The 57,102-nt window shown below is 66.4% G+C and carries 50 protein-coding genes and 1 pseudogene (1 of these 51 only partly in view); 20 read left to right on the forward strand and 31 right to left on the reverse strand.

The window, feature by feature from the left end; translation table 11 throughout:
- Both CBM2588_RS25375 and fghA read left to right on the forward strand, forming a co-directional pair.
- Nucleotides 1-1,061, forward strand: partial view of an S-(hydroxymethyl)glutathione dehydrogenase/class III alcohol dehydrogenase gene (locus CBM2588_RS25375; protein WP_115683047.1) — the 3' portion only. Its footprint begins 46 nt before the window's first position; 1,061 of the gene's 1,107 nt are visible here — the last part of the coding sequence; its start codon lies beyond the left edge, outside the window; it ends in the stop codon at nt 1,059-1,061.
- A gap of 13 nt (nt 1,062-1,074) precedes the next feature.
- Nucleotides 1,075-1,917, forward strand: a complete 843-nt coding sequence (gene fghA, locus CBM2588_RS25380; protein WP_115683048.1) for an S-formylglutathione hydrolase — start codon at nt 1,075-1,077, stop codon at nt 1,915-1,917.
- 8 nt (nt 1,918-1,925) lie between these two features.
- Here fghA and CBM2588_RS25385 read toward each other — a convergent pair whose 3' ends face one another.
- Nucleotides 1,926-2,939 (reverse strand): AraC family transcriptional regulator, encoded by a 1,014-nt coding sequence (locus CBM2588_RS25385; protein WP_115683049.1) that lies wholly within the window; start codon nt 2,937-2,939, stop codon nt 1,926-1,928.
- Nucleotides 2,940-3,090: 151 nt separating this feature from the next.
- On the opposite strand from CBM2588_RS25385, the gene CBM2588_RS25390 reads away from it, so the two are divergent.
- From CBM2588_RS25390 to CBM2588_RS25415, 6 genes are all read left to right on the forward strand, one after another.
- Nucleotides 3,091-4,224, forward strand: coding sequence for an acyl-CoA dehydrogenase family protein (locus tag CBM2588_RS25390; protein ID WP_115683050.1), 1,134 nt, complete (start codon nt 3,091-3,093; stop codon nt 4,222-4,224).
- A gap of 51 nt (nt 4,225-4,275) precedes the next feature.
- Nucleotides 4,276-5,799, forward strand: coding sequence for a CoA-acylating methylmalonate-semialdehyde dehydrogenase (locus tag CBM2588_RS25395; RefSeq protein ID WP_115683051.1), 1,524 nt, complete (start codon nt 4,276-4,278; stop codon nt 5,797-5,799).
- Between the two features lie 110 nt (nt 5,800-5,909).
- Nucleotides 5,910-6,824 (forward strand): 3-hydroxyisobutyrate dehydrogenase, encoded by a 915-nt coding sequence (mmsB, locus tag CBM2588_RS25400; RefSeq protein ID WP_115683052.1) that lies wholly within the window; start codon nt 5,910-5,912, stop codon nt 6,822-6,824.
- On the forward strand, nt 6,821-7,591 hold the full coding sequence (locus tag CBM2588_RS25405) for an enoyl-CoA hydratase (RefSeq protein WP_115683053.1): 771 nt from the start codon (nt 6,821-6,823) through the stop codon (nt 7,589-7,591). The genes mmsB and CBM2588_RS25405 overlap by 4 nt, the downstream gene beginning before the upstream one ends.
- Nucleotides 7,592-7,600: 9 nt before the next feature.
- A complete protein-coding gene (locus CBM2588_RS25410) occupies nt 7,601-8,728 on the forward strand; it encodes an enoyl-CoA hydratase/isomerase family protein (protein WP_115683054.1) in 1,128 nt (375 codons plus the stop codon).
- 14 nt (nt 8,729-8,742) lie between these two features.
- Entirely contained in the window at nt 8,743-9,408 is a 666-nt protein-coding gene (locus tag CBM2588_RS25415) for a Crp/Fnr family transcriptional regulator (RefSeq protein ID WP_115683055.1), read from the forward strand.
- A 13-nt stretch (nt 9,409-9,421) separates the two neighbouring features.
- Here the strand turns inward: CBM2588_RS25415 and alaC are convergent, their stop codons facing one another.
- The 20 genes and pseudogenes from alaC to CBM2588_RS25510 form a co-directional block, all read right to left on the reverse strand.
- The gene (alaC, locus tag CBM2588_RS25420; RefSeq protein WP_115683056.1) at nt 9,422-10,651 is read right to left on the reverse strand and encodes an alanine transaminase; all 1,230 of its coding nucleotides are present in this window, start codon (nt 10,649-10,651) and stop codon (nt 9,422-9,424) included.
- 121 nt (nt 10,652-10,772) lie between these two features.
- Nucleotides 10,773-11,165, reverse strand: a complete 393-nt coding sequence (locus CBM2588_RS25425) for a hypothetical protein (RefSeq protein ID WP_115683057.1) — start codon at nt 11,163-11,165, stop codon at nt 10,773-10,775.
- Nucleotides 11,166-11,244: 79 nt separating this feature from the next.
- Nucleotides 11,245-12,072, reverse strand: a complete 828-nt coding sequence (locus tag CBM2588_RS25430) for a siderophore-interacting protein (protein WP_172583661.1) — start codon at nt 12,070-12,072, stop codon at nt 11,245-11,247.
- Nucleotides 12,073-12,150: 78 nt separating this feature from the next.
- Nucleotides 12,151-12,858: a PadR family transcriptional regulator gene (locus CBM2588_RS25435; RefSeq protein WP_115683059.1), complete on the reverse strand. Its 708-nt coding sequence runs from the start codon at nt 12,856-12,858 to the stop codon at nt 12,151-12,153.
- Between the two features lie 144 nt (nt 12,859-13,002).
- Nucleotides 13,003-14,430, reverse strand: a complete 1,428-nt coding sequence (locus tag CBM2588_RS25440) for a capsule biosynthesis protein (RefSeq protein WP_115683060.1) — start codon at nt 14,428-14,430, stop codon at nt 13,003-13,005.
- Nucleotides 14,431-14,467: 37 nt separating this feature from the next.
- A complete protein-coding gene (locus CBM2588_RS25445) occupies nt 14,468-16,552 on the reverse strand; it encodes a capsular polysaccharide biosynthesis protein (RefSeq protein WP_115683061.1) in 2,085 nt (694 codons plus the stop codon).
- Complete coding sequence (locus CBM2588_RS25450; protein ID WP_115683062.1) at nt 16,536-17,498, reverse strand: KpsF/GutQ family sugar-phosphate isomerase; 963 nt, start codon at nt 17,496-17,498, stop codon at nt 16,536-16,538. The genes CBM2588_RS25445 and CBM2588_RS25450 overlap by 17 nt, the downstream gene beginning before the upstream one ends.
- Nucleotides 17,499-17,545: 47 nt before the next feature.
- A pseudogene (locus CBM2588_RS31110) lies at nt 17,546-17,656 on the reverse strand (3-deoxy-8-phosphooctulonate synthase); the annotation flags it as partial.
- A gap of 4 nt (nt 17,657-17,660) precedes the next feature.
- Entirely contained in the window at nt 17,661-18,269 is a 609-nt protein-coding gene (locus CBM2588_RS25455) for an acyltransferase (RefSeq protein ID WP_115683063.1), read from the reverse strand.
- Between the two features lie 13 nt (nt 18,270-18,282).
- Entirely contained in the window at nt 18,283-20,547 is a 2,265-nt protein-coding gene (locus CBM2588_RS25460; protein WP_115683064.1) for a capsular polysaccharide export protein, LipB/KpsS family, read from the reverse strand.
- A gap of 2 nt (nt 20,548-20,549) precedes the next feature.
- Nucleotides 20,550-22,304, reverse strand: a complete 1,755-nt coding sequence (locus tag CBM2588_RS25465; protein ID WP_115683065.1) for a polysaccharide biosynthesis/export family protein — start codon at nt 22,302-22,304, stop codon at nt 20,550-20,552.
- Nucleotides 22,305-22,307: 3 nt separating this feature from the next.
- A complete protein-coding gene (locus CBM2588_RS25470) occupies nt 22,308-23,441 on the reverse strand; it encodes a chain-length determining protein (RefSeq protein ID WP_115683066.1) in 1,134 nt (377 codons plus the stop codon).
- Nucleotides 23,438-24,100, reverse strand: a complete 663-nt coding sequence (locus tag CBM2588_RS25475; protein WP_115683067.1) for an ABC transporter ATP-binding protein — start codon at nt 24,098-24,100, stop codon at nt 23,438-23,440. Before CBM2588_RS25475 ends, CBM2588_RS25470 begins: the two co-directional genes overlap by 4 nt.
- Complete coding sequence (locus CBM2588_RS25480) at nt 24,097-24,849, reverse strand: ABC transporter permease (RefSeq protein WP_231942267.1); 753 nt, start codon at nt 24,847-24,849, stop codon at nt 24,097-24,099. The genes CBM2588_RS25475 and CBM2588_RS25480 overlap by 4 nt, the downstream gene beginning before the upstream one ends.
- 550 nt (nt 24,850-25,399) lie before the next feature.
- Complete coding sequence (locus tag CBM2588_RS25485) at nt 25,400-26,488, reverse strand: MBL fold metallo-hydrolase (RefSeq protein ID WP_115683069.1); 1,089 nt, start codon at nt 26,486-26,488, stop codon at nt 25,400-25,402.
- A 159-nt stretch (nt 26,489-26,647) separates the two neighbouring features.
- Nucleotides 26,648-28,093, reverse strand: a complete 1,446-nt coding sequence (locus tag CBM2588_RS25490; RefSeq protein WP_115683070.1) for an FAD-binding oxidoreductase — start codon at nt 28,091-28,093, stop codon at nt 26,648-26,650.
- Between the two features lie 25 nt (nt 28,094-28,118).
- Nucleotides 28,119-28,925, reverse strand: a complete 807-nt coding sequence (hpaI, locus tag CBM2588_RS25495) for a 4-hydroxy-2-oxoheptanedioate aldolase (protein WP_115683071.1) — start codon at nt 28,923-28,925, stop codon at nt 28,119-28,121.
- Nucleotides 28,926-28,962: 37 nt separating this feature from the next.
- On the reverse strand, nt 28,963-30,435 hold the full coding sequence (locus tag CBM2588_RS25500) for an NAD-dependent succinate-semialdehyde dehydrogenase (RefSeq protein ID WP_115683072.1): 1,473 nt from the start codon (nt 30,433-30,435) through the stop codon (nt 28,963-28,965).
- 34 nt (nt 30,436-30,469) lie between these two features.
- Entirely contained in the window at nt 30,470-32,017 is a 1,548-nt protein-coding gene (locus CBM2588_RS25505) for a UxaA family hydrolase (RefSeq protein ID WP_172583662.1), read from the reverse strand.
- Nucleotides 32,017-33,021: a tripartite tricarboxylate transporter substrate binding protein gene (locus CBM2588_RS25510; RefSeq protein WP_115683074.1), complete on the reverse strand. Its 1,005-nt coding sequence runs from the start codon at nt 33,019-33,021 to the stop codon at nt 32,017-32,019. Before CBM2588_RS25510 ends, CBM2588_RS25505 begins: the two co-directional genes overlap by 1 nt.
- Before the next feature lie 143 nt (nt 33,022-33,164).
- Between CBM2588_RS25510 and CBM2588_RS25515 the strand changes: the two genes are divergently transcribed.
- On the forward strand, nt 33,165-34,100 hold the full coding sequence (locus CBM2588_RS25515) for a LysR substrate-binding domain-containing protein (protein ID WP_115683075.1): 936 nt from the start codon (nt 33,165-33,167) through the stop codon (nt 34,098-34,100).
- On the opposite strand, the gene CBM2588_RS25520 is transcribed toward CBM2588_RS25515, so the two are convergent.
- A complete protein-coding gene (locus CBM2588_RS25520) occupies nt 34,097-34,861 on the reverse strand; it encodes a sulfite exporter TauE/SafE family protein (RefSeq protein ID WP_115683076.1) in 765 nt (254 codons plus the stop codon). The two genes, CBM2588_RS25515 and CBM2588_RS25520, sit on opposite strands and share 4 nt — an antisense overlap.
- A 408-nt stretch (nt 34,862-35,269) precedes the next feature.
- On the opposite strand from CBM2588_RS25520, the gene CBM2588_RS25525 reads away from it, so the two are divergent.
- The 3 genes from CBM2588_RS25525 to CBM2588_RS25535 are packed head-to-tail and all read left to right on the forward strand — an operon-like array spanning nt 35,270 to nt 37,864.
- Entirely contained in the window at nt 35,270-36,703 is a 1,434-nt protein-coding gene (locus CBM2588_RS25525; protein ID WP_115683077.1) for a cytochrome ubiquinol oxidase subunit I, read from the forward strand.
- Nucleotides 36,704-36,707: 4 nt separating this feature from the next.
- Nucleotides 36,708-37,715 carry a cytochrome d ubiquinol oxidase subunit II gene (gene cydB / locus CBM2588_RS25530; protein WP_012355904.1) on the forward strand — a complete coding sequence of 336 codons (1,008 nt, stop codon included), beginning with the start codon at nt 36,708-36,710 and terminating at the stop codon, nt 37,713-37,715.
- Nucleotides 37,715-37,864 (forward strand): DUF2474 domain-containing protein, encoded by a 150-nt coding sequence (locus CBM2588_RS25535; RefSeq protein WP_115683078.1) that lies wholly within the window; start codon nt 37,715-37,717, stop codon nt 37,862-37,864. Before cydB ends, CBM2588_RS25535 begins: the two co-directional genes overlap by 1 nt.
- Before the next feature lie 25 nt (nt 37,865-37,889).
- On the opposite strand, the gene CBM2588_RS25540 is transcribed toward CBM2588_RS25535, so the two are convergent.
- The 5 genes from CBM2588_RS25540 to CBM2588_RS25560 all read right to left on the reverse strand — a co-directional run bounded on the left by CBM2588_RS25540 (nt 37,890) and on the right by CBM2588_RS25560 (nt 44,543).
- Nucleotides 37,890-38,654, reverse strand: coding sequence for a fumarylacetoacetate hydrolase family protein (locus tag CBM2588_RS25540; protein ID WP_115683079.1), 765 nt, complete (start codon nt 38,652-38,654; stop codon nt 37,890-37,892).
- A 75-nt stretch (nt 38,655-38,729) separates the two neighbouring features.
- Complete coding sequence (locus tag CBM2588_RS25545) at nt 38,730-40,178, reverse strand: MFS transporter (RefSeq protein WP_115683080.1); 1,449 nt, start codon at nt 40,176-40,178, stop codon at nt 38,730-38,732.
- 110 nt (nt 40,179-40,288) lie between these two features.
- Entirely contained in the window at nt 40,289-41,815 is a 1,527-nt protein-coding gene (locus tag CBM2588_RS25550; protein ID WP_115683081.1) for an amidase family protein, read from the reverse strand.
- 90 nt (nt 41,816-41,905) lie between these two features.
- Nucleotides 41,906-43,210, reverse strand: coding sequence for an MFS transporter (locus CBM2588_RS25555; protein ID WP_115683082.1), 1,305 nt, complete (start codon nt 43,208-43,210; stop codon nt 41,906-41,908).
- Between the two features lie 112 nt (nt 43,211-43,322).
- Complete coding sequence (locus CBM2588_RS25560; RefSeq protein ID WP_115683083.1) at nt 43,323-44,543, reverse strand: pyridoxal-phosphate-dependent aminotransferase family protein; 1,221 nt, start codon at nt 44,541-44,543, stop codon at nt 43,323-43,325.
- Between the two features lie 191 nt (nt 44,544-44,734).
- Here CBM2588_RS25560 and CBM2588_RS25565 point away from each other — a divergent pair, with 191 nt between their 5' ends.
- The 8 genes from CBM2588_RS25565 (at nt 44,735) to CBM2588_RS25600 (ending at nt 53,899) form a co-directional block, all read left to right on the forward strand.
- Nucleotides 44,735-45,460 carry a GntR family transcriptional regulator gene (locus tag CBM2588_RS25565; RefSeq protein WP_115683084.1) on the forward strand — a complete coding sequence of 242 codons (726 nt, stop codon included), beginning with the start codon at nt 44,735-44,737 and terminating at the stop codon, nt 45,458-45,460.
- Between the two features lie 177 nt (nt 45,461-45,637).
- Nucleotides 45,638-47,692, forward strand: coding sequence for a LamG-like jellyroll fold domain-containing protein (locus CBM2588_RS25570; protein ID WP_115683085.1), 2,055 nt, complete (start codon nt 45,638-45,640; stop codon nt 47,690-47,692).
- Nucleotides 47,693-47,792: 100 nt separating this feature from the next.
- The gene (locus tag CBM2588_RS25575) at nt 47,793-48,026 is read left to right on the forward strand and encodes a hypothetical protein (RefSeq protein ID WP_115683086.1); all 234 of its coding nucleotides are present in this window, start codon (nt 47,793-47,795) and stop codon (nt 48,024-48,026) included.
- 48 nt (nt 48,027-48,074) lie between these two features.
- Nucleotides 48,075-50,231, forward strand: a complete 2,157-nt coding sequence (locus CBM2588_RS25580) for a phosphocholine-specific phospholipase C (RefSeq protein ID WP_115683087.1) — start codon at nt 48,075-48,077, stop codon at nt 50,229-50,231.
- A 157-nt stretch (nt 50,232-50,388) separates the two neighbouring features.
- Complete coding sequence (locus tag CBM2588_RS25585) at nt 50,389-51,276, forward strand: LysR substrate-binding domain-containing protein (RefSeq protein ID WP_115683731.1); 888 nt, start codon at nt 50,389-50,391, stop codon at nt 51,274-51,276.
- A gap of 149 nt (nt 51,277-51,425) precedes the next feature.
- Nucleotides 51,426-52,127 carry an HAD family hydrolase gene (locus tag CBM2588_RS25590; protein WP_115683088.1) on the forward strand — a complete coding sequence of 234 codons (702 nt, stop codon included), beginning with the start codon at nt 51,426-51,428 and terminating at the stop codon, nt 52,125-52,127.
- A 3-nt stretch (nt 52,128-52,130) separates the two neighbouring features.
- Complete coding sequence (locus tag CBM2588_RS25595; protein WP_115683089.1) at nt 52,131-53,150, forward strand: M14 family zinc carboxypeptidase; 1,020 nt, start codon at nt 52,131-52,133, stop codon at nt 53,148-53,150.
- Entirely contained in the window at nt 53,147-53,899 is a 753-nt protein-coding gene (locus CBM2588_RS25600; protein ID WP_115683090.1) for an alpha/beta fold hydrolase, read from the forward strand. Before CBM2588_RS25595 ends, CBM2588_RS25600 begins: the two co-directional genes overlap by 4 nt.
- On the opposite strand, the gene CBM2588_RS25605 is transcribed toward CBM2588_RS25600, so the two are convergent.
- The 4 genes from CBM2588_RS25605 to CBM2588_RS25620 form a co-directional block, all read right to left on the reverse strand.
- Nucleotides 53,885-54,472, reverse strand: coding sequence for a TetR/AcrR family transcriptional regulator (locus CBM2588_RS25605; protein ID WP_115683091.1), 588 nt, complete (start codon nt 54,470-54,472; stop codon nt 53,885-53,887). The two genes, CBM2588_RS25600 and CBM2588_RS25605, sit on opposite strands and share 15 nt — an antisense overlap.
- A gap of 208 nt (nt 54,473-54,680) precedes the next feature.
- Nucleotides 54,681-55,301, reverse strand: a complete 621-nt coding sequence (locus CBM2588_RS25610; RefSeq protein WP_115683092.1) for a copper resistance protein CopQ — start codon at nt 55,299-55,301, stop codon at nt 54,681-54,683.
- 393 nt (nt 55,302-55,694) lie between these two features.
- Nucleotides 55,695-56,261 (reverse strand): TetR/AcrR family transcriptional regulator, encoded by a 567-nt coding sequence (locus CBM2588_RS25615; RefSeq protein ID WP_062803230.1) that lies wholly within the window; start codon nt 56,259-56,261, stop codon nt 55,695-55,697.
- Between the two features lie 271 nt (nt 56,262-56,532).
- Nucleotides 56,533-56,919: a hypothetical protein gene (locus CBM2588_RS25620; protein WP_115683093.1), complete on the reverse strand. Its 387-nt coding sequence runs from the start codon at nt 56,917-56,919 to the stop codon at nt 56,533-56,535.
- Nucleotides 56,920-57,102: the final 183 nt, after the last annotated feature.

Consider the following 57,102-nt stretch of genomic DNA (forward strand, 5'->3'; position numbering starts at 1 on the left):
CCATCGAAGACGTCGACCTCGACGGCCCGCGCGCCGGCGAAGTGCTGGTGGAGGTGAAGGCCACCGGCATCTGCCACACCGACTACTACACGCTGTCCGGCGCAGACCCGGAAGGCATTTTCCCGGCGATCCTGGGCCATGAGGGTGCGGGCATCGTCACCGATGTCGGCCCCGGCGTGACCTCGCTCAAGCCCGGCGACCACGTGATTCCGCTGTACACGCCGGAATGCCGCCAGTGCAAGTTCTGCCTGTCGCGCAAGACCAACCTGTGCCAGGCCATCCGCGCGACGCAAGGCAAGGGCCTGATGCCGGACGGCACCTCGCGCTTCTCGCTCGACGGCAAGCCCATCTTCCACTACATGGGCACCTCGACCTTCGCCAACCACATCGTGGTGCCGGAGATCGCGCTGGCGAAGATCCGCCCGGATGCGCCGTTCGACAAGGTCTGCTACATCGGCTGCGGCGTCACCACCGGCGTGGGCGCGGTGCTGTTCACCGCCAAGGTCGAGGCCGGCGCCAACGTGGTCGTGTTCGGCCTGGGCGGCATCGGCCTGAACGTGATCCAGGCGGCCAAGATGGTGGGCGCCGACAAGATCATCGGCGTCGACCTGAACCCGGCGCGCGAGGCGATGGCGCGCAAGTTCGGCATGACGCATTTCATCAACCCGAAGGAGGTCGACAACGTGGTCGACCACATCATCCAGCTCACCGACGGCGGCGCGGACTACTCGTTCGAATGCATCGGCAATACGCAGGTCATGCGCCAGGCGCTGGAGTGCTGCCACAAGGGCTGGGGCAAGTCGATCATCATCGGCGTGGCCGAGGCCGGCGCCGAGATCTCGACGCGTCCGTTCCAGCTGGTGACCGGTCGCGAGTGGAAAGGCTCCGCCTTCGGCGGCGCGCGCGGCCGCACCGACGTGCCGAAGATCGTCGACTGGTACATGGAAGGCAAGCTCAATATCGACGACCTGATCACGCACACGCTGCCGCTGGAGCGCATCAACGAAGGCTTCGACCTGATGAAGCGCGGCGAGTCGATCCGCTCGGTAGTGCTGTACTGAGGACGGCGCCGACATGGAACTGATCTCTCAACATGGCTGCCACGGCGGCGTGCAGCGCTTCTATCGCCATGACTCGGTGGCGATCGGGCTGCCGATGCGCTTCTCGGTCTACCTGCCGCCGCAGGCGCAGGCCGGCGCACGGGTGCCGGTGCTGTTCTACCTGGCGGGCCTCACCTGCACCGAAGAGACCTTCATGATCAAGGCCGGCGCGCAGCGTTTCGCCGCCGAGCACGGCCTGATGCTGGTGGCACCCGACACCAGCCCGCGCGGCGCGGGCCTGCCGGGCGAAGCGGATGCCTGGGACTTCGGCGTGGGGGCGGGTTTCTATGTCGATGCCACCGAGGCGCCATGGCACAAGCACTGGCGCATGGAGAGCTACGTCGCCGAAGAACTGTTCGACCTGGCAACCAGCGCATTGCCGGGCGATGCCGCGCGCGTCGGCATCTTCGGGCATTCGATGGGCGGGCACGGTGCGCTGGTGCTGGCGCAGCGCCATCCCCAGCGCTTCCGCTCGGTGTCGGCGTTCGCGCCGATCGCCGCGCCGTCGCGCTGCCCGTGGGGCGAGAAGGCCTTTACCGGCTACCTCGGCAGCGACCGCGCCGCCTGGGCGCAGTATGACGCGAGCGAGCTGATGGCACGCCAGCCGGGTGCGCCGTTCCCGGCCGGCATCCTGGTCGACCAGGGCCTGGACGACCAGTTCCTGCAGAGCCAGCTGCATCCGGACGCATTCGCCGCGGCCTGCCAGGCCGTGGGCCAGCCGCTGACGCTGCGCCGGCACAGCGGCTACGACCACGGCTACTACTTCATCACCAGCTTTATCGCCGACCACATCCGGCACCACGCCACGCAGCTGTAGCCCCGCACTCAGCCTTCCGCCACGCGGCGGTAGGCCCCCGGGCGCGATCCGGTCCAGCGCCGGAAGGCCCGGTGGAACGCGCCGGGCTCGGCAAAGCCGAGTTCGGCCGCGATATCGGCGACCGGGCGCCCGGAATGGCTGAGCGCCTCGATCGCCAGGTCGCGCCGCAGCGCATCCTTCAGGTCCTGGTAGCTCACGCCCTCCTCCATCAGCCGGCGCCGCAATGACGAGGCCGACAGGTTCAGGCTGACGGCCAGGTCTTCGAAGGTCGGCCATTGATCCGGACGCTGGTTGCGCAGCAGCCGGCGCACGCGCGCACCCATGCTGCTGCGGTCCGAATACTTGACCACCACGTTGTGCGGCGCGTCGCGCAGGAACGCCTTCAGGCTGCGCTCATCGTGGCGCACCGGCTGGTCCAGCAGGGCCGCGTCGAACACCAGCGCCGTGGCCGGCTGCGCGAAGGCCAGCTGGCGCGAATACATGACGCGATATTCGGCGCTATACGCGGGTTCGGCATAGGTGAACGCGGCCAGCCGCACCGGCACGCGCCGCCGCAGCAGCCAGCTCATCAGGCCATGCAGCATGATCAGCATGGTCTCCTGCGCAAACACGCCGGGCTGCCGCCCCAGGTGCGCGCTCGGCGCGGTCAGCACCAGCGCGGCCTCGTCGCCATGGCGCTCCAGCCGCACGCCGATATCGTCGAGCAGCAGCCGGAAGTACCGCGTGATGCGCTCCAGCGCCTGCGCCAGCGTGCGGCTGCCCGCCACCGCATGGCACAGCATGGCAAAGCTGCCGCACTTCATGCTGCGCGAATCCTGGCCGAAGAACTCGTCATCCAGCGCGGCCGCCACGGCCAGCCACAGCTCGCTGTAGCTGGCAGCCGAAACCCGCGCCTGCGGCACGGTCAGCAGCGCCGGCGCGATGCCGGCGCCGCGCAGCACCGGCTCCGGGTCGATGCCGCGCGCGCGCAGCCCCGCAATGGCGTGGTGGACGAAACAGATGGCGACACTGCCTTTTTCCATGGCGCTGGCGGGTGGCAAACGAGTTCACGAAGATTGGCGGATTTTGGCATAGGAGCCGGCCCCGGGCGTTCCTACACTGCCCGCAGGTCAAACGCCGAGCGCGCATTCTGCCTGAGTTGCAGCGCGGCTCCAAACGCCAACCCAATCTGCCATGCACAGCGACTACACCGAAGAGCAAATCATGATCCGCGACAGCGCGCGCGCCTTTGCCACCGAGCGGCTGGCCGGCGGCGCCGCGCAATGGGACCGCGACGGCCGCCTTCCCGACGAGGTCGTCGCCGAAATGGGCGCGCTGGGATTGCTGGGCATGATCGTGCCCGAAGAATGGGGCGGCACCTATACGGACTACGTCGCCTATGCGCTCGCCATCGAAGAGATTGCCGCCGGCTGCGCCGCCTGCGCGACGATGATGAGCGTGCACAACTCGGTCGGCTGCGGGCCGATCCTGCACTACGGCACCGACGCGCAGAAAGAGCGCTACCTGGCACGGCTGGCCAGCGGCGAGCTGATCGGCGCATTCTGCCTGACCGAACCGCAGGCCGGCTCCGAGGCGCACAACCTGCGCACCCGCGCCCGCTTCACCGACAACGGCTGGGTGCTTAACGGCAGCAAGCAGTTCGTCACCAACGGCAAGCGCGCGGGCGTGGCGGTGGTGTTTGCCGCGACCGAACCGGAGCGCGGCAAGAAAGGCATCTCGGCATTCCTGGTGCCTACCGACACGCCCGGCTTTATCGTCCACGCTCCGGAAAAGAAGCTGGGCATCCGCGCTTCGGACACCTGCGCCATCACGCTGGAAGACTGCGTGATCCCGCATGACGCGCTGCTGGGCGAGCCCGGCGAGGGCCTGCGCATCGCGCTGTCCAACCTGGAAGGCGGACGCATCGGCATCGCCGCGCAGGCGATCGGCATCGCCCGCTCGGCATTCGAGGCCGCATGCCGCTACGCGTCCGAGCGCATCCAGTTCGGCCGCGCGCTGCGCGAGCATCCTCCCATCGCCAACATGCTCGCCGACATGGCCACCGAACTGAATGCCGCGCGGCTGCTGGTGCATCGCGCCGCGCGCATGCGCAGCGACGGCGTGCCGTGCCTGTCCGAGGCCTCGCAGGCCAAGCTGTATGCGTCGGAACTGGCCGAGCGCGTGTGCTCCAAGGCGCTGCAGATCCACGGCGGCTATGGCTACCTTGAAGACTATCCGGTCGAGCGCCATTACCGCGACGCCCGCATTACCCAGATCTACGAAGGCACCAGCGAGATCCAGCGCATGCTGATCGCGCGCAGCCTCTGACCCCCTCTACTCCCCGCTTCCCCTGCACAACGACATCTTCCGGAGACAACCATGACTGCCGTGCCCAACACCGCCACCGCCGTGCCGACCGTACCGCTGCTGATCAATGGCGAATGGGTGGACTCGTCCGCCACTGAATTCCGCAACGTGGTCAACCCCGCGACGCAGCAGGTGCTGGCCCGCGTGCCGCTCGCCACGGCCAGCGAAGTCGCGGCGGCCGTGGGCGCCGCGCACCGCGCCTTTGCCACCTGGCGCCACACCCCGATCGGCGCGCGGCTGCGCGTCATGCTGCGCTTCCAGGCGCTGATCCGCGAACACAGCAAGCGCATCGCCGCGATCCTGACCGCCGAGCAGGGCAAGACCCTGGCCGATGCCGAAGGCGATATCTTCCGCGGGCTGGAGGTGGTCGAGCACGCCTGCTCCATCGGCACGCTGCAGCAAGGCGGCTTCGCCGAGAACGTCGCCGCCACCGTCGACACCTACACGCTGCAGCAGCCGATCGGCGTCTGCGCCGGCATTACCCCGTTCAACTTCCCGGCGATGATCCCGCTGTGGATGTTCCCGATGGCGATCGTGTGCGGCAATACCTTCGTGCTCAAGCCGTCCGAGCAGGATCCGCTGTCGACCATGGAGCTGGTCAAGCTGGCGCTGGAAGCCGGCGTGCCGCCGGGGGTGCTGAACGTGGTGCACGGCGCCAAGGACGTGGTCGACGCGCTGTGCACGCACCCGGACATCAAGGCGGTGTCGTTCGTCGGCTCCACCGCCGTCGGCACCCACGTCTACAACCTCGCCGGCGCGCACGGCAAGCGCGTGCAGTCGATGATGGGCGCCAAGAACCACGCGGTGGTGCTGCCCGACGCGCACAAGGAGCAGACCCTGAATGCGCTGGCGGGCGCCGGCTTCGGCGCGGCCGGCCAGCGCTGCATGGCCACGTCCGTGGTGGTGCTGGTGGGCGCGGCGCGTGACTGGGTGCCCGACCTGGTGGCGCGCGCCAAGACCCTGAAGGTCGGTGCCGGCGCCGAGCCGGGCACCGATGTCGGCCCGGTGGTTTCGGTCGCGGCCAAAGAGCGCATTCTCGGCCTGATCGCCGCCGGCGAGCGCGAAGGCGCCACGCTGGTGCTGGACGGTCGCGGCGTGGAAGTCCCGGGATATCCGCAGGGCAACTTCATCGGCCCGACCATCTTCACCGACGTGAAGACCGACATGTCGATCTACACGGAAGAGATCTTCGGGCCGGTGCTGGTGGTGATCGGCGTGGATACGCTGGACGACGCCATCGCGCTGGTCAACCGCAACCCGTTCGGCAACGGCACCGGCGTGTTCACGCAGAGCGGCGCCGCGGCGCGCAAGTTCCAGAGCGAGATCGATGTCGGGCAGGTCGGCATCAACATCCCCATCCCGGTGCCGGTGCCCTACTTCAGCTTCACCGGCTCGCGCGGCTCCAAGCTGGGCGACCTGGGGCCGTATGGCAAGCAGGTGGTGCAGTTCTATACGCAGACCAAGACGGTGACAGCGCGCTGGTTTGACGACGCCACGGTGAATGATGGGGTGAATACGACGATCAGCTTGAAGTAAGGGCTCATCGCCGCAACGCTCCCCATCCCGCCGGTTGGCTCCCCTCTCCCGCGAGCGGGAGAGGGGAGAAAACACGAGGGACGCGAACAACCGTAGCAAGGAGACACCCCATGCATATCGCCTTCATCGGCCTGGGCAACATGGGCGCGCCCATGGCGCGCAACCTGCTCAAGGCCGGTCACACGCTGACCGTATTCGACCTGAACGCCGCCGCGGTGGCATCGCTGTGCGCCGAGGGCGCCGGCAGCGCCGGCAGCGCCGACTCGGCCCGCAAGGCCGTGGCCGAGGCGGATTTCGTCATCACCATGCTGCCGGCGGCCGCGCACGTGCGCAGCGCCTACCTCGGCGAAGACGGCGTGCTGGCCGGGGTGCGGCCCGGCGTGCCGCTGGTGGACTCCAGCACCATCGACCCCGCCACCGTGCGTGAACTGGCCGCCGCGGCCGAGGCCCACGGCAATGCGCTGGCCGATGCTCCGGTGTCCGGCGGCACCGTCGGCGCGCAGGCCGGCACGCTGACCTTCATGGTCGGCGCCACCGAGGCGCTGTTCGCGCAGGTGCGCCCCGTGCTGGCCGGCATGGGCCGCAACCTGGTCCATTGCGGCGGCACCGGCACCGGCCAGGTCGCCAAGATCTGCAATAACCTGATCCTGGGCATCTCCATGATCGGCGTTTCCGAGGCCATGGCGCTGGGGGTAAAGCTGGGCATCGATGCCAACGTGCTGGCCGGCATCGTCAACACCTCCACCGGCCGCTGCTGGGCTTCCGATACCTGCAACCCATGGCCCGGCGTGATCGAAACCGCGCCGGCCGGCCGCGGCTACAGCGGCGGCTTTGGCGCCGACCTGATGCTCAAGGACCTCGGCCTGGCCAATGACGCCGCGCGCAGCGTGAAGCAGCCGCTGTTCCTGGGCGCGCTGGCGCAGCAGGTCTACCAGGCGGTAAGCCATGCCGGTGATGGCCATCTCGACTTTTCCGGCGTGATCCGCCAGTACCTGTCCGCCGCGGACAAGGAGAGCCAGCAATGATCGAGTTTGCCCTGCACGGTCATGTCGCCACGCTGACGCTGAGCCGCCCGCCCGCCAACGCGTTCACCGCCGAAGGCCTGCAACAGCTGCGCGAGCTGGTGGCAAAGATCGACGCCAACCCGGAAGTCCGCGCCGTGGTCATCACCGGAGCCGGCGAAAAATTCTTCAGCGCCGGCGCCGACCTGAACGGCTTTGCCGAGGGCGACCGCGCACACGCGCGCGTGATGGCGCAGCAGTTCGGCAGCGCCTTCGAAGCGCTGCAGAATGCGCGTCCGGTGGTGATTGCCGCGATCAACGGCTTTGCCATGGGCGGCGGGCTGGAATGCGCGCTGGCCTGCGATATCCGCATCGCCGAGGAGCAGGCGCAGATGGCACTGCCCGAAGCCGCCGTGGGGCTGCTGCCCTGCGGCTGCGGCACGCAGACACTGCCGTGGCTGGTGGGTGAAGGCTGGGCCAAGCGAATGATCCTGACGAACGAGCGCGTCGACGCGGCCACCGCGCTGCGCATCGGGCTGGTGGAGGAAGTCGTGCCGCGCGGCCAGGCCCTTGCCACGGCGCTGGCGATGGCCGAACGCGCCGGCCAGGTCAGCCCGCGTGCCGCCGCGCACAGCAAGCGGCTGGTGCACCTGGCGCGCCAGGGCGTGCCGCGCCAGGCCGCGCTGGCGCTGGAGCGCGAGCGCTTTGTCGACCTGTTCGACGATGCCGACCAGCGCGAAGGCGTCAACGCCTTCCTCGAGAAACGCGCGCCGCAATGGCGCAACGCCTAGGAGCGCGCCATGCGCCTGACCGAAGAAACCAAGACCGCCAACCTGGATGTGGCCGAGCCCGAGGTGCTGTTCCAGGTGGTCAACGGCGTCGGCATCGCCACGCTGAACCGGCCGCGCCAGCTCAATGCCTTGTCGTACCCGATGATCGTTGCGCTGGGCGCGCAGGTCGATGCCTGGGCCAACGACGATGCCATCCGCGCGGTGGTGCTGCGGGGCGCGGGTCCAAAGGCCTTCTGCGCCGGCGGCGATATCCGCGCACTGACCGACAGCTATCGCGACGGCACGCCGCTGCACCGGCGCTTCTTTATCGACGAATACACGCTGGACCACCGCCTGCACCGCTATCCCAAGCCGCTGGTGGCGCTGATGGACGGCATCGTCATGGGCGGCGGCATGGGCCTGGCACAGGCCGCGCACCTGCGCCTGGTGACCGAGCGCTCGCGCGTGGCCATGCCCGAGACCGGCATCGGCCTGGTGCCGGATGTGGGGGCCAGCCACTTCCTGTCGAAGCTGCCGCTGCCGCTGGCGCTCTACCTGGGCCTGACCGGCGTTAGCATCGGCGCGGCCGACGCCTTGCTGTGCGGACTGGCCGATGCGGCAGTGGACAGCGCCACGCTGGCCGGGCTGGAGCAAACTCTTGCCGGCATCGACTGGGGCCATGACACGCTCGCGGACCTGCGCCGTGCGCTGGTGCCCGAGTCCGTTGCCAGCGCCGCCGAAGCACCGCTGCTGCAAGTGCTGCCGGCCCTGCTGCAGCATTTCGCGGGGCACGCCACGCTGCCGGAGATTTTGGCCGGCCTGGCTTGCCAGGACGACCCCGCCTACACCGCATGGGCCACCCGTACCATCGACGTGCTGCGCACCCGTTCCCCGCTTTCCGCGTGCGCCACGCGCGAACTGCTGCTGCGCGGGCGCAGGATGGACCTGGCCGACTGCTTCCGCATGGAGCTGGCGGTGGTGGTCAACACCTTCGCGCAAGGCGATTTCGTCGAAGGCGTGCGCGCGCTGATCGTCGACAAGGACAACGCCCCGCGCTGGCGCGTCACCAGCTATGACGCGGTCGACGATGCCCAGGTCCAGGCGCTGTTCCGCCCGTGGTGGGCGCCGGGCGAGCAGCCGCTGGCCCTGCACCGCTGAGCGGATGCACTGCCGTGAGCCTCGACGCGCTGCTGGCGCGCAGCCCCTGGGCCGCGGCACTGACACCGGAGCAACGCGACCGCGTGCGCGCCGAGGTGCGCGAGCGCGCGGTGCCGCAAGGCGCTTATGTCATCCGCAAGGGCGACCGGGCCGACAGCTGGCTGGGCGTCGCCGAGGGCCTGGTCAAGGTGCATTGCGCCTCGCCCTCCGGCAAGCGTGCCACGTTGACCGGCGTGCCGGCGGGAGGCTGGCTGGGAGAAGGGTCGTTACTGAAGCGCGAGGCGCTGCGCTATGACGTGGTGGCGCTGCGCGATTCCCGCATCGCCTGCATGCCCGGTGCCACGTTCCGCTGGTTGCAGGAAACCAGCCTGCCCTTCAACCGCTACCTGCTCGACCAGCTCAACGAACGGCTCGGCCTGTTTATCGCCACCGTCGAGCATGAACGACTGCATGGCATCGAGGGCCGCGTGGCGCGGGCGCTGGCGACGTTGTTCAATCCGGTGCTGTGCCCGGGTCTGGGTCCGGCGCTGCATCTGACGCAGGAGGAGGTGGGCCTGCTCGCGGGGATTTCGCGCCAGCGGGCCAATGCCGCGCTCAAGGTGCTGGAGGGCGAAGGCTTGCTGGCGGTCGAGCACGGCGCCGTGCACGTGCTCGACCTGGACGCGCTGCGTCGCTACTGAAAGCCGCGCCGAATCACGGCTGTGCCGCCGTCGCCGGCTTTACCAGCCCGTCCGCGCGGAACATCGCCTTGATGCCACGCACCGCCTGCCGGATGCGCGATTCATTTTCGATCAGCGCAAAGCGCACGTACTCGTCGCCATAGTCGCCAAAACCGATGCCCGGCGACACCGATACCTTGGCCTTGGCCAGCAACTGCTTCGAGAACTCCAGCGAGCCCAGCGCGCGGTACGGCTCGGGAATCCGCGCCCAGATATACATCGAGGCCTTCGGAATCTCCACCGGCCAGCCGGCCTCGATCAACCCGCGCGCCAGCACGTCGCGGCGCGACTGGTATTGCGCGGCGATCTCGCTCACGCATTGCTGGTCGCCCTCGAGCGCGGCAATGGCCGCGATCTGCAGCGGCGTGAAGGTGCCGTAGTCGTGATAGCTCTTGATGCGCGTCAGCGCCGCCACCAGGTCCGGATTGCCGACCATGAAGCCCACGCGCCACCCCGCCATGTTGTAGCTCTTGGACAGCGTGAAGAACTCCACCGCAATGTCCTTGGCGCCCGGCACCTGCATGATCGACGGGGCCTTCCAGCCATCGAAGACAATGTCGGCGTAGGCCAGGTCGTGCACCACGAAGATATCGTGCTTGCGCGCCAGCGCGATCACCCGCTCGAAGAAGTCCAGCTCCACGCATTGCGCCGTCGGGTTGGACGGGAATCCCAGCACGATCATCTTGGGCTTGGGATAGCTGCCGCGGATGGCGCGTTCCAGCTCGGCAAAGAAGTCGATGCCCGGCACCAGCGGCACCGAGCGGATATCGGCCCCGGCAATCACCGCGCCATAGATGTGGATCGGATAGCTGGGATCGGGCACCAGCACGGTGTCGCCGCGATCCAGCGTGGCCAGCATCAGGTGCGCGAGGCCTTCCTTGGAGCCGATGGTGACGATGGCCTCGGTGTCCGCATCGATGTCGACGTCATAGCGCTGGCGATACCAGTGGGAGATCGCGCGGCGCAGCCGGGGAATGCCCTTGGATGCCGAATAGCCGTGCGTATCGGGTCGCTGCGCCGCTTCGGTGAGCTTGGCCACGATATGCGCCGGCGTGGCGCCATCGGGATTGCCCATGCTCATGTCGATGATGTCCTCGCCACGGCGGCGGGCGGCCATCTTCAGCTCGGCGGTGATATTGAAAACGTACGGGGGAAGGCGATCGATGCGCGCAAAGCGGCGCTTGCCGGAGGAAGCGGCAGTCATGAGGGGTCCTTTACGTAAGCGCCCGGAACCGTCCGAGCGACGTCGGCAGACTTTGTCTCGTCTGCCGGGGACTCATGTTAGCGGGGATGCAAAGATTGCACAACGGCCACGTGCAGATTGCCTAGAGCCTGCCGCCCGGCAGACCGGTCGGCCGGTTCGCGGGCAGATGGCGCACGATGCAGTCCAGCGCGGGGGAATCGGAGCGCCCACCCAGCGCCGCACTGACCGAATCGCGGTACTGTTGCGCGGAGATGCGCTGGTAGTACAGGCGCGAGGTCTGGTCCAGCCAGTAGACGTAGTCGTCGTCGCCGCGACTGCCGCTGGCGCGCAGCCACTCGCTGACATTGTTCGTCCCGACGATCATGTTCGGGCACGCGGTCTTCAGCGAATCGAGATAGGCATTGAAGTCGGTGGCCTGGCGGTTGCGCACGGCGTCCGGCGCACAGGCGGCGAGCAGCGCTATGGATGCCGCCGCGGCGCCAGCAGCGCGCAACGGTTTGGATGCAGTCAGCACGGCAGTCCCCTCAGGCAGTAGCGATGCCTGCCATCTTATGGCAACACATCGCCCGCGTACACCGTGCCGCCCGCGTTGCTCAGTCGTCCAGCGTCTCGTGCACCGCCGACGCCCCGCGCTTCCAGTAGGCCGACGCGCGGATGCGCTTCTTGTCGATGCCGCGGTCCGTGACCAGGTACTGGCGCACCGCCTTCATCGCCGCACCTTCACCGGCAGCCCACACATAGCCCTCGCCGCGCGGCAGAGACAGCTTGCGCAGCGCGCCTTCCAGGAGGCTGCCTTCCGGCGCATCGCCGCGATGCAGCCAGTGCAGGTCGACCTTCGCCGCGCTCGGCAGCGGGATCTGCGCGGAGGCATCGCCCACTTCCACCACCACGATGGCATGGGTGCCGGCGCCCAGTTCTTCCAGCCGGCGCGCAATCGCGGGCAGCGCCGTATCGTCGCCGACCAGCAGGTGCCAGTCGAACCCCGTCGGCACCACGAACGAGCCGCGCGGCCCGCCCACGCCCAGGTACTGGCCCGGCCGCGCCTGGGCCGCCCACGTCGACGCGGGGCCATCGCCATGCAGAACGAATTCGAGGTCCAGTTCCTGCTTCGCGGCGTCGTAGCGGCGCGGCGTATAGTCGCGTGCCGCCGGGCGCGGCTGGCCCTCGGGGAACACGATGCCGTCCGCGGTGACCTGCGGCAGCACCGGCTTGTCATCGCCGGCAGCCGGGAAAAACACCTTGACGTGATCGTCGAACGACGCCGAGACAAAGTCCTGCAGGTCGGCGCCGCCCAGCGTCACGCGCAGCAGTTGCGGCGAGACCTGCGTAGTGCGCACCACCTGCAGCAGGCGCATCTTCAGCGGATGGCGCACGCGCTCGACGGTCAGGTTGCGTGCGGGTTCAGTAGCGTTGGTCGTCATATCGGAATTCCTTGTCTGCGCGCCCTGCGCCTGCCGGGCACGATTGCCGAAGGCCGATGCCAGGGTCAGCGCCATGGTTCAGGCCTGCGGGCCCGCTTCGATCTCTGCCGCCGCGCGCGCCAGGATCGCGGCAATGCGGCGCTGCTCGTCGGCTCCCGCTTCACTGCGCATCACCAGCGCCTGCTTCAGCGCGGCGCGTGCCTGCATCAACTCGGGCAGCCAGCCGCCCTGCTCCGGCTCAGGCTGCTGCTCGCCCCGCATCGCCCGGCGCATCCACTCCATCTTGCGCGCCACATGGCGCAACCGCGCCACCATGACGTCGACCCGCTCGCGATTGGCCGCCAGATGCGCCTTGCCGGCCTCCGACAACTGGTAGCGCTTCTTGTTGCCTTCGGTGTCGACGGTGGCATAGCCGACTTCTTCCAGGTACGTCAGCGCGGGATAGACCACGCCGGGGCTCGGCTTGTAGAAGCCGTTGGTGCGCGTCTCCAGCGCCTTGATCAGTTCGTAGCCATGGCTGGGCTTTTCTTCCAGCAACGACAGCAGCAGCAATTGCAGGTCGTCGGCGCTGAACTTGCGGCCGCGGCGCCAGCCTTCCTCGTCGAAGCCGCCGGGGCCTCCAGGACCGAAGGCGTCATCGTCGCGACCGCCCCAGAAGCTGCCGTGGCCGCGGCCCATGGCGTGATGAGCTACGTGCGGGGCAAGGCGCATCATGAGATGACGAGCCCGGCCCAGGAAGTCCGGATAGGGACGGAAGCCGTGGTGATGCGGGGGATGGTGATGCATGAGGCTCTCCTGTATGTCGCTAGACATATCTTAAGATATATATCGTACGAGCTAAAGTCAAGGCTGGGCGGTTCCGGTCAAGCCCTGCCTCCCCGCAGCGGGTGCACAACGCTCGCAGCGAGTCCATGCCGTCGAGCGTATCGCTCAGGCGACCACCAGCATGGCCAGCACGTTCACGGCCGAGGCGATATCCCAGTTACGACCGCTAAAGGCATCCGCTGCTATCAGCCCCATGGCGATTAACAGTCGGATCAGTCTTTTCTTCGGCAGGTCTTTGCGACACTGCCCTGCTACCGGCACGAGCATGTCGTCCGCATAAAACGACGAGTTGATCTGGGACACACGCACCAAGTAGTTGCGAAAGCGCGTATAGACGCGCATGTCGACTGCGCCAGGATCGTTCCAGAAGGCATTCAGCGTCCCCTGGTAGGTCAGACCCGGCTTGGCATAGAAGCAGCGGCCGAGCGCAATGACCGGGACACGGTGGAACAAGGCCTGCAGACCTGTCGTCGAGTTCACCGTCACGACACCCATGCATCGGTGCAGCAGCGACGGCAGGTGGGCATCGTGGACATAGACAATACGGCTGCCCACACCAAAGCGTTCAGCGCATGTCGCAATCAGGGCGCTGTAGTCGGTATGTCCGCGATCCATCGGATGGTGCTTGAACACCAGCACGCTCTCCGCCGGCGCATGCTCGGCGAATGAATGCGCGGTCCATTCGATGAAGTCCTCGATCCGGCTCCAGGGGCTGTGCACCTGGATTTGGCTGTCGTTGTAGACCTGTAGCGGCACCAGGAAAAAATGCGGATGGTCGCTCGCCAGCAACTGTTTACGCAGCGAACGTTCGCCCCAGCGATAAACCTGCTTGCGGTATGCCGCGCGCACCCATGGCGCCAGCTCGCGCAGACTAAACGCCTTGTGATGCTGGTAATGCGGATAGCGACGCGTACCTGCGATACCCGCGGCAAAGTACCAGAACGAGTACAACGCCATCTTGTGAAACGAATGCCGGAACTTGCGAGGCTTTACCGGTACCTTGACCGGCGGGATTTCCGCAATGGCAAGCGGCGCCAGCGGGGAATCCGCATTCACACCGCCGCATTCCAGCGTGATGTAGTCGGGGCGCACGTAACCCTCCTCGAACGCCCAGAATGCAGTGCCCAGCGCCTCGGCCACCCTCGCAGCAATGCGGTGGTGGCGACGGTTCGTGCCGAATACCACGATGGCATCGACGTGGCGCTGCATGACCAGGCTTCGCAGCATGGATTCCCACCGCACCATCGGCTGCACGAACCGGACGATGTCTCCGCGGCGATAAAAAAAGTCGTCGCCTCCGTTGAAATTGACTTTGGCGACCTCGCAGCCCTTGGCTGTCAGCAGGTCGCGCAGGCGTGCGAAGAATGGGCCGTTCGGTCCTTGCAGCAACAGAATGCGGCGATGCTTGGCAATCTGGTCCAGGGATGCCGGTTCATTTGCGACTGGCGTGGCGGGATCCTGGGTGCCTGCACCGCTCCCCTGTGATAAGCCGGGCGGGCCGATGCTTTCCGATTGCTCCCTGAACGACAACATTGCGGTGACCCTTTTGCTGCTTTCGTATGCCGTGATTTCAGATTCTGTCTTTGTGGTGCAGTGGACTATTGTTCTGACGCAGCGCGCCTTCGATGCGCCCGGCGGCGGCGTCGCGCCAGCGTATCCACGGCCGCAGCAGCAACCGGAGCAAATGGCGACGGAACCCCGAGACGCGGGTCGGCGACTCCTCGCGCCACGACAGCATGTGGTCCACCACAATCTCGGGGCTCGCAAAGCCGTTCTTGCCATCGCGCAAGACATAGCGGGGATACAGAATCAGCGCGCCCGCGACCAGCATGTCGAGCGAAAGGCGGCGACGCCGGCGTGGAAGTTCGCAGCGATCGTCCGTGAGACCCCAGCCGGCATAGAACGGCGCACCATGTGCCGTGACCGGTTTGCCACGCAGCAGGGCCTCGAATCCAGCGAGGGACGTCAGCACATGGACGCCATCGACAGCGTCGATGACACGGTCCATCGGACAGTTCGGCACCACTTCGTCGCATAGGACGGCAAGCGCCCTCTCCTCGTCACGATTTCCACGCAAGCCACTCATGACATCGGGATGGGGCTTGTATATCAGGTACGCGTCCGGTTCCTCGGCACGCACCGCCGCAAGCAGCGCGCGATTTGTGCGGATGTCGGGTGCCCCCAAATGCAGCGAGGCATCAGCCTCCACCTGCCCAACCACTAGCATCACCCGGCCAACGCCTGCGGGCCGGCTCCAGTTGCCTGAGCCCACGTTGTACTTGGTCAGTCCGCCGTGAATGATCGATGCGCGCAATCGCGCCGCGCGCGCGAGCATTCCGGCATCGAAATCGAAATTGGCCAGCAATCGTTCGAGGTCGGACTCGCGTGTCGCGTCGTAATAGATGCCTGATCGGTCAAACACCCACGACAACGGGCGGGCCAGTTGCGCGCCAAGACCGACAGACCGCAGGAAGCCATCTTCCACTGTGATCACTGCGAGATCGCCGCGCACCGTCGCATCGACACACTGGCCCCAGCGCAGCAGCGTCGCACCTTGTGGCACCGTACGCAGATTGCGATGAAAGGTGACTGCGTGGCCTTGCAGGAAATTCTTCAGGATCTTGCGCTTCCACCTGGAAAAGCCTATCGCATGCAAGTACCGCGGAAACTGCTGGCACAGCCGACGCTGCAGCGCCAGGTATTCGATGGCGTCCTCCACCTCGCAGCGCTTGCCCGTATGCGGCTGGACATAGCGAGCGTATCGGACCAGCGCGGCAAATGCCAGTTGCTCCATAGAGACGGGATGGCGCCTGCCGGGAGCAGGCAACGCGTCAATCGTCAGACCCCAGCCGGCATAAAATGGCATGCCAAAGGTGTGAACCGTCTTGCCGTGCAGCAGCGCCTCGAAGCCGACCTGCGAGGTGACCACGAAGACCGCGAACGCGCTGCGGATCAGCGGCACCACGTGCACATCGCCCTGCAGCCGCTCCACCCGCGCCTCACGGCCGTGGTCCAGTATGTGGCCAAGATAGCCCCGCTTGCGTCCGAGCGCGACTTCGGGATGCTCCTTCACCACGATCCTGCAATTCGGGTAGGTTTTCAACGCAGACTCAAGCATGCGACGGAAACTTTCACTGTCTGCCTGGCCGAACTGTACCGAAGCATCGCTCTCGGTCTGGTCGACGACCAGCACGTAAGGCTGTGCCGGCAGCGATGACGGGGCCTGCGCATGGTTGTATTTGGAGATGCCGGCGCTGCGCCACCGTTCGATCAGTTGCCGCGCCCTTGGTTGCTCTGCCGGCAGCAGCGGCATGCCGATCATGGCCTCCAGCCCGGAAGGTTGCGAGGCGTCGTAATAGATGCCGCGGTCATCGACCACAAGCGAGCAGGTCGGGGAGGACGCTCCGGGCCAGAGCGAGCGCAGGAAGCCGTCCTCGAGACAGAGGAAGCGATCGATGCCGTGCGATTGCGCGAATGCCTGCGCCCTGCGGGCGCTGGGCCGCCGCCCCCAGCCGGCAACGCCGGACACGGCTACCGCGGCGCCTCGCCACGGATGCACCGGGGCCACTGGTGCGCCCAGGAAGGCGGCCAGGTGTTCAATACGGCGAATGCCGTGGGAAAGAACGCCGATCGCGCCCTCAGACGGCCGGCTCATCACTTCCCAGATCGTGGATTTGCAGAATGCCGACGACCCGGTCCGCATTATCCTTCACCACCAGTGCGCCAATCCTGGCGGCATGGATCCGCGCTTCCGCATCGGCGAAGCGCTCGCCCGGCGATACGGTTTTGGGATTGGTGGACATGATGTGCCTGGCCATGATCGCCTTGTAGTCGCGGTCGGAGTCGAACGCGCGGCGCACGTCGCCGTCTGTGATAACACCCTGCAGGTGCTCGCCTTCCATCACCAGCGCCATGCCAAGGCGGCCACGGTTGATCACATGCACCACGTCTCGGAACGATGCGTCCGGGCGACACACTGGCAGGTGTTCCTTGTGCATGACATCCGCCACCCGGGTCAGCAGCTTCCGACCGAGGCTGCCGCCCGGATGGAACCGCGCGAAATCCTCAGGCTGGAAGTGCCGCTTGACCGAAAGCACCACGGCGAGGGCATCGCCCATTACCAGCGTCGCGGTGGTCGAACTGGTCGGTGCCAGGTTGTTGTTGCACGCCTCGCGCTCGACCGAAATGTCCAGGACCACGTCCGCGTGCCGCGCCAGCGTCGAATGCACTTTTCCTGTCATCGCGATCACAGGATTGTTCTGGTGGTCGAGAAACGGCAGGATGCGGATCAGTTCTTCCGTTTCACCACTGTTGGAAATCATCAGCACTACATCGATCGGTTTGATCATGCCGAGATCGCCATGGAAGGCTTCTCCCGGATGTACGAAAAATGCCGGCGTACCGGTCGACGCCATGGTCGCGGCAATCTTCTTGCCAATCAGTCCAGACTTCCCCATGCCGACCACCACCAACCGGCCGCGTGCCTGCAGGATGGTCTCGACTGCCTTCTCGAATCCCGCATCGAAGCGGCTGGACATTCGGTCCAACGCCTGGATCTCGGTGGCAACGACATTGCGTGCCAGGGCAATGACTTCAGTCATCGTTCTCTCGCGTTCCCACTTGTTATACGTGCCAGTACCGGGTCACCGCGCACATATTCTTCGCACGCACGAAGTGCCAGGTCCCGCGACTCCAGGACCTTGACGCCGCCGAACAGCAAAAAAGGAAGCGCATGACCGATGAGGAAAATATCAATCAATTTATCAACCTAACAATGGCCGACACCAGTTAATACCGGACCTCAATTTTCTAGCCGGCGCCCCGCCAATCACGAGTCCCGACTCGTGGAATTTTTCGGTCACCACTGACCGTATTGAGACAACGCTGTCGCGGCCGATATGGGCTCCCTTCAGGATCGTGGCATGCGCACCGATCCACACATGGTCCGCAATCACAATATCTGCGGCCGGATTTATTCTCCGGGCGGTCGTGACATCAATGATGGCATGGGAATCGGTGGTTCTGACCTCAAGATTCCAGGCCAGCATGCAATCGCGGCCGACTGATATGGCGGTACCTTCGCCACAGATGAAGTTGCAACCGCCAATGGTCGTGCCTGCGCCTATCACAAGGGAATTGTGGTCCACCAGTTTCATTATCACGGAAGCGGTGATCCTACAACTGTCCCCGATTTCCACAAAATTGCCATTGCTCAATAGCTGCATCCTGACGTTGACGAGTGCAGCACCCTTGCCAATGACGATTTTGTTGTTGTTTCCCGTGATCACAATTTCGCTATTCGTGCACGGCCCCGCCTCGGACAAGTCCACTACATTATCGGCACCGCCATCTTTCAGCTCTACTCCGTCCATGACGCACCCCGGGCTATTTGACGATCACGCGGTTGCCGATCGCCCTGAATACCGCGAGCCTGGAATCCCGAAAAAACATGACCGGATTACTCATCAGCTTCTTCGCTTTCCTTTGCCACGCCGGTTTCCGGGTCGCCGGCGCCAGCTTTGCATCAGCGCGGACTGGCTTGGGCGCCTGCGCCGGCGCTTGCTTCGGCGCCTCTGCTCGCACCGGCACAGGCTTCGCGCCCAGTTCCTTGTCCGCTTTGACTGCGGCAGGCGCCTTCACCGCAGTCGTGGCCCGAGCGGAGGCAGCGCGATAGCGATCAAACAAGACCGAGTCGGATGAGACCTCTACCGCTTCCCGCAGACTTCGGTTCATTTCGGGACGCCCAGGAAAACGAATCTTGTAAAAATCGATCGCGGTGGTAGCCGTCATGAACGAGCCGTCATGCCATTTCACCTTTCTGGTTTTGAATTTGCCAAATGAGTAAAAATCATTAATCAAATAGCCAAGGAACCGTAATGATTTCTCAAAATCCGGCCTGCAGCCATTCAATACAGCAACCACGTCGGATTCATCGCTGACTTGATAAGTGAGGCCGGGGATGCCATAGAACGCCTGACCACAATGGAGCACCAGCTTGCCAAACGCGAGTCCGAGCACCCCGACACCGGAGTTCACTGCAATCATCGCATCGCTCAAATCCAGCAGATCCTTAGTGTTGTATTGATCCACGTTGATGGCACCGGGAACGTCCACAACATCCGTCTCTAACGGGTGCTGCTTCACCAGCAATTCCCAATCCTGTCGCAAGGCAAAAGGCAGCCTCGCAAGCAAGCGAAGGAAATTCTCATAGCTCCCCATCGGACCCATGAAGTTTTCAATCACGGTGTCAGTTGGACGTTGAAGGAAAGCTACCAATACCCTCTTGCCGCGCCCGATATTCAGCTTCTTGCGCAGAGATCCGGCGCCTAGCCTGGGCGATTGAGCCTCGAGCGATTCGTCGTCGCTAATGGCACGTTGGATATACAGCAGGGTGGCGGCCCTTTTTTCATTGGAAAGCTCCTTGTCCCATCTTTCTGGCGCATAACTGGAACTGTCCGCATTGAACCCGCACGGGTCGAAGAATACTGAATCCGGCAACGCTCCGCGCTCAACCACCAGGAAAGGAAACCGGTTGGTTCGCACCAGGTCATAGAGAGCCCTCATCCGGGGATTGGCATACGGGTTGTGAAAGACCACGCGGTCAAACCCGGACTCCCTGAGGAACTCCATGAAGGTCTCGGCAGGCAGATGGTCCTCATCGACATGAACGATCTCGCCAAGAAATGGGGCAATCCAGCGATTGGTTACCCATGGATTGTTTCTCAGGACCAGCGATTTCCCGCTGCCATGCATGGGTAGCGGATCTGGCTCAAGTTCCTTGTCCCTGAAGTCCGCCAGCTTCTTCTCGAATAGTTGACGGTTCCTGGCTTTCGCGGCCATGTAGTCGCTTTTATGCTCCACCGGATGCCAAGCATGAAACAGGACCATTCCCTTCTGAAAGGTCATGTCGCCAAACAGCCGATAAATGCTCTTCCAACCTTTGTATTCGACGATGGACTGGAAATTGCGATAGTCGAGAGCGAACTCCGAAGGCAATGGGAACTTCTTTCTTCGCCGAATGGCCCGGCACGTGTACTCGAGATCCTCATAGCCCCAGCCATTGAAATCCGGGTCGTTGCCGCCGGTAGCGAGAAAGTAATCGCGTCGCCAAACGGTAACGGACGTTCCGGTCGAAAATTTTTCGATAGCCGCCTGGTCGTTCTGCAACAGCAGTTGAATATATTTCTGCCGCCGCAACGCGGGAGCCATGTGGCGGAAATCTTGGGTTGCAGCCTCGGTCAGGTAGATCACGCCGAACATCAGGAAGTTGTCGGCCGATTCATCCAGCCCGTTGACAACAGCTTCCCCCAATACATCGCGATAGAAGCCGACATACGGCATGAGATCCACATCCTGAAACATGATGTAGTCGGAGAGTCCGCACTGAGCCGCCGCGTTTCTCGCACGGCCTATCGAAAATTGGAGATGCTCTGTTTTCAACCGATGGTAGCCATAGCCAAGCTTTCTGCATTCAGCTTCGAGCCGACCGGCAAGATCCAGCGGGGAACCGTCGTCGACAACCAGAATCTCGACCCCATCGGGCAAATCGGCATCCATCCTCGCGAACGTCAGCCGATCGAGCAGATCTGAGCGTTCGCTTCCCCAGCGGACCGGAATGGCAACGGTGAGTTTCTTTTCACTGATATGCATTGTTATAGCCCCAGCACAACCTTCGCACTAATCGCAATCTGATAAAGAACCTGGAACACATCCTTGGCAAACTGCCGCGTCTTGAAATCAACCTTCGGCAGCACCATAATCTCGTCGCCTGCCTTCACCGCATCATCCTTCTTGCCATCCGAGAAGCTCCCATCCCGATGCGCAATGATTATTCGCGACGTATCCGCGTTCTGCGAGAAACCGCCGGCCTGCTGGATAAAGTCATCCAGATCCAGACTCTTGTCATAGGCAACGGCATTGGGGAACAGCACTTCCCCGCTGACCAGCACCAACCCGTCCTTGACCGGCACACGGAAGATGTCGCCGTTCTCCAGCAGCAAGTCATTGCGGGTGGTCGATTTCGCAATCAGCGTCTGCCCCGAGGGCTCGATCTTCTTGGCGCGTTCTACCCACTGCAGTACGAGCGCGGCTTCTTCCTTGCGCAACTGGGCTTCCTCGGCCGTACCGGAACGTGCCGTCAACACGCTCGATTCCAGGCTCTTGAGCGTGGTGCCCAGCAGCGTCTTCTGGCGCGCCTTCACGCTCTGCCGGAAGAGCTGGATGCTTTCGCTGTCAGACTCGTGTGTGAAATGCACCTGGCTGAGCAGCTGACCCATGCGGCTGCCATACGGCAGCACGTATTCCTGCGGGCCGGTGTGCTCGCCTTCGACGCGGACCGTGATGGTGCCGGGCCGCTTGTCGGCCGTGAATTCGATCTCGTCGCCGTTGCGCAGGTCGATCTGGTTGCCCTGCGAGATCGGGAAGTACTCGACATTGCGCACGGTGCCGGTATTGCGCACCACGCGGACGTTGGTGGCTTCGGGCAGCGGTTTGGCCAGGCGCACGATCTGGTCAAGCCTTGCCTGTTCACCGAGGAATTCGAAGCGCTTGGCGTTTTCGGCCAGGCCGCTGACCTTGACGGTCTTCTTGCGCGACTGGACGAAGATGACGTCGCCGTTGTTCAACTGCCGCGAGGTAAGGTCGCCCTTGAGCAGGAAGTCATAGAGATTGACGACTTCCAGCGTCTGGTTGCCGCGCTTGATCGCGACGTCCAGGAAGGAGCCGCGGTCGGGGTCGATGCCGCCGGCCTGGTCGAGGTAGCGCAGCACGCTGTCGCTGGAGGTGCCGTCGTACATGCCGGGGCGGCGCACCGCGCCAGTAACGTAGACGCGCACCGGCTGCGCGGCCAGCAGGCTGGCGTAGATCGACACCTTGCTGGCGAACACGCGTCGCAGTGCGTTGCCGACGGCGGTCTGCAGATTGCCGTTGGTGATGCCCTGCACGCGGAACGGGCCGATTTCCGGCAAAACAATGTTGCCGCCGGCGTCAACGGTCAGCACGGTATCGACGTTGTATCCGTTCCAGATGCGCAGCTGGATCCGGTCACCGACGGAGATGACATGGCTGGGATTGAAGACGGAAGCGCTGTCGCGGCTGAAGGCGCCGGTGAACAGCTGCGCGCCAAAGGCGTCGCTGGCCATGTTGGCGGTGTAGTCGTTGTTCTGCGGCGCGCTGTCTGGCAGCGGCGTGTCGGCAAGTGCCGGGATGGTGGCAATGCCGCCGATCGCGCCGGGATTGCCGACCACTGCACCACTGGGCGTGGTAGCGCCCTGCGCAGCCAGCGCGGCGTATTCCATCTGGCCGACGGCCGGCGACTGCGGCAGGCGCATGCCGCCCTGGGCATGCGCGCCGTGGGCGCCGGCCAGGCTGGCCGCCGCGACCGCGATAGCAAGGATTCTTCGAAGCATGGATTAGTCTCGGTGGTCGCGGATAATGGCGCTGAGCAGTTGCACGACGCCTGCCAGCATCAGCGTCATCAGGACGAACACCACGATGTTGTAGATTCGCCGGGGCTGGAGCGGGTACTCCGGCCAGGTCGGGCTTTGCACTACCGCTACGTTCTTGAGCTTGCGCGTGGCCTCGATGCGCGCCTTCTCCAGTGCGTTGATCGCGGTCTTGTAGATGTCGAAGGCAAACTCGGCGGCGGCCTGCAGGCGGTCGTGTTCTTCCACCACGCGGTTCAGGCCGCGGCCCTTGGTCGAGACCATGCGGCCGCGCTGCTCCGCCATCTGGCGCTCGACCGCGGCGATCTGCGCGTCGATCTGCTGGATTGCCGGCGACTGCGACGTGAAGACGTCCTTGAGCGAGTTGCGCTTGACGTGCAGTTCGGCGAGGGTGGCCTCGGCGTTGGCGACCACGGTGGACAGGCTTTCCACCTCGCCGCGCGGCGACACCAGGCCGTTGGCGTTCTGGTAGGCCACCAGCGCCTGGCGGGCTGCCTTCAGCCGCTCACCCTGGTCGTGTACCTGTTTCTCGATATAGACCACCTGCTCGCTGGCGATGCGATGCGTCATCTCGTTCATGAAGCGTTCGCCGTCGGCGACCAGCTCCTGCGCGATGGCATGCGCCATCTCGGAGGTGTAGCCCTGCACCCGGATCACGAGGACGCGCGCGAAGTCATCGTATTCGACGCTGACGCGTTTCAGGTAGTAATCATGAAAACGCTCCAGCGAAGCATCCTCGAACCACAAGCGCGACAGCGGATCCCGGCCGCTGTCGGCGTAGTGCTTGCGCAGCCCGAGCTTGGCGTCCAGCTTCTTGAGCATGTCGGCCGACAGCAGGTACTCGCGCAGCAATAGCAAGTCCTGTGGAGCGGTATTGCCGACCAGCAACGACGTGAAATCAGCCGCGCTGGCACCCACACCGTCGCTGCGCTCCACCACCACGCGGGCTTCGGACACATACAGGTCGGACGCGATCACGCTCCAGTACACAACGGCAAGCAGGCACGCGGCCACGGCCACTTGCCAGATCCGGTTCAGGGTATTCACTCGTGTCAGTCGCCCGATTTGCCCTGCGGCGCCCGACGTAATCGTCTTCATCATGCTGGAATGCTGTCCCTGTACGCGTGCAGGGCGTCTTCAACGGAATCGAACCAGTGCGCCTGGCCCTGATGCAGCCAGACTGCCGACTGGCAGAAATTTTTGAGGGTGGATTCGCTATGCGAGACCATCACCAGGCCTGCACGGCCTGCCAGGTCTTCGAAGGCTTTCTGCGACTTGCGCTTGAACGCTGCGTCGCCGACGGCCGTCAGTTCATCCACCAGGTAAGTATCGAAATCGAAGGCGAGCGACATGGCGAATGCCAGCCGCGAGCGCATGCCCGACGAATAGGTCTTGACCGGATCCTCGAAGGCGTCGTGCAACTCCGAGAACTCGCGCACAAATTCGAGCTTCTCGGCCAGCGCGCCGTGGATGCCGTGGATGCGGCAGACAAACTTGGTGTTCTGGCGACCGCTCAGCGAGCCCTGGAATCCGCCGCTCAGGCCCAGAGGCCACGACACGCGGCAGTTGCGGACGATGCTGCCACGGTTGGGCTGGTCGATGCCGCCCACCAGCCGCAGCAGGGTCGACTTGCCCGCGCCGTTCGCGCCGATCAGCGCCACCCGGCTCTTCTGCGGAATCCGGAGCGTCACGCCCTGCAGCACCCACTTCGAGCCGTGGGTGGTGCGGTAGCGTTTGTGGACATCGGTGATCTCGATCATTGCGCGGTCAGCCGGGTTGCGTACCGCATATGCATGGCCAGGCCAAGGAACACCGCGGCCAGCGCGCAGAAAGCCAGATAGCCCAGGCTGATATGCGCTTCGCCGTGATAGGCGGCAAACCAGCCGCTGCGCATCGCTTCCAGGCCATGCGTGATCGGGTTGACCAGCACCACCTCGCGCATCGCCCGCGGCATGCTCGAGACCGAATACATGACTGCGGAAAGAAAGTAGAGCGGCGTGAAGACGATGCGTATGAGCTTGCCCAGGCCCGGCAACAGCGTGCCGATGACGGAGAACATCAGGCCCAGGCCCAGCCCGAACGCCCACAGCAGGAAAGCCGACCACATGACGAGCAGCGGATCGGCGGGCCGCACGTCGATGTCGAGCAGCGCCAGGGCGGCCAGCAGCACGGCGCCGACAATGACATACAGGAAGGCCTCGACCGTGGCGCGTACCAGCACCGTGTCGACCGGCTGTACCTGGCGGTACGAGAACAAGGCCTGGTTGGCGTTGATGGCTTCCATGCCTCGTTGCGCAATATTCCGCACCAGGAAGAAGCCCCACACTCCGACAAGGATGAACATTTCGATGTTCGCGTCCTGCCGGACCTGGTGCCTGAGGACACCGAATACCACCATCAGGAAGATGATGTGTGTCGCTGGCTCAAGCAGGATCCAGATCCACGCGGCGCGCGTTCCCGCCAGACGGGCACTGGCCTCGCGGAGAAACAGTGCCTGCCATACGGACATGGCGATGGAGACGTCCGACCGGACTGGTGTCCGGTTCATTGCGGGACGTCATTACCCGATTGCGCTGCCAGGCGGCCTTGCGCCACGCGCGTTTCACTATTGCCGTCTATTGCGCTCATTGTTGGATTGTTGTGCCGGAGATTAAGGCCGCTCGCCATTTTCGCGAGGCATTGATATTAGCGCGCCATAGTAAGCGGCACGATCAACGCCAACAATATCCAACACAAAAATCAGAATTTCCTTAAAAATTCAGTTACATTCTCAGAACAATTCCTGCGTCGAACCTGAAACGGGACAGGAGTCTTGCTCACCAAAAGAAAAGATCAAATATTTAGAAATAACTCTTTTCTTTGAGCAATCTCAAGGTTTTCTCAAAAATACTGCATGCGCCGATAAGATTCCGGCCGCGGAATCCGTCGCTTTCACCAAGTGGCCGAGCGCCTCCATGCGGCCGGTTACCGCACAATCAATCGAATCGCGACTTGGACTGTGCCCACGCGTGGTGGGCAGGGTTCAGAATTGGCGAGTTAGCGGGCTCGCCGATATGGGGTCACCGCATCCGGTACCAATAGCAACCATCCGCCCCAACCTCCCGCACCGCCTCCCCCCGCGCCAGCAAGTAGTTCAAATGCGCAACACTCTCCCCCGTCGCCATCCCCAGCAGCCCGCCACTCCCCGTAATCGGCCGAGAGAACAATTCCCCAAACACATCCACCGCCCGCCGGGGTTCAGCCAGGGCCCCCCGCAGCCGGTCCAGCGCCTGCACCTGGCTGGCGCGCAGATAGTCGATCCGCGCATGCAGGCCGCGGAAGGGTTCGTTGTGCGCGGGCAGCACCAGCACGTCGTCCGGCACGGCGGCGCGGACTTTGTCGAGCGAGGCTAGCCAGTCGGCCATCGGGTCGGCGTCGGGTTCGGTGGGGAACACGGATACGTTGGACGAGATGCGCGGCAGCACCTGGTCGCCCGATACCAGCAGTTTCAGCGCCGGGCAGTACAGGCAGGCATGTTCGGGGGAATGGCCGGTGCCGACGATGACCTGCCAGTCGTGTGCGCCGATGCGGACGGTATCGCCGTCGGACAGCCGGCGGAAGCTTTCCGGCAAGGCGTGCACGTATTTGCCGAAGCCGCCGAAGCGGGTGCGGTACACCTCGATCGCCTCGTCGTCCCAGCCGGCCTTGCGATAGAACGCGATGGCGTCGTCAGGCGCGGCGCGGCCGGTATCGGCGGCGAGCACGCGGCACATCAGGTATTCGAGCCGCGTCATCCACAGCTGGCAGTCGAACTTGCCGGTCAGCCAGCCGGCCATGCCAATGTGGTCGGGATGCATATGGGTGACGAACAGGCGGGTCAACCCGCCGTCCAGCGCGCCGCCTTCGGCGAACAGCGCGCGCCAGGCCTGAGCGGTTTCCGGGGTCTGCAGGCCGGCATCGACCGCTGCCCAGCCGCTGCCGTCGCGGATCGCCCACAGGTTGATATGGTTCAGGCCGAGCGGCATCGGCATGCGCAGCCACAGTACGCCGGGGGCGACTTCGCGCGCACGGCCGGGTTCGGGGGCGTCACCGCAGGGGTAGTCGAGTTCGGGCTTTTCGAGGGAGATGGGGGCAGCTGCGAGCGCGATGTCGGGGGATTGGGCGGTCATCGGTATCTGGGCCGGTGGGCCGGCCGTGCTGTGCGCCGTGGCCGCGGGCGGCGATGCCCCGGCCCGGCTGCGTTCTGGATAGCTGACACCTTAGCCCAGATGGGCGATTCCTGCTACGCGCGCCCTGCCCCGCCTTGCGCCGCTTGCCACGCCACGAAGCTAGCGCCCCGGGGCCGGCAGCACCTTGCCCGGATTGAGCAGGTTCAGCGGATCCAGCGCCTGCTTCACCTGCCACATCAGTTCCAGTTCCACCTGCGACTTGTAGCGCATCAGGTCGTCGCGCTTGGCCACGCCGATGCCATGCTCGGCGGAGATCGAGCCGTTTTCCGCGTGGGCCATGCCGTCAACCAGCGCGGAGACCGGTTCATACCATTGCGCCAGGAAGTCCCGCGCGAGCTGGTTCTTGGGCCGCAGCGGGTTGAAGTGGACGTTGCCGTCGCCCATATGGCCGTAGATCACCATGCGCGCATCGGGCACCAGTTCCCGCACCCGTGCCGACGCCTCTTCCACGAACGCGGCGATGCGCGACAGCGGCACCGAGACATCGCACTTGATGCTGCCGCCGGTGCGGGTCTGGGCGTCGGAGATCTCTTCCCGGATGCGCCAGAAGGTCTGCGCGTCGGACAGGCTGGCGGCCACGGCGGCGTCCAGCACCAGGGCCTGGCTGAAGCCCGATTCGAGGATCTCCATCAGCGTGGCGTTGAGGCTTTCGGCGTCGCTGCCTGAGGTCAGCTCGACCAGCACCATCCAGTCGTGCCCGCCCTGCAGCGGCGAGGCGACGTTGCCGAGGTATTCCAGCACCAGGTCCAGCGCCGGGCGGGAGACCAGTTCGAACGCGGTCACGGCCTGGCCGGACAGGCGCTTGGCTTCACCGAGCAAGGCGACGGCAGCGGCGGGATCCGGCACCGCGACGAAGGCGACGGCGCTGCTGCGCGGCTGCGGCATCAGCTTGAGCACGGCGCCGGTAATGATGCCGAGCGTGCCTTCCGCGCCGACGAACAGCTGCTTCAGGTCGTAGCCGGTGTTGTCCTTGCGCAGGCCGCGCAGCGACGAATAGATGCGGCCATCGGGCAGCACCACCTCGAGGCCCAGCACCAGGTCGCGCATATTGCCGTAGCGCAGCACCGCGGTGCCGCCGGCATTGGTCGACAGGTTACCGCCGATGTGGCACGACCCTTCCGAGCCGATACGCAGCGGAAACAGGCGCTGCTCCGCTTCCGCGGCGCTGCGGGCCGCGCTCAGCGTGACGCCGGCCTGCACGGTCATGGTGTCGTTGACCGGGTCGATGCCCAGCACACGGTTCATGCGGCTCAGGTTGACGACCACGGCGGTGCCGCTGTCATCCGGCACGGCGCCGCCCATCAATGAGGTATTGCCGCCCTGCGGCACCACCGGCACGCGCTGCGCATGGCACCACTGCAGCACGCGACTGACTTCCTCCGTCGAAGCCGGCAGCACCACCACCTGGGCCTGGCCGCGATAGATGCCGCGATAGTCGGTGACGTAGGCTTGCGTATCGGCCTCGCCGCTGCGGCAGGCGTTGGCGCCGACAATGGCCTGCATCGCGCGCAAGGTGGTGTCTGGGGTCGGTAGCTCGGCGGTCATGGCGATAAGGCGAAGAAAAGTCGGGTCAGTACGCGGCGGAAGGCTTGCTGGCGGCAGCGTCTGCCAGCGGCTCGCGGAACGAAGCGGCAAGCTTGCGCGCGGCATTGGCGTACAACATCACGTCCACGCCCGTGGCCACGAAGGTGCAGCCCAGGTCGAGGTAGCGGCGCGCGAGCACCGGGTCTGACGTCAGCGTACCGGCGGCCTTGCCGCTGGCGATGATGGTGCGCATTGCGCCTTCGATGGCGGCCTGCACGTCGGGATGGCCGGGGCGGCCGCGGTGGCCCATCGAGGCAGCCAGGTCGGCCGGCCCGATGAAGACGCCGTCGACGCCGTCCACCGCGCAGATCGCTTCCAGGTTCTGCAGCGCGGTGACGGTTTCGGCCTGCACCAGCAGGCAGATTTCGTCGTCGGCCACATCGAGGTAGTCGGTGCGCGCGCTCCACTGCGATGCGCGCGCAATGGCGCTGCCCACGCCGCGGATGCCATTGGGCGGGTAGCGCGTGGCACTGACCAGCGCGCGCGCCTGCTCCGCGGTATCCACCATCGGCACCAGCAGGCTGCGCGCGCCGATATCGAGCAGCTGCTTGATCAGCGGCACTTCGCCGGCCACGGCGCGCACCACGGGCTGGACCGGATACGCCGCCACGGCCTGCAGCGCGTGCAGCGTCGAGCGCAGGTCGTTGGGCGCGTGCTCGCCGTCGATCAGCAGCCAGTCAAAGCCGGCGGTGGCCGAGACTTCGGCCAGGTACGGCGTCGCCATCGACAGCCACAGGCCGATCTGCGCCTGACGCGCGGCCAGTGCGGTCTTGAAAGGATTGTTTGCGGGCATGGGGATTTCCTGGTGCGAAGAGGATGCGCCGGGCGCTTCAGCCTAGCAGGCCCTGGCAAAGGTACTTGGTGTGCATGTAGTCGTCCAGGCCGTGGCGCGAGCCCTCGCGCCCGTAGCCGGATTCCTTGACGCCGCCGAAGGGCGCCGCCTCGGCCGCGATCGCGCCTTCGTTGATGCCCACCATGCCGGTCTCCAGCGCCTGCGCCACGCGCCAGATGCGGCGGATGTCGCTGGAGTAGAAATAGGCGGCCAGGCCGAACGGGGTGTCGTTGGCGTCGCGGATCACCTCGGCTTCGTCGCGGAAACGGAAGATCGGTGCGACCGGGCCGAAGGTCTCTTCGCACGACAGTTCCATCGCCGGCGTGGCATCGACCAGCACCGTCGGCGCGTAGTAGTGCGGGCCGTCGGCGCTGCGCACGCGCTTGCCGCCGGTGACCACGCGCGCGCCCCTGGCGACCGCGTCCTCGACATGGCGCGCAATCTTGTCGACGGCGCGCGCATTGATCATCGGGCCGATCTGTGCGGCGTCCTCGGTGGCGGGGCCGACATGGAGCGCGCCGACGCGCTGTGCCAGGCGTTCGACGAAGGCGTCGTGCACGGCATCATGCACGTAGACGCGGTTCGGGCACACGCAGGTCTGCCCGCCGTTGCGGAACTTGGATGCCATCAGGCCATCGACCGCGGCATCGAGGTCGGCATCGTCGAAGACGATGAACGGCGCGTTGCCGCCCAGTTCCAGCGAGAGCTTCTTCAGCGTCGCCGCGGATTCTCGCGCCAGGTGCTTGCCGACCGGCGTGGAGCCGGTGAATGTGACCTTGCGCACGCGGCTGTCTGCCAGCCAGGCGTCGACCACGCCGGGCGTGTGCTCGCGCGAGGCCGTGACGATATTGATCACGCCCGCCGGCACGCCGGCCTGCTGTGCCAGCCATGCCAGCGCCAGCGCCGTCAGCGGCGTGTCTTCCGCGGGCTTGGCCACCACCGTGCAGCCGGCTGCCAGCGCGGGCGCGATCTTGCGGGCGATCATCGCCAGCGGGAAGTTCCATGGCGTTATGGCCGCCACCACGCCCACTGGCTCCTTCAGCACCAGCAGCTTGCGGCCCGGCACGGCCTCGGCGACGATGTCGCCGCAGATGCGCGTGGCTTCCTCGGCAAACCACTCCACGTACGAGGCGCCGTACTGCACCTCGCCGCGCGCCTCCTTCAGCGGCTTGCCCTGTTCGGTGGAGATGATGCGCGCCAGGTCTTCCTGGTGGTCAAGGATCAGCGCGTGCCAGCGCTTGAGCAATTGCGCGCGTTCGCGCGCGGGCCGGCGGCTCCATGCCTGGAACGCCGCCGCCGCGGCGTCGGCGGCAAGGCGGGCGTCGCCGGCATCGCTGTCGGCCACGTTGGCAAAGGCCTCGGCGGTGGCCGGATCGGTCACGGCAAGGCGCGCACCCAGGCCGGCATCGCGCCACAGGCCGTCAATCAGGTTCTGGCTGCGCAGCAGCGTGGGCTCGGAAAGCGTCAGCATCGATGTGTTTGCAAAGGGATTGGTGAAACGCGGCTCAGCTGACTATGCCGAGATGCCACGGTACGAACTCGTTGTCGCCAAGCCCGAGGAGCTCGCTCTTGGTCGGCTCGCCCGAGGCAGCGCGCAGGATGTGTTCGAAGATCCGCTGGCCCATCTGCGGCACGCTCAGTTCGCCGTCGAGCACCAGGCCGCAGTTGATGTCCATGTCTTCTTCAAGCCGGCGGTACATCGCGGAATTCGAGGCCAGCTTGATCGTCGGCGCCGGCTTGGAGCCGAACATGGAGCCGCGCCCGGTGGTAAAGCAGATCAGGTTGGCGCCGCTGGCGATCTGGCCAGTGACGGCGACCGGGTCATAGCCGGGCGAATCCATGAATACAAAGCCGGCCCGGTCGATCGGCTCGGCATACTCATAGACCGCCTGCAGCGGCGTGGTGCCGCCCTTCATGGCCGAGCCCAGCGACTTCTCGAAGATGTTGGCCAGGCCGCCCTGCTGGTTGCCGTGGCCGACCACGCCGTTGAACTGCGCGTTATGGCCCGCCGTGTAGCGCTCCCACCAGGCAAGCCGGTCCAGCAGCTTCTGTCCGACTTCCGGCGTGACCGCGCGGCGCGTCAGCATGAATTCCACGCCGTGGATCTCCGGGGTTTCGGACAGGATCGCGGTGCCGCCATGGCGCACCAGGATATCCATGGCCGCACCCAGCGCGGGGTTGGCGCTGATCCCGGAAAAACCATCCGAACCGCCGCACTCCAGCCCGATCTTCAGGTGGCTGGCGGGCACGGGCTGGCGCACCGCGGCGTTGGCCGCCGGCAGCATCGATTCGATCGCGCGGATCCCCGCCGCGATGGTGGCGCGCGTGCCGCCGGTATCCTGCATCACCAGCGTATGCACCGCGGGCCCCGGCTCCAGGCCTTGCGATGCCACCAGCGAGTCCACCTGGTTGCGCTCGCAGCCCAGCCCCACGATCAGCACGCCGGCCAGGTTGGGATGGCGCGCATAGCCGGCCAGCGTGCGACGCAGCACGTCGAAATGCTCGCTGGGCGACGACATGCCGCAGCCGCTGGTCTGTGCAAAGGCGACCACGCCGTCGACATTCGGAAAATCGGCCAGCCGTTGCGGCGTGAAATGCGCCGCAATCTGGCGGATCACGGTGGACGAGCAATTGACCGACGACAGGATGCCGATGAAGTTGCGCGTGCCGACGCGGCCATCCGCGCGCACAAGGCCGTTGAAGGTGGCGCGCTGCGCCTGCGGCACGTAGTCGACCGGTCGCACGTCCTGGCAGAAAGCCGGATCGCGATAGAAGTCGACCAGCGTCAGGTTGTGCGCATGCACGTGGTCGCCCGGCGCGATATCGCGCGCGGCCACGCCAATGACGGTGTCGAACTTGCGCACCGGCGTGCCGGCCGCGATAGCGCAGGCAGCGATCTTGTGGCCGGCCGGCACCTGTGCGCGCACGCGCACCACGGGATCGGCCAGCTGCTGGCCCAGGCCGAGGTCGCTGCGTGCAACCAGCACGTTGTCGTTGGGGTGCAGCCGGATGACGGGATTGGATTTCACTGGGTCTTGGGCTTCTCGGGCCATCAGCTTTGCTGCAGCAGTTCTTTCAGCTTGAGGCGCTGGATCAGCTGGGTTTCCTGTTCATAGACGCTGGCGACGTACTTCTTGTAGTCGGGCCCGTCCAGGTACATCACGGGCGCGTCCAGGCGCGCCGCGACCTGCTTGAACTCATTGCTGGCGACCGCTGCGCGGAAGGCGTCGCGTAGCTTTTTCTCGACGGCAGGCGGCAGGCCCTTGGGCGCGCCGATGCCGTTGGGGGCTTCCACCACCACGTTGTAGCCCAACTCCTTGAGCGTGGGCGTGTCCTTGAAGCGGGTCGCGCGCTGTTCGCCCCAGGTCGCCAGCAGCCGCAGCTTTCCGGCTTCGACATGCGGCGCCCATGAGCTGGAATCGGCCAGCAGTTCCACCTGCCCGGCCAGCACGTCCTGCAACGCGGCCGCGCCGCCCTTGTAGGCGATGGCATTGAACTGGATGCCCGCGGCCAGCGCGAACTGCTCCATGCCGACATGGGTGGCGCCGCCGATGCCGGCGTGCGCATAGGTGATCTTGCCGGGGCTGGCCTTGGCGGCGGCCACCACATCCTGCAGCGTCTTGTAGCGCGAGTTGGCCGGCACCGCGATGCCGAAGGTCTGACCCGAGGTGCGGGCCAGGTAGGTCAGCTCGGTGCGGGGGTCCAGTTGCAGCATGCCGAGCTGCGCGAAGCGCGTCACCGAAATCGGAATCTGGCCGATGGTGTAGCCGTCGGGATTGGCGCGCGCCAGCGCCTTGGTGCCGATCATGCCGGACGCGCCGGCGCGGTTCTCCACCACGATCGACTGCTTGAGGATGCCGCCGGCCACCTGGCACAGCGCGCGCATCGACTGGTCGGCGGTGCCGCCGACCGGCCACGGGCAGATAAAGGTGATGGGACGCTGGGGGTACTGGTCGGCCAACGCGCGCGTGGCTGGCAACAGTACGCCGGCGGCACCCGCGGCGGCTCCGATGAGCAGGCGGCGGCGCTTGGCATCGATGGGGAATGCTTGAGTCATTTGCGGGTGTCTCCGATGTTTTGATTATCGGCGCGGCCGGCGCTGCCAGCCTCGTCATGCCTGCATTCTGTGGGCGCAGGTCATAACAATCCAATCGTAAATTGGCATTGCTTCATAACCTTCTGGTTAGCTAGACTGCGGGCATGGTACAGATCGACCGCGCGCTGCGCTCCAATATCAAGCTGCGCCACCTGCAACTGCTGGTGGCGCTCGACGAGTTCCGCCATATCGGGCGCACCGCGGAGTTTTTGTCGGTGAGCCAGCCGGCGGTGTCCAAGGTGCTGACCGAGGTCGAGAAAATGCTGGGGCTGACGCTGTTCACCCGCTCCACCCGCGGCACCGAGCCCACGCCCGCCGGCGAGTCGCTGGTTCGCTTTGCGCGCTCGGTGCTGGCGCAATACGAGCAGACCCGCGACGAGATTGCCGCGGTGCAGAGCGGCGCTTCCGGGCGCATCCGCGTGGGCTCGATGGGTGCGGCGCTGCCGGTGCTGCTGGCGCAGGCCGTGAGCGCGCTCAAGCAACGCCACGCGCACGCCACTGTGCTGGTGGAGGAAGGCGACCTGACCCACTTGCTGCCCAAGCTGCGCCTGCGCGAGCTGGACCTGATCGTGGGCCGGCTGGAGCCCGGCTATGCCGCGCCGGACCTGCTGACCGAAGCACTTTATGAAGAGCGCATGGTGGTCGTGGTGCGGCGCGGCCACAAGCTGGCACGCAAGACACGGCCAGGCTGGGCCGATCTCGCCGCGATGCCGTGCGTGCTGCCGCCGCCGTGGGCCTCGTTGCGGGTGAAGATCGAGCAAGCCTTCTTCCGCCACGGCTTGCATCCGCCGCAGGACGTGATTGAGACCTCCTCGTACCTGGCCCAGGCCACCTTCATCGACCAGCGCGGGGCCGCCGCCTTCATGGCCGCATCGGTCGCCATGGCGATGCAGCAGGAAGGCCGGCTGCAGGTACTGAAGATGGAGGTGCCGGTCGACCTGCCAGCGGTGGGCATCATCACGTTGCGCGAACGCGCGCCATCGATCGGCACCGACCAGTTGGTGGCGTGCCTGCGCCAGGCGGCTCCGGCGAAGCCCTAGCCCCCACCGCGCGCCACCAGCACCGGCACCGAAGTAACCAGCAGCGCCACGCCCGACACGGTCAGCAGCGACAGCACGATCTTGCGGAACGTGGCCTCGCTGATACCCAGGTAAAGCCGCGTGCCCAGCAGCGTGGGCACCAGCATCGCCGGCGCCACCACCAGGAACATCGGCAGCATCTCGCGCGTGACGATGCCCTTGCCGACATAGGCGGCCATGGTCATGGCCAGCGTGGCGAGGTTGAAGTTCTGGATCACGGCGCGCTGCTCGTCCTTGTCGAAGCCGCGCAGCGTGCACCACAGCGTGGGAATCACGCCGGTAAAGCCGCCGATGCCGCCCATCACGCCGCCAGCGGCGCCGGCCATGCCGTCGGCCACGCGCCCGCCCACGCCGATATGCGGCAGCCGCCGCGCCATCAGCATCACCGGGCACCACAGCGTCAGGAAGGCGCCCAGCACCGCCTTGAACCACTGCGCGTCGAGCAGCGGCAGCACCGCCACGCCCAGCGGGATACCGGCCACGCCGCCGGCAACGAATGGCCACAGGCGCCGCCACGACAGGCCGCGCCGCACCGACGCGGCCGCCAGCAACTGACCCGTGAGCGCACCGAACACCGTCATCGCCGCAGCGAGCCGCGGTTCGATCGCCCAGGCCCAGAACGACATCGCCACCATGCCGAAGGCAAAGCCGGACAGGCCCTGGACGAAACCGGCCACGGCGGCGCCGGCAATGACGATCAGCAAGGTGGAATCGAAGGGCACGGGGAAGGACGCTAGAGGCGGACGATGCAGGGCGCATAACTATGCACTTCCCTGCCCGCGTTGTCAGCCTTCAGCGCTGCTGCGATGCGGCAATCTGATACGGTGCTTTTGCGCGGACTTGATGCTGTTTCGTGTCGCGATGCTCCGCTACGATCTCCCTCATTGGCAACGGCCTGCGCGGCGTAACAAGGGTTGTGCGCGACCGAAGGTGCGGCGATTTGTCACCCGCCCGCTACTACCAGCGACGCTGCCCTTTGCCGCCCGCGCGGCGTACACTACGCTTACCGCACGCGCCTGCGCCCCCGCGCCCCCGGCGCGCTTCTGCCTACGTGTCGTGCCTGCCCGGTTTCCGGGGGCAGTCCGCAACGTCCAGGGCACGCGCCAGGCCAGCGCCACGGAGAACACGACATGTTTGGTTTGACCGCGCTCGACCTCGCCCGCATCCAGTTTGGCTTCACCATTTCCTTCCACATCGTCTTTCCCGCGATCACCATTGGCCTGGCCGCCTACCTGGCGGTGCTGGAAGGCTGCTGGCTGCGCACGCAGCGGCCGCTGTACCGCGACCTCTACCACTTCTGGTCCAAGATCTTTGCCGTCAACTTCGGCATGGGGGTGGTGTCGGGGCTGGTGATGGCCTACCAGTTCGGCACCAACTGGAGCTTCTTCTCCGAGTTTGCGGGCAGTATCACCGGACCGCTGCTGACCTATGAGGTGCTGACCGCCTTCTTCCTGGAAGCAGGCTTCCTCGGCGTGATGCTGTTTGGCTGGAACCGGGTCGGCCCGGGGCTGCATTTCTTTTCCACGGTGATGGTGGCGCTGGGCACGCTGATTTCGGCGACGTGGATCCTGGCCTCGAACAGCTGGATGCAGACGCCGGCGGGCTTCGAGATCATCGACGGCCGCGTGGTGCCCACCGACTGGTTCGCCGTTATCTTCAATCCGTCGTTCCCGTACCGCCTGGCGCATATGAGCGTGGCGGCGTTCCTTGCCACGGCGCTGTTTGTCGGCGCGTCCGCGGCCTGGCACCTGCTGCGCGGGCGGGACAATCCGGCCATCCGCAAGATGCTGTCGATGGCGATGTGGATGCTTCTGATCGTCGCACCGATCCAGGCGGTGATCGGCGACTTCCACGGCCTCAATACGCTCAAGCACCAGCCCGCCAAGATTGCCGCGCTGGAGGGGCATTGGGAAAACAAGGGCAACGAGGCCCTGCCGCTGCTGCTGTTCGGCTGGCCCGACATGGCGCGCGAGGAAACCCGCTTTGCGGTCGAAGTGCCGCACCTGGGCAGCCTGATCCTGACGCACAGCTGGGACGGGCAGATCCAGGGCCTGAAGGAGTTCGCGCCGGAGGATCGGCCCAATGCCACGATCCTGTTCTGGTCGTTCCGGGTGATGGTAGGCCTGGGGCTGCTGATGATCCTGCTGGGCGTGTGGAGCCTGATATTGCGGCGCCGCGACCGTATCTACCGCGTACGTCCGTTCCTGCATATGGCCTTGTGGATGGGACCTGCCGGCGTGATCGCCATCCTGGCCGGCTGGTACACCACCGAGATCGGCCGCCAGCCGTGGGTGGTGTACGGGCTGCAGCGCACCGCGGATGCGGTGTCGCCGCACGGCGTGCCGGAACTGGCGACCACGCTGGCGATCTTCGTGGTCGCGTATTGCTTCGTGTTCGGCGTCGGCATCGCCTACATGATGCGGCTGGTGCGCAAGGGCCCGCTGCTGGAAGAGCCCAAGCCGCATGGCGGCCCTGGCCGCGAGCATACGCCGGCACGCCCCCTGTCGGCCGTGGATGACGATGAAGTGCTCGCCCCCACCCCCACCGCACGCACCCGGAGCTGACACCATGGGCATCGATCTCTCGCTTCTCTGGATCGTCATCATCTTCTTCGGCGTGATGATGTACGTGGTGATGGACGGGTTCGACCTGGGCATCGGCATGCTGTACCCGTTCGTGCCGGACCGGCATGACCGCGACGTGATGATGAACACCGTCGCGCCGGTCTGGGACGGCAACGAAACCTGGCTGGTGCTGGGCGGCGCGGGGCTGCTGGCCGCGTTCCCGCTGGCGTATTCGGTGGTGCTGAGCGCGCTCTACCTGCCGCTGATGCTGATGCTGCTGGGCCTGATCTTCCGCGGCGTGGCGTTCGAGTTCCGCTTCAAGGCCAATGACCGCGAGCGCCCGGTGTGGGACGCCGCCTTCATCCTCGGCTCGGCCACCGCAACCTTCTTCCAGGGCGTGGCGCTGGGTGCCTATATCGACGGCATCAAGCTGGAAGGCCACCGTTTTGCCGGCGGCCCGCTGGACTGGCTGGCGCCGTTCCCGCTGTTCTGCGGCGTGGGGCTGATCGTGGCCTACGCCGTGCTGGGCAGCACCTGGCTGATCATGAAGACCGAGGGCGACCTGCAGCAGCGCATGATCCGCCTGACCGGCACGCTGGCGTGGCTGCTGCTGGCGGTGATCGCCGTGATCAGCCTGTGGACGCCGCTGACCCATCCCGAGATTGCGGAGCGCTGGTTCAGCCTGCCCAACCTGTTCTGGTTCTCGCCGGTGCCGATCCTGGTGGCGCTGTGCATGTTCATGCTGATGCGCGCGCTGCGGCGCGAGCCCGATATCTCGCCGTTCCTGTATGCGCTGGGCCTGGTGTTCCTGGGCTACAGCGGGCTGGCGATCAGCGTCTGGCCCAATATCATCCCGCCCGGGATCTCGATCTGGGAGGCCGCGGGCCCGCCGCAAAGCCAGGGCTTCGCGCTGGTGGGCGCGCTGTTCATCGTGCCCTTCATCCTGATGTACACGGTATGGGCCTACTACGTGTTCCGCGGCAAGGTCCGCCACGGCGAGGGCTATCACTGATGGGCGCGCCGGACACGGAAGCCGGCACCGGCACCTGGCTGCGCCGCGTCGGCTGGCTGGTGCTGATCTGGGCCGCGAGCGTGGCAGCGCTGGGCGTGGCCGCGTGGGTGCTGCGGCTGATCATGCGAGGCGTCGGCTTCCACAGCTGACGCCCCGCGCACCGCTGAATGGGCCTCAGAGCTGGACCGAAGCCTCGCCGATGCCATCGAACGCCACCGTCACCAGGTCGCCGGCAGCAGCATCGAGGATGCCGACCCAGGTGCCGGTAGTGACCACCGTGCCGGCCTCGACCCGTGCCCCGTCGCGCGTGGCATGGCGCAGCCACGCAACCAGCCCATAGGCCGGATCGCCGAGCGCATGGGTGCCGCGGCGCTCGAAAGACTGCGCGCCGATCTGCACCAGGCAGCGCTGGCTTGCCCAGTCGCGCGCAGCATAGTCGCGCCACGCACCCAACACCAGCGCCCCATGCGCCTGCAGATCCGCCAGCTTCAGCAAGGCGGGTGCGGCCACGTACTGCTGCCAGCGTGAATCGACGATCTCGATGGACACCGCCATCGCCTCGACCAGCGCAGCCGCGCCGGCATAGTCGAGGCTGGCGGCTTGCGCCGCATCCACGCCCTGCCCCAGCCGCAGCGCAATCTCCGCCTCGATGCCGCGCCATGTGAAGGGCCAGTCGCCGGCATGCGCAGGGCTGATCCAGACCCCGGCCGCCGGCAGACGCGCATGGGTCAGCGTGGCTTCGCGCGAGGGGCCGCCGGATTTCCAGTACGCGGCGCCGGGCGCTTGCCAGCCCAGTGACTGCGCGACGATGGCCTGCACCGCGTAGGCCTGCTCGGTGTTCGCGAGCGCCGTGGCGAATGCTTGCGCATCGGCGCAGCGGTGTTCGCGCCGCGCGCTGAGCAAGGCCTGGGCGACGCGGTCGATATCGGTGGTTGTCATGACTTGGGTGATTCCTTTTGGATCAAGAATATTGCCTGGCAAGCCGCGCCCGCACACTGGCGGGCGCAGCAGGCCTCAGGAAGCGCTGGCGTTGGCCGTCTCGGCGCGGACCTCGCGCTGGCCATCCGCGTCATCGTCGGTCTCGCCCATGGCGCGGCCGAAGGTTTCCGGCGCGAACTGCACCGCCAGCGCAAACACGCCATACATGGCCGCCAGCATGCTGAACATGCCGCCGACGCCGTAGGTCTCGAACACGCGCCCGCTGACCAGCGGCGTCAGCGCCCCCGCCAGCGTGCCAAGCGCCAGGATCAGCGAGGTGCCGAAGGCACGCACATGGGTAGGATACTGTTCCGGCGCGAAGATCCAGATCGAGGTATTCAGCAACACCACGCAGAACGTAAAGGCCGCGCCGAACAGCAGCACCAGCGCCACGTTATACGTCAGGAAACCGAAGCACAGCCCCGCGGCGCAGGCCAGGCCCGCACCGACGGTCAGCACCCGCTTGCGCGGAATGTGATAGCCGCAGTACGACGCCGCCAACGCACCGAACAGGCTGCCGCTCTGCATCACCATGGTGAAGAGAAAGCTCTTGGAGATGGTATAGCCCTGCGCCATCAAAATGGTCGGCATCAGCGTCAGCACCGAGATCTGCGCGCCGTACGTCATCGACACCGCAATGCCCAGCGCGATGGTGCGCCGCCCCAGCCGGCCCTTGAAGATATCGCTCAGCCGCACTTTGGCGCGCGGCGCTTCGTCCTGCACCGCCGCCTTGATGTACGGCGTCGGCTCGCCGTCGAGCTTGCCCAGCCGCCCCGATGCCAGTATCGACAGCACGCGGTTGGCCTCGTCCACGCGGCCCTTGGACAGCAGGAAGCGCGGGGTTTCCGGGATAAAGCGCCGGTAGAAGATGACGAAGAACGCCGGCAGCACCAGGCAGGCAAAGAGCCAGCGCCAGCTGTCCGGCCCCGGGAACATGGCGAAGACCGCCAGGCCGAAAGCCGGTGCCAGCATATTGCCCAGTCCGCCGCTGCCAACGCTGACCAGCCCCACCGCCGTGCCGCGGAAGCGGGTCGAGCACAGTTCGGCCAGCATGGTCACGGCAATCGAGATTTCCCCGCCCAGGCCGATGCCGACGATAAAGCGGCCCGCCGCGAGCACCCAGTAGTTCGGCGCCAGCGCGCAGATGATGGCGCCCAGCGTAAACAGCAGCAGGTTGGCGCTCAGCATCGCGCGCCGGCCGTAGCGGTCGGCGATATAGCCTGAGCCGATGCGTCCCAGCGCGGCGGCGCTGAACGTCAGCGTGTTGAGAAAGCCGATTTCCGCCACCGAAATCCCCCACTGCTCGCGCAGCATGGGACCGATCAGGCCGACGGCGTTCTGCTCGAACACATCGAACATCACGCCGAGCATGATCATGAAGATGATCTTCTTGTGCGAGGCGGTCACCCCGATGCCGTCCATGGCCCGGTCCAGCTCGTGCTGCTGGGGGGAATTCGGCGATTGAACTACAGTTTCTGCGCCCATCTTTTGTCTCCTCCTCGTCTAGAGGTCGCCGCGGTGTTTCCGCGAGCCTGGCGCCGCCGCGAGCGGCGGGCATTGGTCGAGCAGCGATAAAACTTCGTTCCGGCGCGCCGTTACTCCAGGGCCGGCGTCGAGTGCGGCGGCCGGCGGGCCTGCAAGGCCTGCTCGGCCGCGAACGCCAGGCGCAACAGCACGGGCTCCGTGAAAGGCAGGCCGAAAAGCTCAAGCCCCACCGGCACGCCTTGCGGCGCATTGCGCTCCGGCGCGGAGAACCCTGCCGGGATGACGATGGCGGGAAAACCGGTCGCCGACGCCAGCACGCCGTTGCGCTCGGCCTGCATCTCGCCGACCGGAACCACCAGCCGCCGCTGGTGCGGAAACACCAGCGCATCAAGCCGATGCCGCGCCATCAGGTCGCGCAGCCACTGGCGCAGCGTGTGCTGGCGTTGCATGCGCTCGCGGTATTCCGCCTGCTGGTCGCTCAGCCCGACCGCGGTGGCCAGCGTTCCGGCCACGCTGGGATGCACGCCGCCCGCGGCGATGATGTCCTGCATGGACCGCACCCGCACGCCGGGCGCCAGCTGCGACAGGTAGGCGTCGAGATCGCGCGCCATCTCGTAGTGGTGCACCAGCGTGGAAGCCAGCAGTTCGTCGGGGCTGATCGCGTCGTCGATGTTGACCAGCGCGGCGCCCTGTGCGGCGATGACGGCCAGCGCCTGCTGCATCACGGCGTTGACCGGTCGATGCACGTCCTGGCCGCCGAAGAAACTACGCAGCACGCCGATGCGCGCGCCCCTGAGTCCGTCGTGGTCGAGGCTGGCGGCATAGCTCGCCGGGAGATGGCTGGCGCCTTCGCTGGTGACCGGATCGGCCGGATCATGGCCGGCGATGACGTCGAGCATCAGCGCGGTATCGGCAACGGTGCGGGTGATCGGACCGATGGTGTCCTGCGTCAGCCCGCACGGGACCAGCCCGGCCCGGCTGATCAGCCCCATGGTTGGCCGGAGTCCGACCAGGCTGTTGGCCGACGCCGGCGAGCGGATCGAATTGACCCCGTCGGTGCCGATGCCAAGCACGCCGAAGCTCGCGGCGATGCCGGCGGCGGTGCCGCCGCTGGATCCGCCGGGCGTGCGTGCCAGGTCATAGGGATTCAGCGTCTGCCCGCCCAGCGTGCTGACGGTCTCGCCACCGGAGGCAAGCTCGTGCAGGTTGGTCTTGGCCAGCACCACGGCGCCCGCCTCGCGCAGCCGGCGGATGACGAAGGCATCGTTGATGGACAGGTTGCCGCGCAGGCAATCCGCGCCCGCCGTGGTGGCCGCGCCGGCGCATTCGACGTTGTCCTTGACCAGCACCGGCATGCCATGCAGCGGCGCCAGCGCCTGCGAGGGATTGCGCGCGGCGATGGCGTCGAGGCGGTCCGCTTCCTCCAGTGCCCGCGGATGAACCTGCAGGACGCTGCGCAGCGCGGGTCCGCGCTGGTCATAGGCGGCGATGCGGTCCAGGCAGCGGCTGGCCAGCTGGCGCGCCGTCAGCGTGCCGTCGCGCATCGCGGCATGCGCGCCGGCAACGGTGGCTTCCACCACGCTGAACGGCGCGTGCTGGCCCGGGCCGGGCGGCGCCGATTGGTATGAGGTTTTCATGAGGGGATTTCCATGCGCCGGCACGGGCGCGAAGGGTTGGTGGGAGTGCGGCGGGGCCGCGGCAAGGTAGCCGCGCCCCGGCTTGCCCGGCTACCGGTTGACCAGCCTGGCGGGAATGGTCCAGATCGCGAAGGCCCCAAGGACCAGCATGCCGGCGATCATGTAGTAGGCGCTGTTGCCGCTCTGGGTCACGTCGCGCAGATAGCCGATCATGTAGCCGCTGGTGAAGCCGGCCAGGTTGCCGATCGAATTGCTCATGGCAATGGCCGTGGCCGCCGCCGCGCCGCTGAGGAATGCCGTCGGCAGCGACCAGAACAGCGGCGTGCAGGTCAGGATGCCGGCAGCGGCGATCGACAGGAACACCAGCGACAGCGCGGTGTTGTGCATCACCCAGGGCAGCGCCAGGAAGCCGATCGCGCCCATCATGCAAGGGATGATCAGGTGCCAGCGCCGTTCGCGGTGCTTGTCGGCGCTACGGCCGAAGAAATACATCGCGACGATGGCTGCCATGTACGGGATCGCGCTCAGCAGGCCGATATGGAGCGGGTCGGCGACGCCGGTCGACTTGATGAAGGTCGGCAGCCACAGCGTGATGCCGTACTGCCCCGTGACATAGCAGAAGCAGATCAGGCTGATCAGCCAGACGCGCGGATCGGTGAATACCTTGCCGACGCGGGCCTGCGGGTCCGCTGCCTTGACGTCCTCCGCCTTGGCCTGCTCGAGCACGCGCTTCTCGTCGCTGGTGAGCCACTTGGCCTTGGCGATGGAGTTGTCGAGGTAGTAGAAGCAGAAGCAACCCAACAGCACCGCCGGCACCGCCTCGATGATGAACATCCATTGCCAGCCGCCCCAGCCGCCCACGCCGGCCATGCTGCCCATCAGGAAGCCGGACAGCGGATTGCCGATGATGCCGGACAGCGGCGAGCCCATGCAGTAGATGGCCATGATCTTGGCGCGCCGGTGCGACGGATACCAGCACGACAGGTAATACACGATGCCGGGCGTGAAGCCGGCCTCGGCCAGCCCCAGCAGGAAGCGCAGCGTGTAGAACTGGGCTGGCGTCTCGACGAAGGCAAAGCACGCGGACAGTATCCCCCACGTGATCATGATCCGGCCGATCCATACCTTGGCGCCGAACTTGTGCAATGCCAGGTTGCTCGGCACCTCGAACAGGAAGTAGCCGATAAAGAAAATCCCGGCGCCCAGCCCATAGACGGTTTCGCTGAAGCCCAGTTGCTGCGACATCTGGAGCTTGGCAAAACCTACGTTGACACGGTCGAGATAGGCGATCAGGAAGCACACCATCAGAAATGGCACCAGCCTCCAGCTCACCTTGCGATAGGTCGCATCCTCGAACGTCCTGATCCTTGTTCCCGCCTGCAGGGTCGTATCCACAGCGTCTCCTCTGTATTTTTGTCGGGTACGGCAGTGCTGCGCTGATCGGTTGCGATCAGTTTCCGGCCGGGACGGCATGCGCCCGTCCCGGTGCCGGATGGAAAGGGCTGCGTCAGGCGGCAGCCTTGAGCGACAGCGGCACGGTATGCGCGGCGAGGTAGTCCATGGCGGCAACGGTGCCGCTGGCGGCGACCGGCACGCCGGAGATCTTCAGCCCCATCTCGCAGCCGGCCAGCGTGGCCATCAGCGTGAGGTCGTTGCAGTCGCCCAGATGGCCGATGCGGAACATGCGGCCCTTGACCTTGCCCAGGCCGGCGCCCAGCGACATGTTGAAGCGCTCGTAGATGTGGCGGCGGACCACGTCCGCATCGACGCCGTCGGGCATCATCACGCCGGTCAGCACCGGGCTGTAGACCGACGGATCCGCGCACTGGATCTCCAGGCCCCAGGCCCTGACCGCGCGGCGGCAGGCCTCGGCCAGGCGCTGGTGGCGGGCAAAGACGTTGTCCAGTCCTTCCTCCAGGATCATGTCGAGCGCTTCCGACAACCCGTACAGCAGGTTGGTGCTGGGGGTGTAGGGCCAGTAGCCGGTCCGGTTCATCTCGATGATTTCATTCCAGCCCCAGAAGCTGCGCGGCAGCCGGGCCGAACGCGAGGCCTCGATGGCCTTGGGCGACACCGCGTTGAAGCTGATGCCCGGCGGCAACATCAGGCCCTTCTGCGAGCCGGACACGGTCACGTCGACGCCCCACTCGTCGTGGCGATAGTCGGCTGAGGCCAGTCCGGAAATGGTGTCGACCAGCAGCAGTGCCGGGTGCCCTGCCGCATCGATGGCGCGGCGCACCGCGGCGATATCGGAGGTCACGCCGGTCGAGGTTTCGTTGTGCACCACGCATACGGCCTTGATGGCATGCGCGGCATCGGCGCGCAGGCGGGCCTCGATCATGTCGGCCTGCACCCCGTTGCGCCAGCCTTCGATGCCGGGCAGGCCAAGGAACTCAGGGCGGATGCCCAGGTTCTCCGCCATCTTCTTCCACAGCGTGGCGAAGTGGCCGGTTTCGAACATCAGCACGGTGTCGCCGGGGCTCAGCGTGTTCGACAAGGCGGCTTCCCAAGCGCCGGTGCCCGAGGCCGGGTAGATCACCACCGGGTGTTCGGTCTTGAAGATCTTCTTGATCCCGTCCAGCACCTTCAGGCCCAGCGCGCCAAATTCAGGGCCGCGATGGTCGATGGTCGGGTAGCTGATGGCGCGCAGGATGCGGTCCGGCACCGGGCTGGGACCGGGGATTTGCAGGAAGTGACGGCCAGCGGGGTGAAAGTTGAGATTGAGCATGGAACTCCTCCGTTTGAGTTTTGAATGCAAAATACTCTATCAAAGGAGTGGTGAAAAAACAGGTGCTGCACCGACCTTTTTCGCTAGCGTTTACCCCATGAAATGCGCGTAGATTGGGGTTTACGATCAATCTGGCGCTACTCTTAAGCGGCTGCTAAACTTGCATTCAATCTGTCCACCGGACGAATTGAATGCAAATCCAAGCCGATTCCAACCCTGACCTGCCGCGCCAGCTCCCTCCGGTGGAACGTCAGCGCCTGCACGACACCGTGGTGACCCATCTGCGCACCTTGATCATCGAGGGCGCGCTGGAGCCGGGGCGCAAGCTCAATGAGCGCGAACTGTCGGAAACCCTGGGGATCTCGCGCACGCCACTGCGCGAAGCGCTGAAGGTGCTGGCGGCGGAAGGCCTGATCGAAATCTCGCCCAACCGCGGCGCCAGCGTGGCGCGCCTGTCCGCCACCGAAATCCGGGACACGTTCGAACTGCTGAGCAACCTGGAGGCGTTTTCCGGCGAACTGGCTTGCGAGCGAATTACCGCCGTGGAGTTGGCCGAACTCAAGGCCCTGCACTACGCAATGCTGGCGTGCCGCGCCCATGAAGACCTGCCCGGCTACTACCGCCTGAACCACCAGATCCATGACCGCATCAACCTGGCGGCGCGCAATGCGGCGCTGCGCCAGACCTACCTGTCGGTGAACCGGCGGCTGCAGGCGCTGCGCTTTCGCTCCAACTACCGCAAGCCCAAATGGGACAGCGCCATCCATGACCACGAAGAGATGCTGGCGGCACTCGAAGCCCGCGACGGCAAGCGCATGGCCGAGATCCTGCGCCAGCACCTGCTGGACAAGCGCGACGCCGTGCTGTTGATGCAGGCTGGCGTGGGCGACGAAGCCGGGGGCACGCCGCAGGCCTAGCCCGCGGTTGCCAGCACCGCCTCAAGAATCCGAATAGCCCCATCAGCATTCTTTGCCCCGCTGTCACCACGGTGACAACCCCGCTTCTTACTCTGCGAGCGCATTGCGGCACACGCAATTCGCCGCGCGGCCATTGCCGCCGGCGCACAACAACGCAGATGAACAGGGGAATGAACGATGGCAGGGAACCTTGCACCGGGCTGGCTGGCGGGAATGGGGCGCGCGCGTGCGCTGGCCGGCACCGTTGCAGTCATGCTGGCCGCGACGCTGGCAGGCTGCGGCGGCGGTGACAGCGCGCCGTCCGGCGCGCCCAACGATACCGACACCAGCAAGCCCGCTCCGGTGCCTGACCGCGCCAGCGGCCCGCGCGTGCTGCTGGTCGGCGTCGACGGCGCCACGTATGCGCAGGTGCAAGGCGCGGTATTGCGGCGCGAGCTGCCCAACCTGGCCAGCCTGAACCTGGTGCCGACCGCCACCGGCGGCATGCCCGGCACCATCACCGCCCAGCCCACGCTCGACGCGCCCAGCTGGGCCACCGTACTGACCGGCGCCTGGGCCAACCGCCACGGTATCGACGACGACACCGGCAGCACCGCGCTGCGCGCGCCGACCGTGTTCCACTACCTGCGCGCAGCCGGCAAAGCCGGCGGGCAGCAAGGCGCGGTGGTCAGTGCGCCGGCACTGCCGGTGCTGCTCAAGACCGACCAGGAAGCCGGCGTGCTCGATACGCTGGTCGATTGCGCGGGCGTCGACCGCTGCGTCACGCAGAATGCCGTGCGTCAGGTGCAATCCGGCTATGGCGTGGTGTTCGCGCAGTACAGCGCCCCGGCGCAGGCCGCGCAAGCCAGCGGCTTCGGCAACGGCGCCTATGCCACCGCGCTGGGCGAGACCGACCAGGCGCTGGGCGAACTGGTCGCCGCCGTGGCCGCGCGGCGCCAGGCGCAGCCGGGCGAGGACTGGCTGGTGCTGGTCACCACCAGCCACGGCCTGGATGCCACCGGCGCCACCACCACGGTGCCGACCGTGGAGAATCGCACCGCCTTCCTCGCCACCAACAAGAGCCTGAACCGCGCGCTGGCCCGGCCCGGCGCCCCGGCCCCCGACACCCCGGCGGACCTGTCCGCGCTGCCGACCGAGGCGGATATCGTACCGACCGTGCTGGCCCACGCCGGCGTCGCGCTCGACCCCGCGGCAGCGCGCCTTGACGGCTCTGCTCTGGCCACCGCCACCGCCGGTGTGCGCGCCATCGGCGCCAGCATCAGCCAGTACAACGACGCCATCACCCTGAGCTGGCAGAACCCGAGCACGGCTTACGGCATCACGCGGGTGCTGCGTGACGGCGTGCAGATCGCCGCGCTGGGACCCGAGGTGCGGACCTTCACCGACAAGGGCTTCGACATGCCCACGGGCCTGTACCAGTTCAACTACACGCTGGTGCGCAACGACGTGCCGGTGTCGTACCTGGCGCAGATCCACTACGTCAAACCCGTGACGCTGATGCCGTCGCTGCTCACTGCCCTGGCGTCGTATTTCAGCCTGGACAGCAAGCCGTTCGCCGACGCAAAGAACGCGGCGACTCTGGGCCCGTGGGTGGCAAGCCTTGACGGCGGCACGCTCGCCGCCGACAACTTCGGCCGCCAGTCGCTGCAGCTGGACTCGCGCATCGACAGCTACCTGCTGAAGCACAACGGGGCCGATATCGCGCAAAGCCCGCAATTCACCATCGGCCTCTGGTTCCGCACCGACTGCAGCCAGGGCAACAGCACTGGCGAGCCGATCCTGTCGAACAAGAACTACATCTCGGGCGGCAATGCCGGCATCGCCATCGCCCTGTTCGGCAGCTGCGAGATCCGCTTCAACCTGGGCAGCGGCAGCGGCAAGCGCGACGACATCAACGGCATGAAGGTATCGGCCAACCAGTGGGCCTACCTGGCGCTTTCGGTGGATGCGGCGGCGAAGCGCTTCAGCGCCTACGTGATCGACCCGGTGCTGGGCCTGCAGAAGACCGAGAACAAGGTGATCGCCAATACCGACGTGACCAAGCTGGTTGGCCTCGGCACCGGCTGGGGCGTCAACGACGATGCCACCCACAACTACGTCGGCAACAACCCGGGCGCGCTCAAGGGCGTGATGGGCCTGAACGACCTGGCGATGTGGACGCGCGTGCTGACGCTCGACGAGCTGAAGGCCATCACCGGCGCACGCCAGCCGCTGTCGACGCTGAACCCCTGAATCCCCGAATCCGGCAGCGCCCCGTTTCCCCGGCGGAAACGGGGTGCCGGCCGGCCTTGACCCTCTCCACACCCCGATCCCCCTGCAGGAGATTGACACCATGACCTTCCGACCTTCCATCCTGGCCCGGCCGCACTGGCTGGCCGCCTTGCTGCTGAGCGCGGCGCTCGCCGGCTGCGGCGGCGACTCCGGCGAGGGCACCAGCGGCACTCCGGCCGCGGCGCCGACCACCCCCGGCGCGCCCGGCACCGGCGGCAACCCCGGCCAGGGGAACGGCAGCGACCAGCCTGGCGAGACCCCGGCCGTCAAGCCGCAGCTGCGCTGCGCGCCCTGAATCCGGCCTGGCCTGTCTACCTCCCCGCAACCATCCGGCACGAATCCAATGAACCTCCAAAGCAGACGCAACTTCCTCAAGCTCGCCGGCGGCAGCGCCGCCGCCACCGCCGCGCTGGCGGCCTTCCCGCCATCGATCCGCCGCGCGCTGGCGATCCCGGCCAACAACGCCACCGGCACCATCCGCGACGTCGAGCACGTGGTCATCCTGATGCAGGAGAACCGCTCGTTCGACAACTACTTCGGCACGCTGCGCGGCGTGCGCGGCTTTGGCGACCGCTTCCCGATCCCGCTGGCGGGCGGCCTGAACGTCTGGCAGCAGACCTATACCAACGGCAGCACCACCCGCACCGTGCTGCCCTACCACCTGGACAGCAGCGCCGGCAATGCGCAGCGCGTCAGCGGCACCCCGCACTCCTATCCGGACGCGCAGAACGCGTGGGACCTCGGCCGCATGAACAAGTGGCCCACCTACAAGCAGACGCAGTCGATGGGCTACTACACCGAGGCCGAACTGGATTTCCAGGTGGCGCTGGCCAATGCCTTCACGCTGTGCGACGCCTATCATTGCAGCTTCCATGGCGGCACCAACCCCAACCGCCTGTTCCACTGGACCGGCACCAACGATGCGGCCGGTGACTTCGGCGGCCCGGTGATCGACAACAGCGGCGACTCGTTCACGGGCTCCAACACGCCCTACACCTGGAAGACCTACCCGGAGCGGCTGGAAACCGCCGGCGTGAGCTGGAAGGTCTACCAGAACATGCCGGACAACTTCACCGACAACCCGCTCGCGGGCTTCAAGCAATATCGCGACGCCAATGCCGCGCGCGGCAACCAGGCCAACGGCAGCCCGTATCCGCCGTACACCAGCGCCGATGACGCGGTCAGCCCGCTGCTCAAGGGCGTGGCCAACACCATGCCCGACGGCGGCTTCCTGCAGGCGCTGCGCGACGATATCGCCGCGGGCAAGCTGCCGCAGGTGTCGTGGATCGTGGCGCCGGCCACGTATTCGGAGCATCCCGGACCGTCCAGCCCGGTGCAGGGCGCCTGGTACACGCAGGAAGTGCTCGACGCCCTGACCGCCAATCCCGCGGTCTGGAGCAAGACCGTGCTGCTGATCAACTTCGACGAGAACGACGGCTATTTCGACCACCTGCCGCCGCCGTGCGCGCCGGCCTATGACGGCGACACGCTGGCCGGCGCCACCACCCTCGACCCGGCTCAGCTCAAGCCGGAGTACCACGTCGACAAGCGCCCCTACGGTCCCGGCCCGCGCGTGCCGATGTACGTGGTCTCGCCCTGGAGCCGCGGCGGCTGGGTCAACTCGCAGGTGTTCGACCACACCTCGGTGCTGCGCTTCCTGGAAGCGCGCTTCGGCGTGGCGGAGCCCAATATCAGCGGCTTCCGTCGCGCGGTGGCGGGCGACCTGACCTCGGCCTTCAATTTCGTCAGTCCCAACACCAACCCCCTGCCGGAGCTGCCCAGCCGCGACAAGGCCAGCGCCGACGCCATTCGCACCGCGCAAGGCGTGCTGCCGCAGGTGCCGCTGCCTCCGGCCGGCAGCCAGCAGATGCCCCAGCAGGACCCCGGCACGCGCCCGTCGCGCGCCCTGCCCTATGAATTGCACGTCAGCGCGCGCGAAGACGCCCGCGACCAGCGCGCGGTGTGGCTGCTGTTCAGCAACACCGGCACGGCGGCCGCGGTGTTCCACGTCTACGACCGGCTGCACCTGGACCGCGTGCCGCGCCGCTATATGGTCGAGCCCGGCAAGGAGCTGCATGGCAGCTGGGACGTCTTTGCCAGCGACGGCGGCAAGTACGACTTGTGGGTGCTGGGCCCGAACGGCTTCCACCGCGCCTTCCGCGGCGACGTGGCGGCGGTGACCGCGGCCGGAGCCAGCGCGCCGGAGATCCGGGTCTGCTATGACATCGCCAACGCCGCGGTGTACGTGGACATGATCAACACCGGCAGCGCTCCGTGCACCTTCACGGTCCAGGCCAACGCCTACCGCACGGACGGCCCGTGGACCTATGAGGTGCCGGCCGGCATGCAGCTGCAGCAGCACTGGCCGGTGGCGCGCCAGGGCAACTGGTACGACTTCACCGTCACCACCGCGCAAGGCGGCTTTACGCGCCGCTTTGCCGGGCGCATCGAAACCGGCAAGGACGGCGTGTCGGATCCGGCGATGGGCGCGGCCGGCTGACGCAACCCGTCGACCCGGCACAACACCAGGCCCCGCCCCGGCCGGTCCCAAGCGGACCGGCCCGGGCGGGCGTAGCCGTTTTGTCATATTGGGCCGCTAGACTGCGCGGTCGTCCGGCCCGGTCCGGACCCTTCCCCCCAACTCCGCGCGGATGATCATGCTAGGCGACCTGCTGATGACCTTTTTCGAAGTGGCGCGCCAGGGCAGCATCACCATGGCGGCGCGGCAGTTGCGCGTGAGCCAGCCCACGGTCACGGGACGCATCCGCCAGCTCGAGGAAAGCTACGGGGTGGAGCTGTTCCATCGCCGCGCCAGCCGCGTCGACCTGAGCGACGTGGGCGTGGCCCTGATGCCGGTGGTCGAGCAACTGATGCAGCAGGAAAGCAATGCCGACTACCTGTTGCGCAACGCGGGCAACCTGCGCTTTGGCAACCTGCGCATCGGCGCCACCGGGCCGTATTACATCCTGCGCGCGGTGGCGGCGTTCCGGCAGCGCTACCCGGCGATCGAAGTGAGCCTGGATATCGGCAACTCGCAACAGATGCTCGAAGCGCTGTTCGAGTACCGCATCGACGCGGCGGTGTCCTCGCATCCGGTCGACGATGACCGCCTGGCCTGCATCCGGCTGGCGAGCGACCCGATGGTGCTGGTGGTCCATCCCGACCATGCGCTGGCGCGGCTGGCGCAGATCGACCTGCCGCAGTTGCGCGGCTACCACCTGCTGGTGCGCGAGCACGGCTCGATGACCCGCAAGACGATCGAAACCGCGCTGGCGGCCTGCGGGCTGGAATTGCCGCCGCACACGGTGATCGGCAGCCGCGAGGCCATCTACGAGGCGATCCGCCAGGGCCTGGGCGCCAGCGTGGTGCCGCTGGGCGAGGTGCCGCGCGACCCGTTGCTGCGCGTGGTACCGTTTGCGTCGGGCGCGCCGGTGCTGCATGAATACCTGTACTGCCTGCAGAGCCGGCGGCAGACGCGGCTGGTCGGCGCCTTCCTGGATTGCGTGGCGCTGGACCAGCCGGCCGCCACGGTCCAGGCTGCCTGAAGCAACTGAAGCAACGCATGGTGGAAAAAGCGCCCAGGCCTGCCGCGTTGCAGCCGCCGATGCCGGCATCGGAAAACTTCGGTCCTTCATCACCGCGCGGTCACCGCGCCGCGCCAAGCTTGGCGGTTTCGCCTACGGAGCCCTCCCGCATGCCTGCCGCACCTCGCCTCGCCCTGTTCGACCTGGACCACACCCTGCTGCCGCTGGACAGCGAGTACGAATGGGCGCGCTACCTGGTCGCCGTCGGCGGCGCCGACGCGGCCGAGATCGACGCGCACAACGCGCGCTGGCTGGCCGCCTACCAGGCCGGGCGCCTCGATTTCGCCGCCCATGCGCGCTTTGCGCTGGGCCTGCTGGCACGCCATCCGCGCCAGCGCCTGACGCAATGGCGCGCCGACTTCATGCGCGACGTGATCGTGCCAGCCATTCCGCCCGCCACGCGCGACCTGCTGGCCGGCCATCTCGGTGCCGGCGACCTGTGCTGCATCGTCACCGCCACCTGCCGCTTCATCACCGAGCCGATCGCGCGCGAGCTGGGCGTGCCGCACCTGCTGGCGGTAGAGGCCGAACACGACGTGCACGGCGAATTCACCGGCGCGCTGGCCGGGGTGCCTGCCTACGGGCCGGGCAAGGTGCTGCGCGTGCTGGCGTGGCTCGATACGCTTGGCCTTGCGCACGCGGAACTGGCCAACGCCACCTTCTACAGCGACTCGCGCAACGACCTGCCCCTGCTGGAAAGCGTCGGCCACCCGGTCGCGGTCAATCCCGACCCGACGCTGCGCGACGCAGCCGGGGCGCGTGGCTGGCCGGTCATGCAGCTGTTCGCGGCGGCAGGCGTGCCGGCCGCCTGACCCATGCACCCGCGCGCCGACTTCCCGGAATATGACCAGTTGCGGACTTTGCTGGATGCCGGGAGCCACGTGCTCGATACGCAGGTGGTGTGCGAAACCACCGTCCAGGGCCACCGCTTTGGCGTGCATGTCGCCACGCTCGGCAGCCGCGACCCGCTTGCGCCGGCCATCGGCATCTTCGGCGGCATTCACGGGCTGGAGCGCATCGGCACGCAGCTGGTGCTGGATTACCTGCGCTCGGTGCTGTCCCGCCTCGCCTGGGACGAACTGCTGCACCGCGAACTGCAATCGGTGCGGCTGGTGTTCATGCCCATCGTCAACCCCGGCGGCATGTGGGCCGGCACGCGCGCCAACCCCAACGGTGTAGACCTGATGCGCAACGGCCCGCAGGATGCCGACGCGCGCGTGCCCTTCCTGGCCGGCGGGCAGCGCATCGGCGCCTGGCTGCCGTGGTACCGGGGCGCCGCCGGCGCGCCGATGGAGCTCGAAAGCAGCGCCCTGCTGCGCGTGGTCCGGCAGGAACTGCTGCCGCGCCCGCTCAGCTTTGCGGTGGATTGCCATTCCGGCTACGGCTGGCGCGACAGCATCTGGTTTCCGTACGCGCGCACGCGCCGGCCGATGCCGCACCTGGCCGAGATGTACCTGCTCAAGACCCTGTTCGAGCAGGCCCACCCGCATCATGGCTATACCTTCGAGCCGCAGAGCCACCAGTACCTGCTGCACGGCGACCTGTGGGACCATGCCTATGACCTGGCCCCGCGCGGCAACCTGTTCCTGCCGATGACGCTGGAGCTGGGCTCGTGGCTGTGGATCAAGAAAAACCCGCGCCAGCTGTTCTCGCGCGAGGGCATCTTCAACCCGATCAAGGCGCACCGCACCGCGCGCGTGCTGCGCCGGCATGTCAGCCTGTTCGACTTTCTGGGCCGCATCGCCTTTGCGTCGGACCGCTGGCTGCCCCGCGGCGCGCAGCGCGACGAACTGCTGCGGCAGGCACGCGCGCACTGGCACACGGAGCCGCCATGAGCCGATGGGTATTCTTGCGGGGACTGACGCGCGAATCGCGTCACTGGGGAACGCTGCCGGCGCGCTGGGAGGCTGCCGGGCTGGGACGCCCGCTCTTGCCTGACCTGCCCGGCAATGGCGCGCTGTCGGCGCAGCCCGCGCCGTGGAGCGTGCGCGAGATGGTGACGGCGGTGCGGCGCCAGCTGACCGCCGCCGGCGCGCCAGGACCGTACCGCGTGCTGGCCATGTCGCTGGGGGCGATGGCTGCGACCGAGTGGGCGAGCGCGTATCCGGAGGAAGTGAGCGGCCTGGTGCTGGTCAACACCAGCATGCGGCCTTTCTGCACGCCGGTGCAACGCCTGCGTCCGCGCAATTGGGGCAGGCTGCTGCGCGTGGCGCAGCGCTGGCGGGATCGCGCGTATTGCGAGCGGACCATCCACGCCATCACCTGCGCGCGCACCGACACGCAGGCCGCCGATGTTGCGCAGTGGCAGGCCATCGCGGCGGATGCACCGGTCAGTCGGCAGGCCGCGCTGGCGCAATTGCTGGCCGCCGCGCGCTACTGCGCGCCGGCCGAGCCGCCGTGCTGTCCGGTACTGCTGCTGGCCTCGGCGGCAGACCGCCTGGTCAACCCGGCCTGTTCGGCGCGCATCGCGCAGGCCTGGGACGTGCCCTTGCTGACCCACCACTGGGCCGGCCACGACCTGCCGCACGACGACCCGCAATGGGTATGCGATGCGGTCGCACGCGCCGGATCACGCTTCGGCTAGCGCCTCTTCCACTGGCATGGCGCTGACCAGCAGCGCCGCCGCGGCATCTGCGCGATCCCACGTACCGAACAGCCGCGCGCTGATCAGCCCGTTCTGCAGGGCGCCGAATACCACCTGCGCCAACTGTTGCGGCGGCAGCGAGAACGGCGCCGCGCCCCGGGCGGCGGCCTGTTCAAGCAGGCGCGCCAGCCATTGCTCGTTAAGGCGGGTAAAGTCCTGCATCGCGGCGCGCACGGTGTCAGGCATGGCCAGCACGTCGGCCGACAGCATCCCCACCACGCAGGCCTGGTCGGTGCAGGCGCCGTCGCGCAGCGGCTGCAGGTATTGCCGCGCCTGCTCGGCGCACGGCAGGCTGGTATCGATGGCCTGCAGCCTTGCCCGCTTGCGCGCGCTGTATTCGCGCACCGCTTCGAGCACCAGGTCGTCCTTGGACGGAAAGTAATAGTGGATGCTCGAGGTTTTGACGCCGACCAGCTCGGCCAGGTCGCGGTAGCTGAAACCGTTGAACCCCCGGCGGCGGATCAGCACCAGCGCGTGTTCGACCAGTTGCTCGCGTACGGTTGGGGTAGTCATGGCATCGACTCCTCGGCTTGCCGCCGGGCCATTCAGGCCGGCAGCGTTTGTGCGATCAGCGTGATGAGGGACCCGCTTGCAAGGCAAAGTCCAACCCATCCGCCCAGGATCAGCGCAGTGTCACGCCAACGCATGATCTACTCCTGAAGCGGGGCCGCACCATGGCGGCCCGGTATTTGTCGATGGCCGGCGCCAGGCCGGCCGGCTCTCAGGCGATGGCGCCGTCGGTGTAGGGATCAGCCTTGCCCACGCGTGCACCGTCGGTGTACGGGTCGAAGCTGCGGGCCGGCTCGGCCGACACGTTGCTGCGATCCAGGCCGGCAACCGTGCGGGCGCCGTCGGTGTACGGGTCAGCCTTGCCCACGCGTGCACCGTCCGTGTACGGGTCGAAACTGCGGGCCGGCGCCGCCGACACGCCGCTGCGATCCAGGCCGGCTACCGTGCGGGCGCCGTCGGTGTACGGGTCGGGCTTGCCCACGCGGGCACCGTCGGTGAACGGGTCGGCCTTGCCGCTGCGGTAGTTGTAGCCATAGCTGTCGGCCGGCACCGCAGCCGCGACCGTGCGCGCGCCATCGGTGTACGGGTCGGTCTTGCCGACGCGTGCGCCTTCGGTGAACGGATCGAACTTGCCGCTGCGCGCGCCTTCCGTGAACGGGTCGAAGTTGCCGGTGCGGGCCCCGTCGGTAAAGGCATCGGCGTTGCCGACGCGATAGCTGTAACCGTACTTGTCGCCGGCGTTGGCGTTCACGCTGGCGGCCTGCGCCACACCGCCCGCGAGCGCGGCGACAAGGGTGGCGGCGGTGATCAGGGTCTTGGTGGTCTTGGTCATGATGGGCTCCTGGGTGCGATGATTCGGATCGCGTCAAATTCGGTATCAGTGGCTGTTGCAGTCCTTCTTCGATTCCGCATCTATCAGTAGATAGATAACCGGTCTCAAAAAAATGACCGCTTCCGGTCGTGCAATGGGACCCTGCGTTCCGCCTGGTCTTGCTTGTCGGTGGCGGTGCAGCGCTTCCATGGCCTTGATACTATCTACTACTAGGTAGAGAGTCAAGGAAAAACATTTCTATGACTGCGATAGCCACCATCCATGACGCCCTAAGCTCTTGATTATGAAGCGGTATTCCGAGTATCCGCCGGCGCGCGAGGGCAAACAAAAAAACCGCCATGCGGCTTGCACCCCATGACGGTTTCAGTCGCGCCACTGATATCGCGCGCAAAATCAACCCGATACGGCAGCCATCAGGGTGTCGGCGGCAGCCTCGACGCGGTCCGACGTGCCGAACAGGCGCGCCGCGATCAGCCCGCTCTGCAGTGAGCCGAATACCACCTGTGCCAGCCGCGCCGGCGGCACCGGGAACGGCGTGCTGCGATGGGGCTGGGCCCGCTCCAGCAGCCCGGCCAGCCATTGTTCGTTCAGCAGGAAGAAGCCCTGCAGCATCTTGTGCACGGATTCCGGCAGGCACAGCGTCTCGGTCGACAGCATGCCGCACAGGCAGATCTGGTCCGAGCCGCAGCTGGCGCGAAATGGCGCCAGGTAGATGGCCGCCTGCTCGGTGACCGGCAGCGTCGTATCGATGGCGTTGATGCGCTCGGCCAGGCGGGCGCTGTATTCCTTCACCGCTTCCTGGACCAGGTCTTCCTTGGTCGGAAAGTAATAGTGGATGCTGGAGGTCTTCACGCCCACCAGTTCCGCCAGGTCGCGGTAGCTGAAGCCATTGAAGCCGCGCCGCCGGATCAGGATCAGGGTGTGCTCGAGCAATTGCTCGCGTACGGATTGGGTTTTCATGCAAGCAGTTTATCTACGCGAAGATAGACGCTCAAGTTGAAATGCCCCGGGGCTGGGGTAATTCCCTAGCCTCGGGGCACAGTGCACTACATGGGCGTTAGCCAGGCAGGACCTGCGCGGCGAAGGTAATCATCGAGCCACTCGTCACGCAAAGTACCAGCCATCCGCCAAGCAACAGGATGCTGTCACGCAAACTCATGATGGACTCCATCGGACGGCGGCCACGGGCCGCCATCGTAAGTTGTGGGCCGCCGGCCGATGCCGGCGGCAATCAGGCCAGGGCGCCGTCAGTGTAGGGATCAGCCTTGCCGACGCGCGCACCGTCCGTGTACGGGTCGAAGCTGCGGGCCGGCTCGGCCGAGACGCCGATGCGGTCCAGGCCAGCCACGGTGCGGAAGCCGTCCGTGTACGGGTCGGTCTTGCCGACGCGGGCGCCTTCGGTGAACGGATCGAACTTGCCGCTGCGCGCGCCTTCCGTGAACGGGTCGAACTTGCCGGTGCGGGCACCGTCGGTAAAGGCATCGGCGTTGCCGACGCGGTAGCTGTAGCCGTACTTGTCGCCGGCGTTGGCGTTCACGCTGGCGGCCTGCGCCACACCGCCGACGAGCGCGGCGGCAAGGGTGGCGGCGGTGATCAGGGTCTTGGCGGTCTTGGTCATGATGGGCTCCTGGGGTGCGATGGTTCGGGATCGCGTCAAATTCGGTGTTGGTGGCGATTCAATGGGTCGCTTTCCAGGCTCGCATCTACTAGTAGATAGACTTCCGGGCCTGAAAAAATGACCGCTCGGGTCATGCAATGGAATCGCCACTTCCCGCGCCTTCTTGCTGTCTTTGGCGGTGCA

Origin of the sequence: Cupriavidus taiwanensis (assembly GCF_900250075.1) — a bacterium.
GTDB classification, from domain to species: Bacteria; Pseudomonadota; Gammaproteobacteria; order Burkholderiales; family Burkholderiaceae; genus Cupriavidus; species Cupriavidus taiwanensis_C.

Excerpts from the sequence above, each read along its gene's own strand:
- fghA (WP_115683048.1), top strand. The coding sequence starts at position 1,075 with ATGGAACTGATCTCTCAACATGGCTGCCACGGCGGCGTGCAGCGCTTC.
- CBM2588_RS25385 (WP_115683049.1), bottom strand. The coding sequence starts at position 2,939 with ATGGAAAAAGGCAGTGTCGCCATCTGTTTCGTCCACCACGCCATTGCG.
- CBM2588_RS25390 (WP_115683050.1), top strand. The coding sequence starts at position 3,091 with ATGCACAGCGACTACACCGAAGAGCAAATCATGATCCGCGACAGCGCG.
- CBM2588_RS25395 (WP_115683051.1), top strand. The coding sequence starts at position 4,276 with ATGACTGCCGTGCCCAACACCGCCACCGCCGTGCCGACCGTACCGCTG.
- mmsB (WP_115683052.1), top strand. The coding sequence starts at position 5,910 with ATGCATATCGCCTTCATCGGCCTGGGCAACATGGGCGCGCCCATGGCG.
- CBM2588_RS25405 (WP_115683053.1), top strand. The coding sequence starts at position 6,821 with ATGATCGAGTTTGCCCTGCACGGTCATGTCGCCACGCTGACGCTGAGC.
- CBM2588_RS25410 (WP_115683054.1), top strand. The coding sequence starts at position 7,601 with ATGCGCCTGACCGAAGAAACCAAGACCGCCAACCTGGATGTGGCCGAG.
- alaC (WP_115683056.1), bottom strand. The coding sequence starts at position 10,651 with ATGACTGCCGCTTCCTCCGGCAAGCGCCGCTTTGCGCGCATCGATCGC.
- CBM2588_RS25430 (WP_172583661.1), bottom strand. The coding sequence starts at position 12,072 with ATGACGACCAACGCTACTGAACCCGCACGCAACCTGACCGTCGAGCGC.
- CBM2588_RS25435 (WP_115683059.1), bottom strand. The coding sequence starts at position 12,858 with ATGCATCACCATCCCCCGCATCACCACGGCTTCCGTCCCTATCCGGAC.
- CBM2588_RS25440 (WP_115683060.1), bottom strand. The coding sequence starts at position 14,430 with ATGTTGTCGTTCAGGGAGCAATCGGAAAGCATCGGCCCGCCCGGCTTA.
- CBM2588_RS25445 (WP_115683061.1), bottom strand. The coding sequence starts at position 16,552 with ATGAGCCGGCCGTCTGAGGGCGCGATCGGCGTTCTTTCCCACGGCATT.
- CBM2588_RS25450 (WP_115683062.1), bottom strand. The coding sequence starts at position 17,498 with ATGACTGAAGTCATTGCCCTGGCACGCAATGTCGTTGCCACCGAGATC.
- CBM2588_RS25455 (WP_115683063.1), bottom strand. The coding sequence starts at position 18,269 with ATGGACGGAGTAGAGCTGAAAGATGGCGGTGCCGATAATGTAGTGGAC.
- CBM2588_RS25460 (WP_115683064.1), bottom strand. The coding sequence starts at position 20,547 with ATGCATATCAGTGAAAAGAAACTCACCGTTGCCATTCCGGTCCGCTGG.
- CBM2588_RS25465 (WP_115683065.1), bottom strand. The coding sequence starts at position 22,304 with ATGCTTCGAAGAATCCTTGCTATCGCGGTCGCGGCGGCCAGCCTGGCC.
- CBM2588_RS25470 (WP_115683066.1), bottom strand. The coding sequence starts at position 23,441 with ATGATGAAGACGATTACGTCGGGCGCCGCAGGGCAAATCGGGCGACTG.
- CBM2588_RS25475 (WP_115683067.1), bottom strand. The coding sequence starts at position 24,100 with ATGATCGAGATCACCGATGTCCACAAACGCTACCGCACCACCCACGGC.
- CBM2588_RS25480 (WP_231942267.1), bottom strand. The coding sequence starts at position 24,849 with ATGTCCGTATGGCAGGCACTGTTTCTCCGCGAGGCCAGTGCCCGTCTG.
- CBM2588_RS25485 (WP_115683069.1), bottom strand. The coding sequence starts at position 26,488 with ATGACCGCCCAATCCCCCGACATCGCGCTCGCAGCTGCCCCCATCTCC.
- CBM2588_RS25490 (WP_115683070.1), bottom strand. The coding sequence starts at position 28,093 with ATGACCGCCGAGCTACCGACCCCAGACACCACCTTGCGCGCGATGCAG.
- hpaI (WP_115683071.1), bottom strand. The coding sequence starts at position 28,925 with ATGCCCGCAAACAATCCTTTCAAGACCGCACTGGCCGCGCGTCAGGCG.
- CBM2588_RS25500 (WP_115683072.1), bottom strand. The coding sequence starts at position 30,435 with ATGCTGACGCTTTCCGAGCCCACGCTGCTGCGCAGCCAGAACCTGATT.
- CBM2588_RS25505 (WP_172583662.1), bottom strand. The coding sequence starts at position 32,017 with ATGGCCCGAGAAGCCCAAGACCCAGTGAAATCCAATCCCGTCATCCGG.
- CBM2588_RS25510 (WP_115683074.1), bottom strand. The coding sequence starts at position 33,021 with ATGACTCAAGCATTCCCCATCGATGCCAAGCGCCGCCGCCTGCTCATC.
- CBM2588_RS25515 (WP_115683075.1), top strand. The coding sequence starts at position 33,165 with ATGGTACAGATCGACCGCGCGCTGCGCTCCAATATCAAGCTGCGCCAC.
- CBM2588_RS25525 (WP_115683077.1), top strand. The coding sequence starts at position 35,270 with ATGTTTGGTTTGACCGCGCTCGACCTCGCCCGCATCCAGTTTGGCTTC.
- cydB (WP_012355904.1), top strand. The coding sequence starts at position 36,708 with ATGGGCATCGATCTCTCGCTTCTCTGGATCGTCATCATCTTCTTCGGC.
- CBM2588_RS25535 (WP_115683078.1), top strand. The coding sequence starts at position 37,715 with ATGGGCGCGCCGGACACGGAAGCCGGCACCGGCACCTGGCTGCGCCGC.
- CBM2588_RS25540 (WP_115683079.1), bottom strand. The coding sequence starts at position 38,654 with ATGACAACCACCGATATCGACCGCGTCGCCCAGGCCTTGCTCAGCGCG.
- CBM2588_RS25545 (WP_115683080.1), bottom strand. The coding sequence starts at position 40,178 with ATGGGCGCAGAAACTGTAGTTCAATCGCCGAATTCCCCCCAGCAGCAC.
- CBM2588_RS25550 (WP_115683081.1), bottom strand. The coding sequence starts at position 41,815 with ATGAAAACCTCATACCAATCGGCGCCGCCCGGCCCGGGCCAGCACGCG.
- CBM2588_RS25560 (WP_115683083.1), bottom strand. The coding sequence starts at position 44,543 with ATGCTCAATCTCAACTTTCACCCCGCTGGCCGTCACTTCCTGCAAATC.
- CBM2588_RS25565 (WP_115683084.1), top strand. The coding sequence starts at position 44,735 with ATGCAAATCCAAGCCGATTCCAACCCTGACCTGCCGCGCCAGCTCCCT.
- CBM2588_RS25570 (WP_115683085.1), top strand. The coding sequence starts at position 45,638 with ATGGCAGGGAACCTTGCACCGGGCTGGCTGGCGGGAATGGGGCGCGCG.
- CBM2588_RS25575 (WP_115683086.1), top strand. The coding sequence starts at position 47,793 with ATGACCTTCCGACCTTCCATCCTGGCCCGGCCGCACTGGCTGGCCGCC.
- CBM2588_RS25580 (WP_115683087.1), top strand. The coding sequence starts at position 48,075 with ATGAACCTCCAAAGCAGACGCAACTTCCTCAAGCTCGCCGGCGGCAGC.
- CBM2588_RS25585 (WP_115683731.1), top strand. The coding sequence starts at position 50,389 with ATGCTAGGCGACCTGCTGATGACCTTTTTCGAAGTGGCGCGCCAGGGC.
- CBM2588_RS25590 (WP_115683088.1), top strand. The coding sequence starts at position 51,426 with ATGCCTGCCGCACCTCGCCTCGCCCTGTTCGACCTGGACCACACCCTG.
- CBM2588_RS25595 (WP_115683089.1), top strand. The coding sequence starts at position 52,131 with ATGCACCCGCGCGCCGACTTCCCGGAATATGACCAGTTGCGGACTTTG.
- CBM2588_RS25600 (WP_115683090.1), top strand. The coding sequence starts at position 53,147 with ATGAGCCGATGGGTATTCTTGCGGGGACTGACGCGCGAATCGCGTCAC.
- CBM2588_RS25605 (WP_115683091.1), bottom strand. The coding sequence starts at position 54,472 with ATGACTACCCCAACCGTACGCGAGCAACTGGTCGAACACGCGCTGGTG.
- CBM2588_RS25610 (WP_115683092.1), bottom strand. The coding sequence starts at position 55,301 with ATGACCAAGACCACCAAGACCCTGATCACCGCCGCCACCCTTGTCGCC.
- CBM2588_RS25615 (WP_062803230.1), bottom strand. The coding sequence starts at position 56,261 with ATGAAAACCCAATCCGTACGCGAGCAATTGCTCGAGCACACCCTGATC.
- CBM2588_RS25620 (WP_115683093.1), bottom strand. The coding sequence starts at position 56,919 with ATGACCAAGACCGCCAAGACCCTGATCACCGCCGCCACCCTTGCCGCC.